The organism is Trichococcus shcherbakoviae, from assembly GCF_963666195.1.
GTDB lineage: Bacteria > Bacillota > Bacilli > Lactobacillales > Aerococcaceae > Trichococcus > Trichococcus shcherbakoviae.
This window is the reverse complement of record NZ_OY762653.1, coordinates 288,357-344,745: the sequence shown is the minus strand read 5'-3', so window position 1 is coordinate 344,745 and position 56,389 is coordinate 288,357. Positions and strand designations below refer to the sequence as shown.

Genomic DNA, 56,389 nt, shown 5'->3' with positions numbered 1-56,389 from the left:
GCGCTTATCTGATCGAGGGGACGCATCTTTTGAAAGAGGCCATCAAAGCAAACGCAAGCATCCAGGAAGTTTTGATGACTGAAGCTTTTCACCAACAGTCGGATCTGCCGCTTGGTGAGAGGGACATCATCATCGTTTCCCAGGAAATCCTGGCCAGCCTGGCCCAGACAGAAACGCCGCAAGGAGTCGTCGCGATTGTTCAGTTTCCTGAAGCGGCTCCGATTTTGGATTACAAGGGCAAATATATCCTTTTGGACCAGGTCCAGGATCCAGGGAATGTCGGCACCATCATCCGGACGGCGGATGCTGCCGGGTATGCCGGGGTGATTTTAGGGGAGGGATCGGTGGATCTTTACAATGATAAAGTGCTGCGTTCCATGCAAGGGAGCCACTTCCATCTGCCTGTATATCGTGGTGATCTGCAAGAGATGATACCTGAATTTAAGAAGAATGGTATCCCGGTCTACGGAACCGAACTGAACGAAGCGGCTGTCGATTACCGGACCGTTTTCCCGACCGATGCGGTAGCGTTGGTGCTCGGTAACGAAGGGAATGGCGTTTCAGGAAAAATATTGGCATTAACGGATCAGAATCTGTATATCCCGATCTTCGGCGAAGCGGAGTCTCTGAATGTCGCAGTCGCGGCAGGCATTCTGCTTTATCACTTCGTCGGCTGAAGAAATGCATGAAAAAAACGCTATTTTTTCAATTAAACGTGAAAAAGTATTGCCTTTGTGAAATTCCTATCCTATTATAGAAAACAGACATGAACTTTTGTATGCGAGCAAGCGGGCTGCCGAATTCCTAACCAACATCATTCGTGATTCTTTTCCTTTTCGGATGGAAGGAAGCGGCGGCCACAAGCATTTTTCTGAGGAAGTACTTCAGGTAGTGCAGATTGTGGAGCGGGATGCTTATTTTTTGTAAACATTTTGTGACAAAAGGCACATTCCCTTTGACAGGGGAAATGAGGGTGTTTATAATAGGTCAAAGAGGTGAAGGCTGTGAATGAAATGCTGGAAGTAAAAAAATGTATTTGTCCAAAGTTTGAAAAAACATTCTCTATTTTAGGGAAAAAATGGACCGGCTTAATCATCGAAGTCTTGATGGACGGAGATAAACGATTCAAGGAATTGGCCGTGCAGATACCTAATGTCAGTGATCGAGTATTAGTGGAACGCTTAAAAGAGCTGGAAGATGAAAAAATTGTCGTAAGAACCGAAAATCCTGCGGCGGCAATCAAAGTGATGTATGGATTGTCCGAAAAAGGGAAAGCTTTGAACAATGTGATGCTGGAAATCCAATCTTGGTCGGATGCTTGGGTCTAATCCGAACTTGACGGATACGGCATTTCCGGTTAAACTGGCAAAGTAAGTAAAATGAATATGAAAAGCGTTGAAGGGAACCTTCACGATCTGCAGCTTTTTTCAGGGAATAATGGCCATTGACTGCGAGCCTTTATAGAAGCCGATTGTGATTTTTCACTCCCCGAGCTGACTTTGGGATTTGCCCCGTGCAATGAATAAAGTTCCGGTTTATTACCGTTAAACAAATGAAGTGTCGTTGCTTGCAGCGAAACAAGGGTGGTACCACGAAAATCTCGTCCCTTACCAGGGATGGGATTTTTTTGCATTTTTTAAGAAAAGGGGACAGAACATGGAATTGAAAGCAAAATTACAAACATTACGTATAGATGCCTTACAGCAAGTAGAATCTGCAGAGGATCTGCAAGCATTGAATCAAGTCCGCATTTCTTACTTGGGGAAAAAAGGACCAATCACAGAGGCTTTGAGAGGGATGAAGGATTTAAGCCCTGAAGAGCGTCCCGTCATCGGAACGTTGGCGAATGAACTGCGCGACGACATCGAAGCCGCAATCCAAGCCAAAAAAGATGCGCTTGAAATCAAAAAAATGGAAGCCGAAATCGCGGCTGAAACGATTGATGTCACCTTGCCGGGCAAAAAAATCGCCCAAGGCACGACACACGTCCTGACGCAAATCAATGAAGAAATCGAAGACCTGTTCCTCGGAATGGGATACAAAATCGTCGACGGACCGGAAGTCGAAGAAGACAGCTACAACTTCGAAAAGATGAACTTGCCGAAAGATCATCCAGCCCGCGATATGCAGGACACTTTCTACATCACGGATGAGACCTTGCTGCGCACGCATACATCGCCTGTCCAAGCGCGCACGATGGAAAAACATGACTTTTCCAAAGGACCATTGAAGATGATCAGCCCGGGGAAAGTCTACCGCCGCGACAGTGATGACGCGACCCATTCACACCAATTCCACCAGATTGAAGGATTGGTCATCGGCGAGAACATCACTTTGGCTGATCTGAAAGGCACGCTTGCCGTCTTCGCCAAAAAATTGTTCGGAGAAGAACGTGAAATCCGTTTGCGTCCAAGCTACTTCCCATTCACTGAACCTTCTGTCGAAGTCGATGTCAGTTGCTTCAAATGCGGCGGTTCCGGCTGCAATGTCTGCAAACAGACCGGTTGGATCGAAATCCTGGGATCCGGCATTGTGCACCCGAACGTTCTGGAAATGTCGGGGATCGATTCCACGAAATATTCCGGTTTTGCTTTCGGGCTTGGGCAAGAGCGTGTAGCGATGTTGAAATATGGAGTGGATGATATCCGTCACTTCTATCAGAACGACATCCGATTCTTAAGTCAATTTGATGTAAAGGAGTAATGAAATGAAAGTTTCCTATAAATGGTTAAAAGAGTATTTAGATCTATCCGATGTAACACCTGCAGAATTAGCTGAAAAAATGTCCCGCACGGGTATCGAGGTGGACGACGTCATTTACCCTGGCAAAGGCTTGTCCAAAATCGTTGTCGGCGAAACGTTGTCCGTGGTTGACCATCCTGATTCGGACCATCTGCATGTCTGCCAAGTGAATATCGGGGCTGAGGAACCGATTCAGATCGTCTGCGGGGCGCCGAATGTGGCTGGCGGCCAAAAAGTCATCGTGGCTTTGCATGGCGCACGCATCACCGGCAACGCAAAAATCAAAAAGGGCAAGATGCGTGGCCAAGAATCGAACGGAATGATCTGTTCGTTGGCTGAATTGGGCTACTCTGAAAGTGTTGTTTCAAAAAAATATGCGGACGGGATTTTTGTCCTGCCTGCTGATGCTGTTCCCGGAACGGAAGTCGTTGACTTGTTGGAACTGGATGATGCGATCCTGGACATTGACATCACACCGAACCGTGCCGATGCTTTAAGCATGCGCGGATCCGCCTATGAAGTCGCAGCCATCTACAACAAAGCATTGAAATTCCCGGAGGCTCCGGTATCCGAAAAAACGGGTTCTGTTGCGGATTACATCAAAGTTGCCGTTGAGGACACGAACGATGCTCCTGCCTACCATATCCAAGTGATCAAAGACGTAAAAATCGCGGAAAGTCCGCTTTGGTTGCAGAATAAACTGATGAACGGCGGTATCCGTCCAATCAACAACGTAGTCGACATCACGAACTATATCCTGTTGGAATACGGCCAGCCATTGCATGCTTTCGATTATGATCAAATCGGTTCCAAGGAAATCATCGTCCGCCGTGCCAAAGAGAATGAAACAATGACGACGCTTGATGGGGTCGAAAGAACGCTCGACACAGATAACATCGTCATCACGAACGGCACTGCACCGATTGCATTGGCGGGTGTCATGGGCGGTCTGGATTCAGAAATCACCGATGAAACCGTGACTGTCGCATTGGAAGCGGCTTTGTTCAATCCGGTTTTGATCCGTAAAACCGCAGGTAAATTCAACTTGCGCAGCGAATCCAGTTCCCGTTTCGAAAAAGGCATCAACGTCGCGACAATCCGCACAGCCGGACAACATGCGGCTGAACTGATGCATGAGTTGGCTGGAGGCACTGTCGTTGCCGGTACAGCTTCCGTCGATACTGTGGAAGTGAAGGATACGGAAGTGGTCATCACTTTGGAAAAAATCAACCGTTCGTTAGGGACTGACATTTCCAGCGACGAAGTGACCGCCATCTTCAACCAGTTGGGCTTTGCCTCGACGTTTGACGGCGAAACCTTCACTGTTGCTGTACCACCGAGAAGATGGGATATCTCCATCTATGCGGATATCCTGGAAGAAGTCGCACGCATCTACGGATACGACAACCTTCCGGAGACATTGCCGGTCACACCGGCTTTGCCTACTGCATTGACGCCTAAACAACACACGATGCGCATCACCAGAAGATTCATGGAAGGCGCGGGACTGACCCAGAATATAAGTTATGTCTTGACTACCGCCGAAAAAGCGCGGGAATACGCAGTCGAAGACAAGGAAGGCATCCGTTTGGCTTGGCCGATGAGCGAAGATCGCAGCACACTGCGGATGAACTTGTTGAGCACGCTGCTGGACAATGCCGCTTACAACGTTGCCCGCAAGAACACGGATATCCAATTTTATGAAATAGGTCGCGTCTTCTTCCCATCAGCTGATCGCGTTTTACCGATCGAAGCGGAGCGTTTGGCTGGCGTGATGACAGGAATGGCCTACCAAAAAGATTGGCAAATGGCTGCTGAACCCGTCAACTTTTACCATGCCAAAGGGGTATTGGATGGGTATTTCGAGACAATGGGCCTGAGCGATCAGATCCGTTTTGAAGCTGCTAAAGACCTAAAATGGATGCATCCAGGCAGAACGGCTGCCGTTTACCTGGGCGATGCCTATATCGGTTATGTCGGCCAAGTCCATCCGGCAACGGCAAATGCCTATGACCTGAAGGAAACGTATGCTTTCGAAATCGATTTCGAAGCGATCATCGCTGCACCGAAGGAAGTGATTACGCAACAGCCGATCCCTAAATTCCCTGGCGTGACCCGCGATGTGGCTTTACTGGTGGATGAAACCGTCACACACCAACAGATCGTCAAGACCATCAAGGAAAATGGCGGGAAATTCCTGAAGGATGTCCATCTGTTCGACATCTATCAAGGCAAAGGCATCGAGGACGGCAAGAAGTCGGTTGCTTATTCCATGTCGTTCCTGAACCCTGAAGCGACGCTTGTCGATGAAGACATCAACAAAGCTTTCGCCAAATTGGTTGCGGCTCTGGAAACCGAATGCGGAGCTGCCATCCGTTAATTTAGAAGAATAATGTACAAACAAAGAGTGGACCGTCTCGGGATGAGACAGTCCACTCTTTGTTTTGCGAAGATTTAGATGCGGCTAGGATTCAGTTGTCTGATTCACTCGGGTTATCGGACAACCTCGCTTGAGGTGATGAGATGACTGTCCGATTCTTTTCGGGTATCGGACATGTTCGCTTGCGGCGATGACTTGATTGTCCGATTCACTCGGGTTATCGGACAACCTAGTCAGCATCGGACTCAGCTGCGGTGAATTCTCCGTACGTTTCGCCGGTAAGTTATTTGTTCGCCAATCGGATGGCTTTTTGGGTATTGGCGAAGTGGAGCTTCGTGTATTTGTCCAGCAGTTCCAAGCCGCCTTCACGATACATTTCCGCAGCAATCAAGTCGACGTTGGCGCCGGCGCCTGAAGGAATCGGATAACCGGAGGCTGCGGTCATGTCAGCCAAGGTCTTCAGGAAGTAGTAACGGGCGATGATGGAAGCCGCTGCCACCGCCAGATGGTGGGATTCGCCTTTGGTCTGGAAATGAATGTTCTCCTTCACTTGCACTTTTTGATCGGCGATATGCTTGAAATACGTGGAAGGCAATTCAAACTGGTCGACCAGTATCGCTTTGGGCTTTTCCGGAGCTATTTTCTTCAACAGCTGATCGAGCACTTGGTTGTGCAGCAACGCCTTCATTTTCCCTTGGGACATCGTCGGTTGGACCTCATTGTATTTTTCGGGCATCAGGTTGATGACGCTGTGCGGGACTTGCTGTACTAACTGCTTCGCAATGGTGATGATGCGGGCATCCGTCAGCGCTTTGGAGTCCTGGACACCCATATTTTTCAGCAAGGGCAACTGTTCGGCTGAAGCGTAGACAGCACAGACCGTCAAGGGCCCGAAATAACTGCCGTTGCCGACTTCATCGCTGCCGATGACGGACCAGGTGGAAAAGCCTGCAGGGAGGCTGGTTTTGCTCAGGACCTCTTTTTTTAGGCCGTTTTTTGCGGCAGGGGGGTTTGGATCCCCAACCTTCTCGCTGGATGCTTGCCACTGCGCTGCTTCGCTTTCGGCGTTCTGGCCTTGGAACAGCACTTTCCCGGAATTGTAACCAGTGATGGTGGTCTGGTTCTTTTTGGCTGTGAAAAGGCTGTGCGGCACAGGTTTCACAACGTAATCCTGATAAAAGACGGCCATCTTTTTCAGTTGGCCCATCGTTACTTTCAATACGACATTCGACATATCCTCATCCTTGCTCAAATTAATTTTTCTGTACAGCTTCTCGGTGCTAACACTCCTTATTCTATCACAGGAAGTTCGCATGTTCATGAGGAATTACGGTTGGAATTGGTCAGCTCTTTTTGACAAACTGACTGGTTTAGGAACATGGAGAGGTTTATACTGCAATTCGCAAGATTTATGTTAAAATATATTAGACAGTTTTTAAATGGAGGTCTTTGGATATGACGGAAAACAAAAGAAGATTCAAAACAATCATAGCAGGGAAGACCTATACGATTGTGGGAAATAAAGCACCTGAGCATCTGACTGCGGTATCGGAATTGGTCAATGCGCAATTGGAACAGATCAAACAAGCAGCACCAGCGCTTGGTCGGGAGGAGCGCGGCATTCTCGTAGCAGTGAACGCCATTTCCGATCAGATCACGAAACAATTGGAGATGGATGAGTTGCTGTTGAAAGTTGCAGAGCTAGAGAAAGCTTTGCAGGAAAGCCAAAGCGTTACAAACTCCGCTTCCGTTGAGGAAACAGAACAGGCTGAGCCGGAGAAGACTTTAGCCGAGGCGCCCAAACCTGAAGCGGTTGCCGACGTCGAACAAAAAACAGAGGCCGTTCCCCTGACAGCGGAGAAAGCAGCTACACAAACAGGTGAACCCAAAACAAAAGCGGTCGAAACGCCTGAAAAGGAACACAACGCAGAAAAGCTGACCGGAAATGCTCCGACAAAGAAAGCAGTGGCTAACTTTGCTGGGATGAAGCGCGATAAAGAAAGCCAAACAGTGACTTCCATGCCTGCAACCATCAGTGAACTGCAGCAAGCTGCCCGCGAAGCCAACGACCTGCCGGCCAGGAAATCCAATTCAAAATTGACGAAGACGACAACCGCTTCCGAGGCGGCACTGAAACGGGCTCAACACAGAACCCAAGTGCGTTCGGCTTTGGGTGCCAACAGGAACGCTGAAAATGCCATCCCGCCTTACACCAAAAATCACGAGCACAATGGAAAAAAGTAGAAAAAAGACTGTAGAAATCAGGTGAAAAAATGCTTACGTTGATAATAGTGCTCTCTTTATTGTGGGGCATCTATACGGGCGTCAGAAGAGGACTTATTCTGCAAGTTGTCTACACCGTAGGATATTTCATTTCTTTCTTGGTCGCCCGAGAATACTATGCTGTCGTCGCGGAGAAAATCGATCTGTTGGTCCCGTACCCATCCGTCGAGTTCGGAAAAGAACTGATATTTTACTCTGAACAGGTGTCCTTTGTCCTGGACCAGGCGTTCTATAACGGATTGGCGTTCATCCTGTTGCTGTTCGCAGGCTGGCTTGTCACGAGATTTATCGGAAGCATGCTGAACTCATTGGCGTTCTTCCCGATCATCAAACAGCTGAATCAGCTGGGCGGCGGCGTGCTTGGATTCCTGATGCAATACATCGGGATTTTCCTGTTGCTGACGCTCGCATCCATGATTCCGTTGGATTTCATTCAACAGCTCTACGTCGAGAGCGACCTTGCGGCTTGGATGGTGTCCGAAACGCCTTATTTTTCACGTTTGATCTATGACTGGTGGATCGGCATCATTCAGTAACAGAATGTTAATTTAACAGAGGGGACTGTATAGTGCACTATATCGTCCCGTTTTTTTGGGAGAAGCACTTTTTAGGAGAATCAGATGAATAATAAAATTAGCAAAACATTAGAGTTCGAAAAAATAAAACAACAGCTCCAGAATTTTGCTGCAACCGACCAAGGGAAGGACCAGATTCAGGCTTTGCGGCCCGAAACCGATCCGGAAAAAGTTGTTGCCTTGCAGAATGAAACGGAAGACGGCAGAAAGGTGTTGCGCCTGAAAGGCGGGATTCCGATGCCAAGGCTGAAGTCCATCCGTAGCCACCTGAAACGCCTAGAGATAGGCGGCACATTGAACGGCAAGGAAATCGCCGAAATCGGACGGGTATTGTCGACTACAAGAGAAATCATCCAGTTCTTCCAATGGTTCGAAGACAACGAGATTCCCTTCTTTGTCCTGGACGAATTGGTTGCCAGGCTGGTAGTATTGCCTGAAATCACAAGAAGGATCCAAGCAACCGTCTATGAAGATGGGACGATCCAGAATGATGCCTCGCCTGCATTGAAAGGAATCCGCACAGGAATCAAGCAGGGCGAACAGAATATCCGGACCAAATTGGATGACATCATCAGAGGCAGTAAGTCAGCCTACTTGAGTGATGCTATCATCACCATCCGTAATGACCGGTTTGTGATTCCGGTCAAGATTGAATACCGCAATCAGTTCGGCGGGATTGTCCACGACCAAAGTTCAACTGGTCAGACGCTTTACATCGAACCGCAAGCCATTCTGGATCTGAATAATCATCTGCGCCAGCTGGCTGCGCAGGAGAAAGCGGAAATCGAGCGGATCTTGTATGAATTATCGATGGAAATCGAGCCTTTCACGCAGGAATTGTACGGGAACAGTGAAGTGTTGGCGACTTTGGATTTCATCAATGCAAAAGCGCGTTATGCCGATTCCTTGAAGGCGACACGCCCGATCATCAGCAAAGAGAACCATATCGCCATCTGGAAAGCCAGACACCCGCTTATCGATCAGAATGACGTAGTCGCGAACGATCTGATCCTCGGCGAAGCATACCAAGCCATCGTCATTACCGGTCCGAATACGGGCGGGAAGACGATCATGCTGAAGACACTCGGTATCATCCAGATGATGGGCCAATCCGGACTTCAGATACCGGCGGATGAGGACAGCCAAATCGGCATTTTTACGGAAATTTTTGCGGACATCGGCGATGAACAGTCGATCGAACAGAGCTTGAGTACGTTCTCCTCGCATATGACTAATATCGTCTCGATCCTGAATCAGATCGACGACAAAAGTCTGGTGCTGCTGGATGAGTTGGGTTCCGGAACCGACCCGCAAGAGGGAGCTTCCTTGGCCATCTCGATTTTGGACTACATCGGCGGCATCGGCAGCTATGTCATGGCCACCACCCATTACCCTGAACTGAAAGCCTACGGTTACAATCGCTCCGGCACGATCAATGCCAGCATGGAATTCAACGGAGAGACTTTGGCTCCGACTTATCGTCTGCAGATAGGCGTTCCCGGACGAAGCAATGCCTTCGATATCTCGAAGCGACTCGGGCTGAACCCGAGCATTATCGATCAGGCGCGCAGTTTTATCGATGTGGACAGCCAAAACCTGAACGAAATGATCGCGGATCTGGAACAGAAGCGACGCGTCACCGAAAAAGAATCCTTGCAGCTCCAAGCGCAGTTGGAAGAATCCGACAAATTGTTGGCGGATTTGAAGCGCGCCAACGAAAAACTGGAAACCAACAAGGAAAAAGTCATCGAAGACGCCAAGAAAGAGGCCAACAAGTTGGTCGATACTGCGAAAGAAGAAGCGGAATTCCTGTTGCAGGAAATCCGTGAAATGCAGCTGAATATGGGGACTTCCGGCAGCATCAAAGAACACGAATTGATCGATCTGCGCAAGCAATTCAATGATCTGCGCCAGGAGGAATCTTTGGTCAAAAACAAAGTGCTGCGCAAAGAAAAAGAGAAAAAAATGTTCAAACCCGGCGATGAAGTCATGACGGAGACGTATGGTCAGCGAGGCACACTCGTTGAAAAGAAAGGCAACGCTGAGTGGGTTGTGCAGATGGGGATCATGAAGATGAAGTTGCCGGAGTCGGACCTCCGGCTGATCAAAGAGGAGCCGCAGCAACAAAGAAGACAAAGGCAGATCGCCACTGTCAAATCGGCTTCATCAAGCCACGTAGCGACGCAGCTTGATCTCAGAGGCCAGCGTTATGAAGAAGCCTTGGCGGAAGTCGATCAGTATTTGGACGCTGCTTTATTGGCGGGTTATCCGCAAGTCACTATCGTTCACGGAAAAGGGACAGGCGCCCTCCGCAAAGGGGTGGGCGATTTGCTGAAACGTCATCCACAAGTGTTGTCTTACGAGTATGCAGCGGTGAACGCCGGTGGAAACGGCGCGACGATCGTGACATTCCGCGGCTGAGCAGATTGATTGGTACTGAACAAAACCTCTGCTATAATTGAGACACAAAGAAAGAATCTGAAGGGAGTAAATACAATGGTAAAAATATTAACAGATGCAAATTTTGAGGCAGAAACGAAGAATGGGGTCGCGCTGGTCGACTTTTGGGCAACTTGGTGCGGACCTTGCCGCATGCAATCACCGATCATCGATGAATTGGATGAAGAAATCGGCGACAAAGTGACATTCGCTAAAATGGATGTGGATGCTAATCCGCAAACACCTAGCCAATTCGGCATCATGGGCATCCCAACGTTGTTGATCAAAAAAGATGGCGTAGTCGTAGAAAAATTAGTCGGCTACCACGCAAAAGAAATGCTTGAAGAAACGCTTGGAAAATATATCTAAACAATAAGAAAGAGTTGCCTGTGTCCTGATGTTTCGGGATTTCGGCAACTCTTTTTGTTTTGGGAACTTTGTGGTGTAGGCTGTCATTTTTGGAGAAAGGTAGTTGGCAGGAGGAGAGCAACCGTACCGGATGCGCAACTCCGGCCAGAGCCTCGCCACCGGAGTTGCACGTTCCCATCGCGGTCCCTGCTCCGGCGAGGATCCCTTCACCGGAGCACAGCGGGGTGACCGGATCCGCAGCTCCGGCCAAGACGGTGTTCGCCGGAGAACAGTCAAACCGCGGCGAATTCCCCAAAAAAACGTCCAAGCACTGCAGCAATTTGCCGCTGGGATGCTTGGACGTTTTGTTTCATTCGATGAACAGGGTGATGAGTACTTCTTTTTTCTTGTCTTTTCCGACTATGATTTCTGCTTTTGCTTCACAGGGGATACCTGTCGTCATCTGGATCTGCTGCGCCAAAAACCCTGCTTCCAGTTGGAAGGAGGCTTGCTCGTTTTGGGTGCGGACGGTGATCAGATCGCTTTCCAAACGGTATTGTTGCGTATTTTTTTCTTTTTTTAGCAGTTCCAACTGTCCGAAACCGCAATAAATCATCGCTTCATATAGGTCTTCCTGACTTTTTAATGGGAATTGACGAGCCAAATCTTTTCCGGCCCAATACAATATTTCATCGGTATGTTCGCCTAGGATGTTTCCCAGAAGGTAATCCCTTATCAATAAATAGGAGAAGTGTTCGTTATCGATAATACGGGCATTTTCGTTTTCAGAATTCATGGATTTCCCCCCTTAAATGTACACTTCATTATACACGTATTTTAAATAGTGGATAGAGTCTATTTTCAGGCGATGCCTATCAATGGCGTTTTTTTTCAACATCAGGCATAATAGGGTTAAGAAATCCAATATTCAAATCGAAAGGAAGATGTTTATGTGGACTGCCAAGAAAGCTTTGGGATTGATTCTGCTGTTGCTTCCGGTCTTCAAATATATTTCAGACTGGAAAAAAGAAGAGGAACAACGCCGTCTGCTGAACGGCTGAACAAACTTCTCCATCCATACAAAAAAATGAAAACTCGTTATACCGCATTGCGCGATATAACGAGTTTCGTTTGTGATTATGACTGGATACCGTGCACTCTTTTGATGTTCAGCCCAAAAAGGATGCCGTTCCCGGGTGCAGTGATGTTAACCGCTTCTTCGATTTGGTTGATGATTTTTTCGGAATGTTCTTCTTGGGTCAACACCAGCAGGATTTCCTTTTCCGGTTCCAACGCCAGATTGAACAGCTTCTTGTTCTCATGCATCCCGGATCCGCGGCCGGCAATGATGGTGCCGCAGTAGGACTCTTCGCAGCGCGCGCTTTCGAAGACTCGGTCGATCATTCCTTTGTCGACTACAGTTACGATTGATTGATAACTCATCTGAGTTCCCACTCCTTTTCCTGGTTACTGAAATTGAGTCCATTGTAGCATAGATATTTTTGAACGGCCAACAATCGGCAGTGGCTTTGGGAAAAGGAGACTGCCTTTTCCGCAAAAGTGAAGCAATTTCGGATGAAATTTGCCTCATTTTCACCAAATCAGTGCATCTTAAGGTAAAATAGAGATACGAAAACAAATAAAGGAAGTTACTGCATGAGCAAAAAAGCAATCGGTTTTATTGACTCTGGTGTCGGCGGCTTGACCGTCGTGAAGCAAGCCATGAAACAACTTCCCAATGAATCCATTTATTATCTGGGGGATTCCGCCAGATGCCCCTATGGACCAAGGCCCAAAGAAGAAGTGATTCAATACACATGGGAAATGACACAGTTTCTGCTGAAGAAAGATATCAAAATGTTGGTGATTGCCTGCAACACAGCGACCGCAGCCGCCTTGGATGTCATCCGAGTGCGCGTGGACATTCCGGTGATCGGCGTCATCAATCCCGGCAGCCGTGCTGCCATCAAACATTCGAAAAATGAACGTATTGCCGTGATCGGCACAAAAGGCACCATCAACAGCGACGTTTATAAACAAACCATCAAGGACAAAGACAAGGGCATTTCGGTCATCAGCATGAGCTGTCCCAAATTTGTGCCGCTTGTGGAGAGCAACCAATACAATGGATCGATCGCCAAAAAAGTGGTTGCGGAAACGCTAAAGCCCTTGCTGAAGGAATCGATTGATACACTCATTCTGGGGTGCACGCATTATCCGCTTTTGACACCGCTCATCCAAAATGTGATGGGTCCTTGTGTGACCCTTATCGATTCCGGTGCTGAAACGGTATCTGAAGTGAGTACCTTATTGGACTATTTCCGCTTGGCGGAAAGTTCGCACAACAAGGAAGCATCCGAATACCGTTTTTATACGACTGGTTCGCCTAAACTATTTTCGGATATCGCTGAAAACTGGCTTGGGCAGAGCAATTTTACAATTGAAAAAGTTGACTTGGAAAATTTGATTGAGAAGTGAGGGATACGATGAACGCAACTGAAAAAAAGAAAATCGTGATAGCGACTAAAAATCCGGGAAAAGCCAGGGATTTCGCCGTCCTTTTTGAACCAAAAGGCTATGAAGTCGTGACTTTATTGGACTATCCGGAAATAGAGGATGTTGAGGAAACCGGCTACACATTTGAAGCCAATGCGCGGAAGAAAGCTGAAACGATCGCCGGATTGTTGGGCATGACGGTCTTGGCGGATGATTCCGGCATCTGCATTGATGCCTTGGATGGCCAGCCTGGTGTGTTTTCTGCCCGTTTCGCTGGTGGGATGAAAAGCGACGCCGCCAACAATGCCAAGGTGCTGGCAATGCTTGGGTCCCAGAAAAACCCATCCCGGAAGGCACACTTCCATTGCACGCTGGTGTTGGCCCACCCCAATCGGGAGAGTCTGGTGGTCGAAGGCGATATCGAGGGCGAAATCGCTGAGTTTCCGAGCGGAGACAATGGTTTCGGTTATGATCCTTTGTTTTATTTGCCACACTTAGGTAAGACGATGGCGCAGTTGAGCGATGTCGAAAAAAATCAGATCAGCCACCGCGCCAATGCCCTGAAAAATCTTGAGAAAAGTTGGGCAGCTTGGCTGGAAAAGGAAGCGGACTAGATGATAAAAATACTTGCAGTCAGCGACAGCCACGGGGAAAAGGATATTCTGAACGAATTGTCTTTACGATATGCGCATCAGGTCGATCATTTTGTCCACTGCGGCGATTCGGAATTGAGCAGTTCTGATCTGATCTGGGGGATCATGACCACAGTGATGGGTAATTGCGATTATGATTATCAGCTGAACGACGAATACCGATTCCAGGCCGGCGACAAAAATGTGCTGGTTGTCCACGGGCATCGACATTCCGTGCGGGGATCCGTAGCCGGTCTGAAACGCGACGCCCAACAAGCGAACGCTTCACTGGTATTTTATGGTCATACCCATATCGCCAAAGCGGAGCTGGAGGATGGCATCCTGTTCATCAATCCGGGCAGCATCAGTCAACCGCGAGGAACACTGATGGAAAAGACCTATTGTATCGTCACGTTGGACGACCAAACTGCCACAGTTACCTATTACAATGACCGCCATCAGGAAATGGCCGACCTGAGCAATCAATTTCAAATTCTTTGATCACATGCAATGAAGGTGCTTCCGACGGATTAGACTGCGGATGGCCACCTTTTAGGAGGAAATACAAATGATTAGTAACGAAGTAGCCGGGTTATTGCTGGACAATGACGCGTGCGGGGATCTGATGATCCATGGCGAAAATGTCGCAAATGTGCATTGTTCGAATAACCTTAACCATGCGTTTCTGGTGCTGTCCCAAGTGAAGTATTCCGTCATTCCCGTTTTGGATTCAAAGTCCCGCATCAAAGGACTGATTTCCATACCGATGATCATCAAGGCCATCACGGAAATCGATGCGATCCGCTATGACAAAATGGAAACACTCAAAGTGGAAGATGTGATGGACCGTAATGTACAGACCATCCGTCCATGGACGGACCTTGAGGATATCCTGAACCATCTGATCGATCACAATTTCCTTTGCGTTACCGAGGATGACGGCAAATTTATCGGTATCATCACGCGCAAAGAAATTTTGACAAGAGTGAATCACCTAGTGCACGGCATCCACCGCATCTATAAATTTGAAAAAATAGAGGAGAAACAAGAAGTGACATCCGAAAGATAGATGTCGTTGTCTGCTCCAAGCCTCAGCTTATAAAAAACAAAAGTGCTTCGCTCCCCAATGATTTGGGGACGAAGCACTTTTTTGCCTTAGGGGGTTATGCTTTTGGCGAGCTGTACGGCATGGCTGGAATCTGGATGCCAGCTTCCAACAGTGCAGAGCGGTAGCTTCCCAGGAACAGGTTTTGGACGGTGAACTGCTGTCCGTTCAGGGTATAAAAAACCACCCGATAGGCAAGTTGGCCATTCCCTTTATCGGTGATACCGACGACATTCGGCCCTTTGACGATTTCCGGATGTTCCGGCACAATCCGTTCATTGACCGCATGGATGACCTGATCGACCGTTTCAAAATCGGTATCCGGATACAAGAGGATATCAATCATTGCCCGCATATCATTCCGGGATAGATTGCTGATGGTCGTGATGGTATGGTTCGGCAAGAAATGCAATGTTCCGTCAAAACTCTTGATCTGTGTCGTCCTCAGCCCCACGTTCACGACAGTGCCGTCGATTCCGCCGATGACAACATGATCACCAACATCAAATTGGGACTCCAGGATGATGAAGAAACCATTGACGATATCATTGATGAACTGCTGTGCACCGAGACCGATTGCCAGACCTGCCAGACCTGCACCGGCAATGAGTGTAGCGATAGGAACACCCATAATGGAGAGGACTCCATAGGTCAAAAAGAAAAACAAGAGATAACGCAAACCATTTTCGGCTATTTTGTAAATGGTGGTAGCGCGATTTTGCGTAATGTGTTTGGTCAATATCTGTTTTTCGAAAGTCCGGTGCAAAATGTAACTGGATAAACGTTTTAAAGCAAAAAAGATGAACAGTAAAAAAAGCAAGGTTATGCCTTTTGAAATGAATAAGCCCAAAATCTCTTCCCAGGCGATGCTGTTCCACCATTTGACGAAAATGTTTGGATTCGTCACCACTTCCTCTATCAAATCTTGTGCAAGAGCACTGTCTTGTGTGATTGCATCATTCATAAAAACCCCTCATTTCTAAAACAACTGTTTCCATTGTATCAAATTCGCGGGCTTATGAAAATGAAGATATGATTACGTTTTATTGAAGAAAGCATGTCTGAAGCAGAAGAATCCGTTTCCGGGGAATTGGTGAAAACTAAAGGGGTTTCAATAGCATATCGGAAATGTCTATGGTATCATTTTATTATAAATGAAATAAATCTTATAAAAATTCGTACAATGCTTTGACAGAAGTGCGTATGAATTAAGAAGGAGTGAGTGCAAATAATGGGGTATGGTGAAATTGCAGCTTTGATAGCTGCGCTAGCTTTTGCGGTATTGGTTGTTTTCATCATCTTGGCATTAAGGAAAGTCACTGACATCTTAGGCGAAGTTGAAAAAGTGACCCAGGAGGCGAACAAAAGCCTGGCCGTGATCACGAAAGATGTCGATCACTTGTCGATTGAAGTCGAAGGCTTACTGAATAAAGCCAACACCTTGGTGGACGACCTGAACGGGAAAATCAGCAAAACAGATCCCTTATTCACCGCAATCGGTGATTTGGGTGTGACCGTTTCGGACGTGAACCAATCAACCAGAAATTTGGCGGTATCACTCAAAGGCGGGGGAAAAGGCGCAAAAAGCGCAGCGGGTTCCTCTACTGTCGGAAAGCTTGGAAGAACGGCAATGGCAATTGCTCGGCAACGGCAAGCGAAGAAAGAACCGAAGGATACTAAGTTCAAAACTTACTGAAGAGTCAACTAAATCATAAACGAAAAGGAGAATGAAAATTATGACAAAAAATAAAGGCGGATTTGTATTAGGGGCAATCATCGGTGGGGCAGCTGCGGCTATAACAGCTTTATTGTTTGCGCCAAAACCAGGCAAAGAATTGCGCGATGACATCACGGAGGAAGTCAATAATCTGCTCGATACAGCGCGCGATTACGCAGACATCGCCGTAGAGAAGGGCAATGAGTTCATGGATGTTGCCAAAGAAACTTCGGAAGACATCAAAATCAACTTGAAGGACACGACTTCATCCATCAAGACGCAATTCACGGAAACATCCAAACATGTCGGTGACGACTTGAAGAAAGTGAAGGAAGACATCAAAGAGAAAGCCACTGATGTGAAAGAATTTGCTTCCGTCATCGCTGAAGAAGGCAAAGAAGAAGCTGCAGCCGTAACGCAAGAGAAAAAAGCTGCAGTGGAAGAAAAAGTCGAAGAAATCAAAGACAGCGTAGAAGACATCTAAATGAAAGAAAAGCTGAACGGGTTCGCTCAGCCCTGAAAGAAATTTAGGAAATCGTGCCTTGCAACGTTCCCTACGGTCACCTTGTACTGGGAGTCTAAGGGATGAATCTCTAAGACTCCCATGCAACTGAGCATCGTAGAGCGCAATATGCTGAGAGACTTCCTGCGTTAGCAGGTTAGTCGAATAGTATCCTTGGCTCGTAGAGACAAGGGGTTCCTTTGTCCCTTCCGAAGGGCTAACCCGTGAAGCTAGCCATCACCATTGGATGCATGGAACACTTTACAAATCTGTGAAACACCAACGGTGATGCACTTTTAAATTCGAAATATTTTATACTTTCCTTCAACAAAAAAACAGGCAATCTGCCTGTTTTTTTTGCGTATTGTTATTTATTATAGGCCAGTCTGCTTCACAAGCACACCGACTAATCGATCAATTTTGAATAGGCGTCTATGCCAGTTGGTGTGTGCGTGAAGGCTTCAAAGCCGTTCGCAGTCACAAAACCGCAATCCTCGACTCTGACTCCGATGTCCCCTTCGATGTAGATGCCGGGCTCGATGGAAAAACACATGCCTTCAACGAGTGCCATTCCATTGCCTTCCATGATGGAGGGGAATTCATGCACACCTTGACCCAAGCCGTGACCCAGACGATGGTTGAAGTAGCGGCCGTAGCCAGCATCCGCAATGATCGTCCGCGCTGCGGCATCCAATTCACCGGCTGTGATGCCTGGGCGAACCGCAGCCATCGCTTCATCATGTGCTGCCAACACCAAATCGTAGATTTTTTGTTGGTGCGCAGATGGCTCGTCACCAAAGAAAAGGGTGCGTGTCACATCACTGGCATAGCCTTCGTGCATGGTTCCCAAATCGAACAACACAAACTGGTTTTGCTTAAGTTTGGTGTCGCCGGGGACGCCATGGGGGCTGGCTGCATTTTCGCCGAACAGCACCATAGTGGTGAAGCTCATTTCGGCTACGCCTCTTTTTTTCAACTGGTATTCAATTTCGGCAACGACTTCCAGTTCAGTGATGCCCTCGCGCAACGTTTTGGCGCCTATTTTGAGTGCTTCATCTGCCCAATGGCCTGCTTCCTTCATGAAGGCCAGTTCTTGCTCATTTTTGATCAGTCGCATTTCCTGAAGTGTTTTGCTGATGTTATGCCCAAAAGTTGCCGTCGGGAAATGAGTCCGTAACGCTTCCATACGTTCGACAGTCAAGAAATCTTTTTCGATGGACCAGTCCGTCAAGCTGGAATGACGCTCTTTTATGCTGGTTGCCAGTATTGTCCAAGGATCTTGCGTATCCATGTAACTTATCACATCAAATTCCGTAGCGGTATTCCGCGCGTCATTTTCTTCCAGCGCAGGCACCAACAACAAGGGTTTTGCATCCTTGAACAGTACAGCCGCCAAAATCCTTTCATGCGGGTCGCTCCTGTATGAGGAAACGTAAAAGACATTTTTAGGGTCGTTGAGAAATACGATATCGACATCTTGTATTTTCATCAAATTGATAATTGAGTTTAAAGGCATTTTTAATATGACACCTTCCTTTCTTTAGTATTATAGCATATAATGAGGGTTCGATTTCTGAATAATGCAATGTGAAATTTTCATGAAAACTTTTATAAAACGCTTGCATATCTCATGAAACAATGGTAAATTCTTTATAAGCTTGTAAAATAATCAATATTTACAACATTATGTTGAATAATGGAAAATAAAAAATTGAAAACAATTGAGATAAGGAGCAACATAAATGGAAAAACAAACGATTACAATTTACGATGTGGCTCGCGAAGCGAACGTCTCCATGGCAACTGTTTCCCGCGTAGTGAACGGTAATCCCAACGTGAAACCATCCACAAGGAAAAAGGTATTGGAAGTCATTGAACGTTTGGATTACAGACCGAACGCGGTCGCCCGTGGTTTGGCAAGCAAGAAAACAACGACTGTAGGGGTTATTGTTCCTGATGTCACTAACTTGTTCTTCGCATCTCTGGCCCGCGGAATCGATGATATCGCTACAATGTACAAATATAATATCATTTTAGCGAACTCCGATCAGAATGACCAGAAAGAAATTCAAGTATTGAACACCTTACTTGCTAAACAAGTGGATGGCATCATCTACATGGGCAATAAGATCACAGATGAGTTGCGCGCAGAATTTTCCCGTTCCAAAACGCCGGTCGTGCTGGCAGGAACAATTGATCCTGAGCAACAAGTTGGAAGCGTCAATATCGATTATATCGGCGCAACCGAAGAAGTTGTAGCGAACATGATTGCGAACGGTAAGAAGAATATTGCTTTCGTATCTGCATCGCTTTCCAATCCGATCAATGGACAGCATCGCCTGAAGGGCTACAAGAACGCTTTGGTCAATGCAAATATTGCTTTTGATGAGGCTCTTGTCTTCGAATGCGAACCGACTCTTCAAAATGGTGAACTATTGGCTGAACAATTACTTGAAGCCGGAGTTGATGCAGCATACGTAGCTGGCGATGAACTTGCCATCGGGCTGTTGAATGCTATCATCAATGCAGGTGTCAGCGTTCCTGAGGCGTTTGAAGTCACTGCCAGCAACAATTCCCGCATAACTGAAATGGCTCGTCCGAAATTGACTTCCATTATGTTGCCGCTGTATGATATCGGCGCTGTTGCGATGCGTTTGTTGACTAAAATCATGAACAAAGAAGAGATTGATGAAAAATCCATCATCCTTCCTTATAAAATCGTCAACAGAGGAACAACATTACCTAAAAAGTAATCGGTCCATCCGAAAGACAATCAAAAAAGCCCAGCATCCGAAAAGGTGCGGGGCTTTTTTTGATTTGTCGGCGAGTAAATACCGGCAAACGAAAGGCTGCCCAATTTGAGGCAGCCTTTCCCTTATTCTTCAGTTGTTGGAGTTTCGTCGGCAGGTGGAGTTTCCTCTTCTGTTTCTGCGTCAGCGGGTGTCTCGTCCTCTGGTGTAGGCTCATCCTCTGCATCAGCCGCATCATCTGCAGCATTGTCTGCAGCATTGTTTCGGTTTGCCGCTGCGGCGGCCGCCGCATTACGTCTCGCTGCTGCTTCAGCTAGATAGCTGTCCCAATAGTTTTCCAGATCTTTATCAGTAGCCCCTGGGGAGAAGTAATAGGAGATTTCTTTCGGTAACGCATCAGCTTTGAACAAATCGGTCCTTGTGCTTCCGTTAAGGGTGACGGATAATCCGTTCGCGAATGATACAGTTCCAGCCAATGTTCCGGTTTCGGCCAACACCGATTTTTCGACAATCCCTTCCGGTTGTTGGTGCGTCTGATCGGCGCCGAGGATGCCCGGATTGATGCTGTAGATCTTGTTGGCGATCTGGGACCAGTAATTCAGATTTCGTCCGGTCGGAAGACCTTGATTGTTAGGGTCATAGAAGACATGTTCTCCCTTGTAATTGTCGTAGCCCATCCAAGAGCTTAGTGTGACGGTAGGGGTGCTGGCGATGAACCAGATGTCCCGGTTAGCTTCGGATGTCCCGGTTTTACCTGCCCAATCGGCGCTGAAATTCAGATAATTGTTGATCGACCTGCCTGTACCATCAGTGATGACGTCGCGCAGAATATCCAAAGTCAGATAAGCGGTGTCTTGCGAGAATACTTCAGTTGTTTCGGCCTCGTGCTGATATACGACGTTCCCGTGCTTGTCCGTGATGGTTTCGATCAGATAGGGCGAAACATGCTCGCCTCCGGTTGCGAAGGTCGTGAAAGCGCTGGTCTGTTCCAAAACGGTAGGGCCATCATTCGTTGCTCCGATCGCCAAGGATGGATTGCCGTATTCCGATTCGTCTATCGAGGTGATGCCCATTTTTTCCAGATATTGCCCCGGATTCATGCCTTTGTCGTTCATGGCGACATAGAGCTTGATTGTGGGGTTGTTTTTTGATTGGTAGAGCGCTTGTCGAGCGGTCATGTATGTATTGGAAATGGTATCGCCGAAGTTTGTAGGCTCCCATACTGTGCCGTCGGGCTGTTTGATGCTTATTTTTGTATCAGGCACCATCGAAGCAGGGTAGATCAGGTTCTGCTCAATCGCCGGAGCATAGACCAGCAACGGCTTTATCGTTGAGCCAGGTGATCGGTTAGTGCTGAACACGTGGTCCACTTGATTGACCGAAAAATCACGGCCTCCGATGAATCCGATGATCTTACCTGTCTGGTTCTCGATCAATACACTACCTGTTTGGGCAAGCTCCGTCACTTCCTGCGTGACCCCATCTGCATCAACATAGGTATCCACGAATGTATCTCCCAAAGTTTGCCCATATTCTGATGCGACTTCCTGCATGCCGTTGTAGATATCTTTGTCGATTGTGCTGTACACATTGTAGCCTGATAAGCGCAATGTGTTGTCTGCGTTCGCGTAATATTCGTTGTACAGTTCAGTGTCCGCTTCCAGATCCTCCAAGGTGAGGTCATTCCCGGCAGCGGCCTGCTCCATCAGCACGAGGATCGCTTCGCGTTCGACGGCTTGATATAGGTAACTGTTCCTGTCCTCTTGCGTGGCATGGGCAGCTACGAAATCCTGGGTGATGTCGTATGCGACGGCAGCATCATATTCTTCCTGCGTGATGCAGCCTTCGCTGAGCATCCGGAATAGCACAGTGTTCTTTCGGTTCAAAACTGCAGTCAAATCTTCCTTTCTTTCACCATATTGTGTGAAAGGGGTATAGGTATAAGGGTTCTGCGGAATCCCCACCAGAAATGCCGCCTGAGCTAAGGAAACATCGGCTGCATGGACACCAAAAATGCCGTTCGCTGCTTCCTCAATGCCAGCGATATTGGAACCGCTGCTGTTTCGTCCGAATGGCGAAACGTTGAGGTAAGCCGTCAGTATTTCATCTTTCGTAAAGAAATTTTCGAGCCGCAGCGCCAATAAGATTTCATTGGCTTTGCGGGAAAAAGTCACTTCATTCGTCAATATCTGTTGTTTGACGAGCTGCTGCGTCAAGGTGGAACCGCCGCTTTGGCTGCCGAAGCCGGTCAGTTCAGTCACCAACGCCCTCAAAATGGCCTTCGGTACGATTCCATCATGCTCATAAAAATTTTCGTCCTCCGTTGCGATGAGCGCCTCTTTGATTATCGGCGAGATGCTTTCCGATCCGACGGTGGTCCTGACCAAATCTGTGCGTATTTCCGAAATGGCTTCGGTGTTCGCATAGTACATAGTGGAAACAAGCTCGACATTGCCAATGTCTTCAGCCATGCTTTCGTATGTAGGGGCAGTCTCTTTCGAAATCAAATTAGCGAAATAACCCAGACCCGCGCCACCGCCAAAGATGCCCAACAGAATCATCAACAATATGATTCCTGTAAAAATATTCCGGATTACACCAAAAAAAACATTGAAACCAAAAGCTCCTTTTGAAAGAAGAGGCTTCATGTTTGTTTCTGTGTCCATCTTCCGTTTCATTCTTCGCAAAGTCACTTTGCCTTGATCCATACGCTTGTGGGTCCTCTGTTCCCAATCCAAGGCTTTTTCCTTTGTTCTTGCAGCATTTTCTTTCGTGAAAATCCGCTGCAGGCTGCCATTTATCGATTGCCCAAGGCGTTTGAAAAATTCGCCTGTCTTTTTTAGCCATTCTTCCGCTTTATTTCCATCTGGATTGTTCATATGTTCCCTCTTTTCCTTTTCAGGTGGTCACTTATCAGTATAACAAAAAAGCTTTGTCATGACTATTACATAGCACGAACAATCACTAAGTCGGAGGGGCTAAAAAAATCAGCCAGGAAGGTTATCCTGGCTGATTTTTTTGATGCTATGCAGTTGTTGCGGCAGAGGTTTCCGTTGTCTCTCCGATGGCGGCCAAACGCTCCGCTACGTCAGATAGTGTCAATTGATTACGCTGCACATAATAATTCGGCTGGTGGACGCGGCATTCATGCGAGCAGCTGCGCATGTACTTGTGTTCATTTTCTTCGGAACAGAGCATTCTGCGGTTGCAGCTCGGATTGGCGCAATTTGCATAGCGCTCGCATGGTGTACCGTCGAACCAATCCTTTCCGACTACGACATGTTCGACGCGATTGATGTCGACTCCGATGCGCTCATCGAAAACATACATTTTCCCATCCCAAAGGTCGCCTTTGACCGCTTCGTCTTTCCCGTAGGTTGCGATCCCGCCATGCAGTTGGCCGACATCCTTAAAGCCTTCCTTGACAAGCCAGCCTGAGAATTTTTCGCAGCGGATGCCCCCGGTACAATAGGTCACGACACGTTTTTCCATGAATTTTTCTTTGTTGTCGCGGATCCATTGCGGCAATTCGCGGAAGTTTGCGATATCCGGACGGACAGCGCCACGGAAATGGCCAAGGTCGTACTCATAGTCGTTGCGTGCATCAATTACGACTGTGTTTTCGTCGAGGATAGCTTCGCGGAACGCTTCCGGGGACAAGTATGCGCCAGTCAATTCATTTGGGTCAAGGTCGTCTCCTCCCAGGTGCAACGATACGATTTCCTGACGTGGACGGACAAACATCTTTTTGAAAGCATGGCCGTCCGTCTCATCGATTTTGTAAGTGATGTCGTTGAAACGAGGATCTGCGTTCATATGCTCAATGTACGCTTGCGTTTGTTCAACGGTCCCGGAAACCGTTCCGTTGATGCCTTCCGATGCGACCAAAATTCTTCCTTTTAAGCCGATTTCTTTGCAGAATCCTAGATGTTCTTGCGCGAATGTTTCTGCATCCTCTATCGGTGTATATTTATAATAGAGTAGGACACGATATTCTTTTGTCATACTGCTCCCCCTAATTCAATCTGTTTTACTTCGAACGTTATAAAATTATACACATTTTGTAAGCGGAAAGCCAAGAATATGCTCAGCGGGCAAAAAAGGGCGTCATACTTTATAGAGGTGGGCGTTGCGTGCTACACTTGCTGCAGAGGTAAAATGAAAGCGGGGGAATGAGATGGGTATTTGCACACTGATCGTAAATCCGTCGTCGGGAGGCGAAAAAGCTACTGGCTATTTGGACTTGATGAGGACGCGCTTGAGCGAAATGTTTGAAGAGGTCACTGTTAAAAAAACCGAAAAGCAAGGCGATGCCGAAAAGTTTGCGCAGGAAGCGGCAAACCACGGCCATGACGCCGTCTTCTGCATGGGCGGCGATGGCACAGTCAACGAAACCATCAATGGCTTGGCGGTTGCAGGGAAAAGTGTATCTTTCGGGTTCGTTCCGTTGGGCACCGTCAATGACCTTGCAAGAGCGATAGGCATCCCGTTGGACCCTGAGCAGGCCATCAGCATGTTGAGCGAGGCAGCCTTGGTCGTTCTGGACATCGGCAAGGTCAATGATCGTTATTTTGTATCGAATGTTGCCGCCGGTGCGATCCCCGAGGCTGTGGAAGGAGTCAGCGCGGAAGAAAAAACAAAATATGGTCCGCTGGCTTATTTCATCGAAGGAGGAAAAGCATTAGCGAAACAGACCATTCATCGTTTCCGCATTACAGTGGATGGAGAGACCTTTACACAGGAATCGCCACTCATTCTGATCGCGCTGACGAATTCAATCGCCAGCTTCGAAAGTTTTATGCCCCAAGCAAAAGTCGATGACGGCAAGATGCGGATGGTCGTTTTCAAGGAGTTTAATCTGCTGGATTCGCTGAAACTCTTGCCTCAGCTAATCAGAGGCGAAATCAAAAATTCGGATGCTGTCATCTATAAATCATTCAAACACGCCACTATCGCCGTCGAGGATGGCGAAAACCTAATCACCAATGTCGACGGTGATGAAGGGCCGGCATTTCCGCTGGAGATCGAGATACTGCCTTCCTTCATCAAAGTTTACGGGCCGGCAGCCACTTGAATATAAACAAATCCCTACGACCGATGCAATTCAGGTCATAGGGATTTGTTTTGTATCTAGATATATTTTTCGGTCAAACGCAGGAATTCTTCCACGTCTCCCGCCATGATTTCCAAGCCTTGGTTCCAGAAATCCGGCTGCGTGATATCGGCACCAAGATGCTTCATCACGAGGTCTTCAGTCGTCATCGATCCGGTATCCCGCAACAGTGAAATATAGGTTTCTTCAAAATTTCCAGTCTGCTTCATCGATTGCGCGTAAATCCCCAGGCTGAACAGGAAGCCAAACGTGTAAGGGAAGTTGTAGAATGGGACATCATCGATGAAGAAGTGCAGTTTGCTCGCCCAGAATAGGGGATGATAGTCACTCAAAGCCCCTTGGTAAGCCTCCTTCTGGGCAGCCTCCATCAAACCGGACAAACGATCTGCTGTGACAAAACCGTTCATCCTTTCGGTGTAGAATGACTTTTCGAAAAGGTAACGGGCATGGATATTCAGGAACATGGCCGTCGCATTTTCAAGCTTCGTATTGAGCAGGGAAATTTTTTCTACATCACTGCTGGCTTCTCTGACCGTAGCCGCACTGATGATGGTTTCCGCAAAAGTCGATGCCGTTTCGGCGACGTTCATGGCATAGCGCGTATTCAGATCCGGCAGGTCGCGCATTACGTGAGAATGGAAGGCATGGCCCAGCTCATGGGCAAGTGTGCTCATGTCGCTTGCTGAACCCGTAAAGGTCATGAAAATCCGTGATTCTTTCGATTCCGGATAATCTTCGCAATAGCCGCCAGGTCTTTTTCCGGATCGGTTTTCGGCTTCGATCCAGCGGTTTTTGACAGCATCCAAGGAAAAGTCTGCCAGTTTTGGACCGAAGGAGGCAAAGTGTTCGATGATGTAATCGACTGCTTCGTCGAAGCTGAAGGTTTTTGATTGGAAACTGCCGAGCGAAACAGGGGCATCGACATCATACCAAGCCAACTTATCCTTGCCCATCAGAGTGGCTTTGCGATTCAAAAACGAAAGGAACGGCTGTTTGTTTGCACTGATGGCTTGCCACATCGTGTCCAAGGTTTCGCGCTTGATGCGGTTATAACGCAGTGGCTCAACCAAAAAATCCTCATCCTGATGCGCCTCGAAATCAGCCAAACGGAAACCTTGCAGGTGGTTCAGTGTATCGGCGAATGCAGGCGCAAGGGAACCCCAGGCTTTTTCCCATTCAACGAATATTTTTTTGCGGACGCTCGGATCGGGATCGGCATACATCCGGTTCATCGCTTGGCCGGCGGATAGTTCGCTAAAAGTTCCGTCAACCTCTTCAAAAGGAATCTTGATGAAGGATACGAGCGTGTCATAGTGCGCGCTCCAACCGTTGAAACCATCGACACGCAATGTTGCCAATAAGGCTTCTTCCTTGTCGGAGAGGAGGCGGTTGCCTTGTTGGCGCCATTCCGAAAGCGCGAATGCAAGCGGGGAAAAGGCGGGCTTTTCCACCAACTGATTCCAGTCAGTTTCTTTGACTGCGGTTACTTTTTTCTTCAGAGTCGTTTGAATAATCGTTAATTTGCTGTACAATTGAATTATTCGCGCATGGATTGCGCTTGCATCCAAATCCGAGACATCGGCTGATTGGACACCTGTTATGAAACTATTGCATTGCATCAAGGCTTTTGCGTACAGCTCCTCCTGATGAAGCAAATCCTGAAAAACAGGATAATCCGGTTTGTCTTGTTCGGGGTCCCAAGCGGTTGCTGCGGATTCAAAATCCTTCAATCCATCTTGGATCGACTGTATTTTTTCTTGTAGGGCGGGCGAAGAACTTCCTCCTTCAAAAAATGAGTCCAAATCCCAGGTAAGGCTATATTTCATGTTTTTCATCCTCTCAGGCTGAATTGACTAACGTAATGCCATAATTTCATTATAACAATTCCCAACAAAATATAAAAAAGAATTCACATCAAGAAAGGAAAAAAACTGCATGCAAAGAGAACAAAAGAGCAATTCATACATAGTGGGAGCAGTTCTGATCATGGGGTACCTCTATTACCGCGCCACTTTCCAACAAGATTTTTATGCGTTGCCGAACATCATCGCGAACCTGCTGCAGGCACAACCGCTCTCCGGATTATTCGCAACCTTCACCTTCCGCTACGGGGAGCAGGTGATCAGCATTGAGGCATTGGGCTACTTCGGATTTTTGGGATTTTTCGGCAGCAAAATCTGGTTGTTCCTTTCCTACTCCATACTGGCTTACCTTTGGTATGGCGGGCTTTCCGGGAAGATGCGGGAGGCATTTACGCCTATAGTAGTGGCGCTGCTGCTTTCCGTAAGTTACGCTGCTGCGGATGAATTTCACCAGTCGTTTGTGTCTCCGGCATTTGCAATGAAGGAAGACGTGATTTTGGCTGGCATAGGGGCAATTTTGGCGATAATCGCCGGTTGGTTTTTTCTGATAGCCAGAAAAGGCAGAAAGTGAATTGCCATAAGCGGTTACTTTTGATAAAATGATTGAGTAAATTAATAGATGAGAAGAGGGATCTGAATGTCAGGACATTCAAAATGGAGTAAAATCAAAGGCGCAAAAGGCGCTGCAGATCAAAAACGAGGTAAAATTTTCCAGAGATTATCAAAAGAAATTTATATGGCTGCAAAAAACAGCGGTCCGGATCCCTCATCTAACCCGAGCCTGCGCATGATCATCGATAAAGCGAAAGCGGCGAACATGCCGAACGACAACATCACACGCGCCATCAAAAAAGCAACATCTGCTGGAGAAGGCGAAAACTATGAAGAAATCACTTATGAAGGCTACGGCCCGAACGGTGTCGCTGTTTTGGTCCATGCTTTGACCGACAACCGCAACCGTACCGCTACAAACATCAGAGTCGCTTTCAACAAAAACGGAGGATCTTTGGGAGAATCCGGTTCAGTGAGCTACATGTTCGACCGCAAAGGTTATATCGCAATCGAGCGCGAAGACTTGGAAGTGGATGAAGACGCGATGTTGATGAGCGTGTTGGAAGCCGGTGGGGAAGAGTTGCAGACAAGCGATGAAGTATTCGAAATCTACACAGATCCTACCGATTTTGATGCGGTATGTGAAGAATTGAAGGCAGAAGGCTACGTGTTGGCCGAAGCGGAAGTCACGATGGTTCCGCAAACATTGTCGGCTATCGCAGCGGACAAAGAAACGCAATTCAGAACGATGCTGGAAAAACTGGAAGACGATGATGACGTCTCCGAAGTATTCCACAACGCTGATCTGGACGACGAAGAATAACATTTTACAGAGAATCAAACCCGGTTGCCTACTTGTCAGCAGACAGTGGAAGGCAACCGGGTTTTTTTCGGATTTGGCTTTGCTCCTAATAGACAATCCCGTTGTTGAAATCGCTTTCTTCTTTGGCTTGTAGTATAATTTAGTTAGCCAAAGTCGATCTTTCCTTGGACTTTTCGAACAAGGCTCTTAAAGAGAAGCTATCATTATCCGATCGGGATAAACAACGAATGGGGGAACAGCGGTATGGCAAAAATAATATTTGTGATTGCACCTGAAGATTTCCGCGACGAAGAATTATTCATGACCCAGGAAGAAATTGCAAAATGCGGACATGAAATGTGGATCGCCAGCCACAAGACCGGGACCTGCATGGGTGTGCATGGCGGAATCGCGCAGTCGGATCTCTTGGTTGAGGATGTCGATACGACCAGTTTTGATGGAGTGGTGTTTGTTGGAGGAACGGGCAGCCGCGTTTTCTTCGACGATCCGCATGCGTGGATGTTGGCGCAGGCAATGAATGGGCAAGGCAAAATGGTTGCTGCAATCTGCATCGCACCGGTCATCTTAGCGAACGCGGGTTTACTTAAGAAGAAAAATGCAACTGTTTTCGAATCTGAGATTGCAGCTATCGAAGCCAAAGGCGCAGTTTACTCTGAGTCCGATGTGACAGTGGATGGCAACCTCATCACTGCTAGCGGTCCGGATCAAGCAAAACAGTTTGGGTTGGAAATCTGCAAGTTTTTGGCTGGTTAAAGCGGAAACACGGCTGGTGGTGAGGAACTGGAGGCGGCAGGAATATGGAAGAACTGAAAGCCAGAATCGATTCGTTGAAGGAACAGGATCCCATCAAAATGCAGGATCTGGAAAGGAAGTACGGATTGCTGAAGTTCGAGCTGCTGGAAGCGAAGAAAGCAGTCGAACTGCAGGAAATCACCTTTGCAGATGTGAAAGGCGAATGGATCAAAGACAATTCGGAAGAAAACCTCGCCGTTATGCGCGAGGAGGAACAGAACCTGAAGATTGCCAAATTGAACTACAGCGCCGCAGTGGAGAAGATGGACATCATGAAAACCGTCGTTTTCCTGCTTTCCTGACAGGGTGAAAACAGTAAGATAAAGAAGCATCCATAACCAAAAAAGAACGGCTAGGACTATTTCAAATGTCCTTGCCGTTCTTTTTTGGTTATGGAGTTTAGCGATCATTCCGACTGTTCGTCGATGAAGTCGTTGATTTTTTGTTGGTAGTGCTCATCAGAAATCAAATAAGAGAATCCCTCGCCGATGACGCTTTGGGCTTCGCTGATTGTGAAGAAAGCCTTCGGATCGATGGCTGTCACAATCCGGTTGAGCGGCATCAATTGCTGTCTGTTGACGACAATCAAAATCACCTTCTTCTGGCTTTTGGAGTAATAGCCTTCGCCTTCCAAAAAGGTCATTCCGCGACCGATTTTTTTATCGATTGCCTCAGCGATTTCCTGATACCGCTCCGAGATGATCAGAACTTGTTTCTTCGGATTGAACCCTTCCAGGATGAAATCCAGCACTTTCGTTTGCACATAGAGATGCACGACAGTCAAAACGACATTCTCCAGCCCGATCACGAAGATGGAAGGTCCAACGACGAATAGGTCCAATACGACCAGTGCGACACTGGTACTCCAGCCGAGATATTTATTAATAATCAAGGCGATGATATCAGTACCGGCCGTCGAACCGCCTGCCTGCATCACGAGACCCAAGCCTGTGCCAACCAAAAATCCGGAGCAAAGCGGCGCTAGAATGATTGTTTCCATCGGATAGCGCCAAGCCGCCGTCAGATAAAGAAACACCGACATCAACAGCGTGGCCAAAAGCGTCAGCCTCATGGTCGATTTTTCCAAAAAGCGGAACCCGATGACCAGAATGATGGCGTTCAAAACGAAACTCGTTATGGCTACCGGAACATTCATGGTATAGAAGGCCAACAAACTAATGCCGGTGACGCCGCCTTCACCAAGATGGTTCGCAACGGAAAACATATTGATGCCCACCGCGAACAGAAATGTTCCGATCGCAATCAGAAGAATCGAACCAACAACGTTCTTTTTCAAAAAAGTTCACCTCCCTAATATTGAGTGATCCCGCTTGTTTTTCGCGTGTGGGACCGCTATTTATGCCAATATAACATATTTTCAACTAAGTTTCTCGTCGGAGAAAGAGCGGATGCGAGGATTTTGCAGAAGCTATAAGTGACGGCAAAATAGAAATGAGGTGATGATATGGAAGAAAAAGCAGAGAGCCTATTGGCCGATGCGATGCGGCTGGGTGTTTCCGACATCCATCTGCTCCCTTATGAAGACCACTACGAACTCTTTTTCCGCGTGAGTACCGGCTTGTCGAAAGTATCGGTGTATACAATCGAAAAGGGTGAACGACTGATTTCTTATTTTAAATTCCTTTCGAACATGAATGTGGGCGAAAGGCGGAAACCCCAATCCGGTGCTGTCAGGTACCGGCTGAACGGCAAAAAAATAGAACTGAGACTGTCCACCATCGCAAATTTCCGCTACCAAGAGTCGCTTGTCATCCGCATGCTGTACGTAAATCCGGGTTCTGAGCCGGGTTTGCACGCATTTTTCCCGGCCCAGGAGGCGGAGTTGCTCGAACTGTTGGACCATAAGAGCGGGCTGGTGCTGTTTTCCGGACCTACCGGTTCCGGGAAAACAACCACCATCTATCATTTGTTGCGCAGGAAATACGCCGATGAACCGCTGCAGATCATTACGATGGAGGATCCAGTCGAAATTGAGGAGCCGCTGTTTCTGCAGGCCGAAGTGAACGAAGCTGCGGGCATCACGTACGATCTGCTGATCCGCCAGTGTCTCCGCCACCATCCGGACATCCTCGTCATAGGCGAAATCCGGGATGAAGAAACGGCCAAAATGGTAGTGAGAAGCGCATTGACCGGACACTTGGTGATCGCAACGATCCATGCCAAAGAGTCGTTCGGGGTATTGGAAAGGCTGCGGGAACTGGCTATTTCTTCCGAACAAATGAATCAGACGCTGCTCGCTGTCGTCTCCCAACGTCTGATTGCAAAATATTGTCCGTTGTGCTCCGGTAAGTGCACGATTCACTGTTCCCACTATCAGGTAAACGAAAAGTCGGCTGCCATCTACGAAATATTGGCAGGCAAGGAACTGCAGAATCATCTGCAGAACAAGGAGGACGGAAAGCGGTTTGTCACTCTGAATGATAAATTGCGAAAAGCCTATGCATGTGGATACATTACGGAGAAGAATTACCTGGAGAATCTCGTCTGAAAAACGTTGGCAGGCAAAAGAGCAGGCATATTTTCTGAGGCGCTTGGGTGAATTGCTGAAGGAAGGTTTTTCGTTGTCCGACGGGCTCGCTTTTCTGAAGATGATGCAGCCGAAGCGAGTGGACGATATCCAGCGCATGCTGGCCAAACTGGAAACAGGCATCAATCTTGCTGATGCATTGGCAGGATGCGGCTTTTCGGAGCAAGTCGTATCGCAGCTGCGGCTATCCTTCCTTCACGGGAAATTGACGGAAACTTTGCTGTTTTGTTCAGACTTCCTGACGGAAAAGGACAAACAGCTGCATAAGCTCAGAAAAGTCTTGATCTACCCGTTATTTTTGCTGGTCTTCGCGAATGTTATGCTGATCGCGATCAGGCAGGTCCTGCTGCCCAGTTTGGAAACGATGCTGGTGCCCTCGGAAGAAGGTTCCGGCCTGATGATCCGAATCATCCTGAATTACCTGGAAAACCTGCCGCTCATCATTTTGGGCACTATGGCATTAGGAGCCGGTGTGTTCCTGTTGTCAAAAAGTTATTTGAAAAAGAAGTCAGCTTTCCAAAAGTCGTTGCTGTTCTGCAGGGTTCCGCTCTTCAGCAAATGGGTCCAACTCTACTACTCCTTTTTCTTCTGCCGGGAATATGCCTATTTCTTCCGCAATGGCATGCAGTTGAACCAAATCGTTTCGCTGATGCGCGGCGATGAAGGGACTGCCTGGATGAAGGAAATATCCGGATTGGTTGAGGAAGGGCTGATGCAAGGCGATAGCCTGACGACAATCATCAAGCGTTACCCCATCTTCAAAGAGGAGATGGGATGGATCATCTATCACGGCGAGCTCACCAGCCAGTTGCCGATCAAGTTGAGCATGTACAGCGAAGAATGTTTCCGACTGCTGATTGCGGACATCGAACAGAAAATCGGTTGGCTGCAGCCTGTCCTGTTTCTCATGGTCGCTGTCATCGTGATGGCAATCTATCTTATATTATTGATGCCAATGCTTAGTTCATTAGGAGGTATGTATTAATGAAAACGATCAAAAAAACACTAAAAAACAAACAAGGTTTCACACTTATGGAAATGGTCCTGGTCCTGTTCATCATCTCGGTGCTGATGCTGATGATCATCCCGAATGTGGCGAACACCAAGAAAAGCGTTGAGACCAAAGGGACGGATGCTTTGGCGGTCGTCGTGCAGACCCAGGCCAACATGTACGAACTCGATACAGGTACTGAAGCGGCGAGTTTCACTGTCCTGAATACGGCGGGGTACCTCAGTGACAAACAGGTGACTGAAGCGACCGCCAAACTGACGATAACCGCCGGCGAAGTTGAACCGATTGAAGTTGTTGTCACGCCTTGATGATGAGCTGACCGATGCGCAAGAGCGGATTCACTTTGTTCGAAAGCCTATTGGTGCTGTTGATCGCAGCTATGATTTTGCTGCTGACCCCGCAATTGGAAACCGCAACGGATGAATTCGCGTTCAATCTGTTTTTGGACGATTTCCTGACGGAACTGCACACGGCGCAGAGTTACGCGGTCATCACCGGTAACGGCGTCAATATGGATGTCGTACGGCCAATCGGGGCAACGCATTACGCTGATTTCAAAGACAGTGCCGGATCGGACCGCTACATCAACCGCAAGCTGCTGTTGCCTGAAGGATCAAGAGTGATCCAAGGCTACACCGGATTTATCAAAGGGGGCAGCGGTTATCTGCAGCCGAACACTATCATCATGGAAACAGCTCGTTATCGCTATACCATCACAATCCAATTGGGGAGCGGTCGTTATGAAGTCAACAAAGCTAAACGATAGCAGCGGTTATATGCTTTTCGAAAGTCTTATCGCTTTGGCCATGGTCAGCATCTCCCTTTACGTGCTGATTCCGCATTCCGTTCAATTTTTCACGACTTTGAAAGCGGCAGGTGAGGAAGTTGCCTGTTGGCGGGTTGCGCAGGACCAGATGCAAGTCATCGCCAAGGAAGGCAGCCCGACCGGAAGTCAGGCTTCCGGAAGGATGCTGTTCATCACTACTTGGAATCCGGAAACCGCACAGTTGATTGTGAACGGTTGTGATGGTACAGAAAGGGTGAAGGTGCATGCTGAGGAAATCCAAGCGGAAGCCCCGTAAACAATCGCAAGCCGGATTCACTTTGTTGGAAGCGGCATTTGCACTGGTTGTCAATACGATGGTGCTCCTGCTGATGATGGGAGGCATGGAAGTGATCCGCACTGTGAATATCCAGATGGAGAAGACCCAGGATGCGGAATGGCATCTTTTCCTGATCCAACTCGAGCATGAATTGGAGGATGAGTTGCTGGTTCAAAAGACCAGTACGACCATCCGCACCAAATCGAAAAATCCGGCCGATCCGGCTGTGTATACCTATGAATTCCGGATCAATAAAGTCCTGCGTTACAAAAACGGGGTCGGCTATCATCCGATGCTGATGCATGTCAAAGCACTGAACTACGAGGTGACCAATGAGGGGATTTCTATCCAGGCTACGCTTTCGGACAACCAGATGCGCAGAGCGCATCTCATCCTGCCGAAGGCACCCGTTTGAAGGTGATCGTTCTCAGAGAACTGCTGGCTCCATCCTGCCGATCACCATTTTCTACCTGTTCCTTTCACAAATGATGCTTTTCGGAATAATAAGGGTTTATGAGAATCAGCTCTATCTGTACAGATTGACGGAAAACCATTACAAAGCGCAAACTTTGCTGGCCTATACAGACTACTGGCTAAAGAATAATAATGAAGCATCGACTCCGGAAAGTCGGATCGTTCCAGCTGTCTTGTCTTTCGAAGAAGGAGTCGTGCACTGCATTGCGGATGCGACCGGCAAAGTAACTGCCACCGTGACCCTGCAAAATGACTACAGCGAAACGGTGGTGTTGGAATTCCTGTCTCCGTAGTGACAAGCAGGAAATGTTGTGCTTTAAATCGGTGCACGAGGCCTATATTATAGCGAGACGCACAAACAAGCTGACTTGTTTGTGCGTTTTTTGTATGCCCGCTGTTTTGGAAAGTGTTGTGGATGTAAGCTGTCGTCTGCAAGTCGGATATTCCCTCTATCTATGCGGGCTATTTTTTGATATAATGGATAGGTATGTTTGTAAACAAACAGGCTATTTTTTTTGGAAGGAAGTATGTGAAATGAGTAGAGTCTCAAAATTGCAGGCTGCCATCAAAGCGAAGAAGATGGATGCAATGCTGGTGACAAGTCAATATAACTTACGTTATGTTTCCAATTTTACGGGTACGACCGGTTTGGCGGTCATCACTCAAGAGGAAGCTTTTTTTGTGACCGACTTCCGTTATACCCAGCAAGCTGCATCACAGGCGCAGGGTTTTCAGATTATTCAGAATAAAGGACCGATATTCGATGAAGTGAAAAAGATCGTGGAGGAAAAGGGCCTCTCATCACTAGGTTTCGAAGACGCCATCATGTCTTTCCGTAGTGTTGAGGATCTGGAGGACATGGTGACGTGCGATCTGATTCCTGCTTCAGGCATCATCGAGGAATTGCGGGAAGTCAAAGACGAAGCAGAAATTCAGACTATCAGACGGGCTTGTGAAATTACGGATGCCGGATTTGTGTTCATCCTTGACCACATCCGTCCGGGGGTTTCGGAAATAGAGATCGCCAACCGCCTGGATTTCCACATGCGCGAATTGGGAGCGAGTGGCGTTTCTTTCGAAACGATTGTCGCCAGCGGCATCCGTTCCGCTATGCCGCATGGTGTGGCCAGTCCGAAGTTGATCGAAAAAGGCGACTTCGTGACACTGGATTTCGGTTGCTATTACAATGGCTATGTTTCGGATATGACCCGCACAGTTTCAGTGGGGCAACCGCATGCAGAATTGAAGAAGGTTTACGAGATTGTTCTGGCTGCCCAATTGCGTGTGAATGCAACGGCAAAAGCGGGTATGACCGGCATCGAAGTCGACAGTGTCGCACGCGATTACATTACGGAACAAGGGTACGGAGATGCGTTCGGCCACTCCAACGGACATGGAATCGGTTTGGAGATACATGAGGGACCGAATACATCGCAAAAAGCCGGAAAAGTGCTTGTGCCAGGCAATGTCATCACGAATGAACCGGGAATCTATCTCGCCGGTCTTGGCGGTGTCCGGATTGAAGACGATCTTGTGATCCGCGATAACGGCAACGAGATTTTGACACATTCTCCAAAAGAATTGTTTATTTTGTAAAAAAATAGAATCCAAACCAAAATAATGGTAAACTTATTTCAAATGAGTTGCCACAGGAGGAATTATTAATGATTTCAGTAAATGATTTTAAGACAGGCCTGACGATCGAAATTGATGGAGGGTTATGGAAAGTTGTCGATTTCCAACACGTAAAGCCAGGTAAAGGTGCGGCTTTCGTCCGTTCAAAATTGAAGAATCTTCGCACAGGAGCTGTGCAGGAAAAAACTTTCCGTGCGGGTGAAAAAGTCGGGAAAGCGCATATCGCGAACCGCAAAATGCAATTTCTGTACGAGAGTGCCGGTGCTTATGTCTTCATGGACACAGAAAACTATGAACAGATCGAATTGAATGCAAGCCAAATCGAATATGAATTGAACTATCTGAAAGAAAACATGGAAGTCAACATCCTGATGTACGAAACAGAAACAATCGGTGTCGATCTTCCGAACACAGTAATCCTGCGAGTGGAAGAAACTGAGCCAGGCATCAAGGGAGATACAGCTTCAGGCGGTTCAAAACCTGCTAAAATGGAGACTGGATTGATGGTCAACGTACCATTCTTCGTGAATGCGGATGATATGCTTATCGTCAACACAACAGACGGTTCTTACGTATCCCGCGCATAATGTTTCCCAAGAAAGGAGAATGACAGATGATGGAAGAAACAAACATTCCTTTAGCAAACGGTCCGGCTCCGCTGGGAGAGATTGAAATTGCTCCTGAAGTGATTGAAGTGATCGCGGGAATTGCAGCGAATGAAGTAGAAGGTGTTTATGCGATGCAAGGGTCTTTCAAGACTGGCGTCAATGAATTATTGGGACGCACTGCCCATAACAAAGGTGTACATTTGACAGTCGACGAAAATGGTTTGGCGGTTGATGTGTACTGTTACATCAAGTACGGGACTTCAGTACCGAAAGTCGCTTTGGATATGCAAGAAAAAGTGAAGGAGCAAGTCCTTTACATGAGCAATCTAGAAGTTTCACAAGTGAACGTCCATGTGGTTGGCCTTGTCGCACCGAAGTCCGAAGACAATGCCTATCTTGATTTGGATACAGAATTGGGGGAGAATGCGTGAGCACTTCCCATTTAACCAGAAGAGAAATCCGTGAAAAGGCGCTCCAAGCCCTTTTTCAATTGAAAACGAACGAAGAATTGACCCCTGAAGAAGCCATCAAGCAAGCGGTTTTGAGCGATTCAGAGGAGTGGAACAGCGAAGAGGATGTCGAAATCCAGGATTATCCTTATTTGGTCACATTAGTGCATGGTGTGTTGGATAATCAAGCGGCGATCGATGAAGCGATCCAACCTTACCTGAAGAACTGGACTGTGGGCAGATTGGCCAAAGCAGATGCTTTGATCATGCAGATTGCTGCTTATGAAATGCTGTTGGGAGATACGGAACAAGTACCTCAAAGGGTAGCGTTGAATGAAGCAATCGAGATTTCAAAGCTTTATTGCGATGAACAATCGAGCAAATTCATCAATGGCGTATTGTCCAACCTCATTCCTAAAACGGAAAATCCTTAATGCTTCGGCATAAGGGTTTTTCTTTTTTTGTCGATGAATTCGGGCATGCCAAGCCCGCTTTTCTAACCGTAATCAAAGATAATATGTTAAAATAAACGGTAACACCAAGGAAAAGGAGATTGATTAATGGAAACGATTATCATGGATGGAAAAGGCTTAGCAAAAAAAATGCAGGATCAGATGAAAGAACAGGTAGCAGCATTGACAGCAGAAGGGAAAACCCCGGGTCTTTGCGTCATTTTGGTCGGCGAAGATAAAGCAAGCCAAGTCTATGTCCGCAATAAAGAGAAGCAATCCGAAGCAATGGGTATGAATTCACGTGTCGTTCGTCTTGCAGCAGACATTTCCGAAACAGATCTCCTGGCAGAAGTTGAAAAACAGAACCAAGATGACAGCATGCACGGCATTTTGGTTCAGCTGCCCTTGCCGAAACACATAGATGAACAAAAAGTTTTGCGCGCCATCCGTTACGAGAAGGATGTGGATGGTTTCCATCCGATGAACGTCGGCAACTTCTTCCTGGGCAATGAATCAGCTTTGCCATGCACACCGTACGGCATCATGAAAATTTTGGAAGAATACAACATCGAACTTGAAGGTAAAAAAGCATTAGTGATCGGCCGCAGCAATATCGTCGGCAAACCGATGTCCATCATGCTTATGAACGAAAATGCGACAGTCACGATTGCCCATTCACGCACTAAAAACCTGAAAGAATTGGCTAAAGAAGCCGACATCCTGGTTGCAGCGATCGGCAGAGGCCATTTCGTCACTGCTGATTTCATCAAAGAGGGCGCAGTCGTAATCGACGTAGGGATGAACCGCAGTGCAGAAGGTAAATTGATCGGCGACGTGGACACGGCCGCTGCAATGGGCATCGCAAGCCATATCACGCCAGTTCCAGGCGGTGTCGGTCCGATGACCATCACGATGCTGTTGCAACAAACAATCGATAAAGGAAAATAATCAAGGAGGCACAAAGTTGGAACCTGTCTATCTCAGCGTCACCGCTCTAACCAAATACATCAAAAGAAAATTTGATGCCGATCCTTATCTCGAACGTGTCTACCTTACTGGTGAAATATCCAATTATCGTCCGCGTCCGGGCCATCAATACTTCAGTCTGAAGGATGACCATGCCGTCATCTCGGCAGTGATGTACAAAGGCAGATTCGACAAGTTGACCTTCAAGCCCAAGGAAGGGATGAAGGTCATGCTCATCGGACGGGTGAATGTCTACGAATCGGGCGGAACCTACAATATCATGGTCGAGCATATGGAACCGGATGGGGTCGGTGCTTTGTACCAAGCGTTTTCGGAACTGAAGGAAAAATTAACGCGCGAAGGGTTATTTTCCCTGCCGAAGAAAAAGCTCCCAGTATTTCCGAAACGCATCGCCATAGTCACCAGTTCAAGCGGTGCCGTCATCCGGGACATCATGACGACTGTGAAAAGAAGATACCCGATCGTCCAGCTCGTGCTCTATCCGACCATTGTGCAAGGAAAGGATTCAGCTGCCAACATCATAAAGAATCTGAAAGCAATTGAGCAAAAAGGTGATTTTGATGTGGTCATCGTCGCAAGAGGTGGCGGCTCCATTGAGGATCTTTGGTCCTTCAATGAGGAAACAGTCGTCCGCCAAATAGCGGCCATGAGTGTCCCGGTCATCTCTTCCGTAGGGCATGAAACGGATACGACGTTGGCCGACTTTGTTGCGGATGTCCGCGCCGCTACTCCAACAGCAGCGGCGGAGTTGTCTGTGCCTGTGTTGAGCGATGTCATCCGTTATATCCATCAGATCGACAACAGACTCTATCAAAAGATGCGGCATCTGCACACGATACAAAAACAGCGATTGAATCGCGCCATGCAATCCTATATCTTCAGACAACCGGAGAGGATGTATGAAGGCTATGCCATCAAAGCGGATCAGGCACAACAACGCCTGGCAAATCAGATGCAGCAGCAGATCCAACTGCGGTCAAATGAGCTGCAAAGGCTGCAATTGCGCCTTGAAAACCGCAATCCTGCAAGGGAAGTGCAGCTGGCCGGCAATCGCAGACAACAGCTCGCCGATGAGCTGCAAAGGGCCATGGGTCGCTATTTGAAACAAAAGGAAATGCACCTGACATCGGCTATGCAATCGTTGGACTTGTTGAGTCCGTTGAAGATCATGTCGCGCGGGTACACTTATACGACAAGGAACGGGGACGTAGTCGCCTCCGTCAAAGAGTTGCACAGCGGCGATAAATTGAAGGTGAATTTTTCGGATGGTTATGCCGAAGCAGAAGTAAAACATGTGGTGGAGGAAAAATGATGAAGGCCGAAAAGAAAGTAAGTTTTGAAGAAGCGATGAACCAATTAGAAGCTATTGTAACAAGACTGGAAGCAGGGGATGTTCCATTGGAAGAGGCATTGGAGCAATTCAAGGTCGGGATGGATCTCAGCAAGTATTGCCAAGATACTTTGAACAATGCTGAAAAAACGCTGACGAAAATCATCAACCCGGATGGCTCGGAAGCGAATTTTGAAGAGCTGGCAACCCAACCCGAAGGAGAATGACAAGCATGAATCTTAGCGAATTTAAATCGGAATGGATTCCTCGATTCGATGCTTTCCTCTACTCGGAGTTGGATGCACGTGTGCCTTCGCAAGAAAATCTGCACAAAGCGATGGCGTATTCTTTAATGGGGGGCGGAAAAAGAATTCGCCCTCTTTTAGTGTTGGCGACCATTTCGTTGGCAAACAGTGAAATTTCGGAGGGCTTCGCAGCTGCAGCCGCTTTGGAATATATCCATACTTATTCCTTAATCCATGATGATCTGCCTGCTATGGATGATGATGATTACAGACGGGGGCGCTTAACTTCCCATAAAGTATTCGGAGAATCCACCGCCATCCTTGCAGGGGACGCGTTGCTGACTGCTGCTTTCGAAATCCTTGCGGAATCCTCTGTCATTTCGGCAGACAAAAAAATCAAACTGATCGGCTTATTAGCGAAAGCCTCGGGTCCGAACGGAATGATCGCCGGACAGATGGATGATGTAGAGGGTGAAAAGAAGGCGCTGACACTAGAAGAGTTGAAGCACGTGCACGATAACAAGACCGGCGCATTGATAAGATACGCTGTCACTGCGGGATGTCTCATCGCGGATGCGGATGAACCGTTCATAACCGAGATGGAAAGATTCTCCAGACACTTGGGTTTGGCTTACCAGATCCACAATGATCTAAAGGATGTCGTGTTGGATGAGGCCGAGACGGGCAAAACCATCCATCATGATGCCGCATTGAACAAAAATACATACCCATCGTTATTGGGTGTCACCGGATCCATCCACCAACTGAACGGCGTGATCCGCCAAGCGGAAGACTGCCTGGACCGAGTGGCACTTTCCAATGGCGATGCGGAAGATAAAATAGATGTATTCCGCCAATTATTGGACTATGTCAGAATATAACGGGAGATTACCATGGAAAAAGAAAGATTGGATTTACTTGTAGTACAACAGGGCTTGACAGATTCCCGTGAAAAAGCTAAAAGATTGATCATGGCTGGGCAAATCTATGACGAAAACAACCAGCGTTACGACAAACCAGGCGAAAAGATTTCCGTTGAGAAAACCCTCCATATAAAAGGAGAAACATTGAAATACGTGAGCCGTGGCGGATTGAAACTTGAGAAAGCCATCGCTTTATTCCAAGTGGACCCCAAGGACAAAATCTTTTTGGATATCGGCAGTTCAACGGGTGGCTTTACGGATGTCGCGCTGCAAAATGGGGCGAAGCTTTGTTATGCGTTGGATGTTGGCTACAATCAATTGGATTGGAAATTGCGCCAGGATGAACGCGTCGAGGTCATGGAGCGGGTGAATTTCCGTTACAGCAAGCTGGAGGATTTTGAAAAAGGGCAGCCGGAGATGGCTTCCATTGACGTATCCTTCATTTCACTGAAACTGATTTTGCCGGTTCTGAAAGAAATCATCGCAGTCGGTGGAGACGTCGTTGCGCTGATCAAACCGCAGTTCGAAGCCGGAAGAGGGAAGATCGGCAAAAAAGGCATTGTCAGTGATCCAGCAGTCCATAATGAAGTGTTGAAGGATATTTTGGATTTTGCTTCCCTGACCGGATTCGATGTGAAAAATCTGAGCTTCTCTCCTATCACTGGTGGAACCGGAAACATCGAATTTTTGGTTCATTTACAGGCCAATGAGCATGCGCCAGGTATCGTCTCTCCAGAAATCGACAGCCCGCAGATTGTCAAAGAGGCTTATCTGCAGCTAAAAAGCAAATCAATCTCAATTTCCGATAAATAGGCGTTTTAAGGAACTGTTGCGAAGGGGAATGCGGAATGTTACAAGAGTTGTCCATTAAAAATTTTGCAATAATTGAAAATCTTCAAGTGAGTTTCGACGAGGGTATGACTGTGCTGACTGGGGAAACCGGAGCAGGGAAATCCATCATCATCGATGCCGTCGGTCTGTTGGCAGGCGGAAGAGGATCCAACGATTTGATTCGATACGGCGAAAACAAGACGGTCATCCAAGGGCTTTTCAGTATTCCCGAAAACGCCAAGACAGTGTCCGTGTTGGAATCGTATGGAATAGAAGCGGATGGGAACCAAGTTCTGCTGCAACGGGAACTTTCCCGGAACGGTAAGAACATTTCCCGCGTCAACGGCACAATCGTAACGGTTGCGACTCTGCGCGAAGTCGGCGAAACGCTGATCGATATCCACGGACAGAACGAGCATCAAGAATTGATGGATCCACAAAAACATATTGACCTGCTGGATCAGTTCGCCGGGAATGAACTGAGAGAAGTCAAAATGACATATCTCAATACTTATTCCAAATATGTGGATACACGTAAGCAATTGATCCAATTGAAGACAGACGAGAAAGAAACAGTCCAAAGAATCGACTTGTTGACTTTCCAAATCAAGGAAATCGAGCAAGCGCAGTTGAAAGATCCTGAAGAGGATGAAAAACTGGAAGAAGAACGGAACCTGCTCGTCAATTATCAAAAAGTCATGCAAGCTTTAACGAGTGCGTACGATTCAATGCAGAACAGCGAAGAGAACGGCATCGACAAAATCGGTCTCGGCATGGCGGCGTTGGAAAAAGTGCAGGACATCAATCCGGTCTATCAGGCAATCGCATCCTCGGTATCGGCAGCGTATTACCAACTGCAGGAATGCGCCGGGGACATCCTGTCAGAGATCGAGCAATTGTCCTACGATGAAGGGCGCTTGAACGAAATCGAGAACCGATTGGAATTGATCCGCCAGTTGAAGCGGAAATACGGAAACACAATCAGTGAAGTGCTGGGGCATTACGAAAAGATATCCCAAGAGCTGGATCTGATCGAAAACCGGGAAAGCTACCTTGAGAAACTCAATGTGGACTACAATAAAGCAAAAGAAGAGATTTTGGCTATCGGCAAACAACTGACAGCCATCCGCGGAAAAGCCGCAGTCGTTCTGGAAGAACAGATCCAACTGCAGTTAAAGGAACTTTACATGGAAAAGGTCCTTTTCAAGACTGTTTTCCATGTACAACCTGGGAAGCTTGCGATTACGGATAACGGGTTGGACCACGTGGAATTCTATATCGCTACGAACGTCGGCGAACCCCTGAAAGCATTGGCCAAGGTGGCCAGCGGCGGCGAACTCTCACGGATGATGTTGGCCATGAAGGCTATCTTTACCAAAACGCAAGGCATCACCAGCATCATCTTTGATGAGGTTGATACAGGTGTTTCGGGCAGGGTAGCGCAAGCGATAGCCAATAAGATCCACTTGGTGGCCAGTTACTCGCAGGTGCTCTGCATCACGCATCTTCCGCAGGTGGCAGCGATGGCGGATCAGCATCTCTATATAGAAAAAGAGATCATTGCCGATCGGACAAAGACGCATGTCAAACCGCTGTTCGGGCCTGAACGCATCAACGAAGTCGCACGCATGTTGGCGGGTACCGATATCACGGAGCTCTCATTGGCCCACGCAAAAGAATTGCTGCAGTTGGCCGATACCGAAAAAAACAAAGCTTGAATTAAAAACTGCGCAGAGGAGCAGACCGGAAGGATTGGGGAGATTGGCATACACTAAAATCATCGCGCATAGGGGCAGTCGTGGAACCCGACCAGAAAATACGCTTGAGTCTTTTCAGGAAGCGCTGAAAGTTGCAAGCGACGGCATTGAATTGGACGTCCATCTGACTAAAGATGGTGAAGTCGTGGTCATCCATGATGAGACCGTGGACCGCACGACATCCGGAAAAGGCTATGTAAAAGAGATGACGCTGGAACAATTGAAAAAATTGGATGCCGGCAGCTGGTTCGATCCGAAATACAGCAACGCCCGCATCCCGACGCTCCAAGAGGTGTTGACCCTTTTGGCTGAGAATCATTTTTCAGGCGTCCTTAATGTTGAATTGAAGACGGATGTGTTTCAATATCCCGCAATCGAAGAAAAGGTGCTTGCTTTGGCAGAGCCTTATCTTGCCCAATTTTCGGTCATCTACTCCAGTTTCCATTATGAGACCTTGAAAAAAATCAAGGCGTTGCGCCAAGACTCGAAAATTGCCCTACTTTTCAGCAAGAAAGGCAAGCAACAAATGGAGCTGGGTGAAGGCATCACTGTAGAGGGTTGGCATCCGAAATTCTCGATTCTGCGCAGTCTGCCCCCTTTCGAACAATCCAAGATCCCGCTACGCGTTTGGACGGTGAATCGAAAGGTCGAAATGCAAGTCTGTCTGCGCAAAAATATCGATTCGATGATCACGGATTATCCGGAACGCGCACTGCAGATGAGAAAGGTGATTCAGGGTGTCTGAAACAACAAAAAGAAAATTATCTAAAATCATGGTCATTGTCGGCCCTACAGCAGTCGGAAAAACCGCACTTAGCATCCGACTGGCAAAAAAATACAACGGCGAAATCATCAACGGAGATTCCATGCAGGTATACAAAGGCTTGGACATCGGGACCGCGAAGGTGACCGAGGAAGAAGCAGAAGGCATCCCGCATCATCTGTTGGATATCGTTCCGATTGAGCAGGATTACACTGCGTCCGACTTCAAAAGGGACGCAAGACTAGCCATCGAGGCGATCATCGCAAGAGGCAAGCTTCCGATTGTGGTCGGAGGTTCGGGCCTTTATATAGAAGGACTTTTGTTTGATATGCAGTTCGGCGGTGTGGCTGCCGAAGATCTTCACTACCGGAAACAATTGGAAGCTGAATTGGAACGGACCGATGCCATGCATGTATGGAAGCAATTGCAGGGGCAGGATCCCAAAGCGGCTGAACAGATCCACCCGAACAACAGCAGAAGGGTCATCCGCGCTTTGGAAGTGATCCATTTCAGCGGGAAACGCTTCTCGGGTCAGGCCGATCGGGAAGCAGAGCCTCATTATGATGCACTCTTGATCGGTCTTGACACCGATCGAAGCGTTCTTTACGAGCGCATCAACCGGCGCGTTGATCTGATGGTTGCAGGCGGACTGGTTGAAGAAGCAAAAGCCCTCTTTGACAGGCAATTGCCTGCCAAGACGCAAGCGACGAGAGGCATCGGATACAAAGAATGGTTCGCTTATTTCAATGGTGAGGTCACATTTGAAGAGGCCACAGAAATGCTGAAGCAAAATTCAAGGCGCTATGCCAAGAGGCAGTTGACCTGGTTCCGGAACAGAATGAGCGGCATCCATTGGTTTGATCTGGTTCAGAACGATCAAGAGATGCAGAAAATCGAAGATTCAGTCGACTCGTTCTTAGCCTAATAGATGAGTATGAACGAAAAAAGAAAGTTGGAAATTTTATGGAAAATACGAAAGAAAAAGTTATTTTGGTGAATGTTCAGACGAATCAAACAGATGAAGCCTTTGAATACCAACTGAGAGAACTGGCGGAATTGACCGAAACCGCGTTAGGGGAAGTTGTCGGCGTATTGACCCAAAAGAGGGATCGCAAAGATTCCCGCACAGTCATCGGCAAAGGCAAAGTGGAAGAACTGGTGAATTTGTGTGCAGAGCTGGAGGCGGATACCGTCATTTTCCAGCAAGAACTTTCTTCTAAACAGGTACGCAACATCCAAGAGACCGTCGACTGCAAAGTCATCGATCGCGTGCAACTGATATTGGACATCTTTGCGATGCGCGCCCGTAGTAAAGAAGGGAAACTTCAGGTAGCCTTAGCGCAGTTGAGCTATCTCTTGCCGCGTTTGATGGGCCAAGGCATCAATTTATCCCGGTTGGGTGGTGGAATCGGAACAAGAGGACCAGGTGAGACAAAACTCGAGACCGATCGCAGACACATCCACAGCCAAATGCAGGAAATCAAGAAGACATTGGAAGAAACAGAGTTGCACCGCCAAAGGGCAAGAGAAAAACGTCATGCCAGCGAAGTCTTCCAGATCGGTTTGATCGGTTACACGAATGCAGGGAAATCGACGGTCATCAATCGTTTGACTGACGCAGCAACGTTGGAAGAGGACAAGCTGTTCGCGACTCTGGATCCTTTGACAAGAAAACTGACGTTGCCGAATCAATTCCAGGCTACCATAACCGATACCGTAGGCTTTATCCAGGATCTTCCGACACAGTTGATCCATGCTTTCCATTCAACATTGGAAGAGAGCCGCAACATGGATGTATTTTTGCACGTGGTCGATGCATCAACTTCTTTCATCGATGAACATGAAAAAACCGTATTGGATCTATTGAAGGATTTGGATATGGATAAGACGCCTATGTTGACGATCTATAACAAACGGGATCTTGCCGGTCCGGATTTCCAGCCGCGTCTCTTTCCGAATATCGTCATTTCAGCACTAGATGATGACGACATCAACCGATTGAAGGACTTCCTCTGGGATGAAATCGCAAAAATGTTGGTTCCTTATACAAAAGACCTTGATGCTAGCGGCCCTGAAGCCCGCACGATGAACAAAATGCAGCAAGAGACCTTTGTGGAATCCATCGAATATATAGAAGAAACAAACGCATACCGCTTAAGAGGGTACGCTAAAAGCAATTCAAAATGGTTAGGGGACAAAGCAACGGATGCAAGCGACGAATAAAGAAGCAAGGCTGGCCGGGTTAGTCGAAAAAGTCGACAATAAAATCCAGCCCGTTTTTAAAGGGATACAGGAAAAGGCTTTATTTAATCAAGGCAAGGTGCTTGAAGCTTTCCGGAAGCACCGCGTCAGCGATTACCACTTTAACCCAAGCACAGGCTATGGCTATGATGACGACGGCCGCGATACGCTGGAAAAAGTCTATGCAGAGGTTTTTCAGGCTGAAGCAGCTTTGGTCAGGCCGCAAATCATTTCCGGAACACATGCTATCTCGACTGCGCTCTTCGGAGTGCTACGGCCCGGGGATGAATTGATGTACGTGACCGGAACGCCATACGATACCCTTTTGGATATTGTCGGTCTGACCGGTAATGGGATCGGCTCTTTAAAAGAATACAATATCGCTTATCAACATATCGATCTGTGTGCAGACGGCAAAGTTGATGTTCCGACGGTTCTTGAGAGGGTCAGTCCCAAAACAAAAATGATTGCGATTCAACGCTCCCGCGGTTATGCTGCCAGACCCTCCTTTACGATAAATGAAATAAAAGAGATGATTGCGGCGATCCGGCCGCATGTGGGGCCAGAAGCCGTCTTTTTTGTCGACAATTGCTATGGAGAATTTGTCGAAACGCTGGAGCCGATCGAAGTTGGAGCCGATTTGATTGCCGGCTCTCTCATCAAAAACCCGGGTGGCGGCATCGTAAAAATGGGCGGTTACCTCGCCGGCAGGGAAGACCTGATCGAACGGTGCGCATACCGGTTGACGACTCCAGGGATCGGGCGTGAAGCAGGAGCCTCCCTATATAGCCTTCTGGAAATGTACCAAGGGTTGTTCTTGGCGCCCCATGTTGTCGGTGAAGCGGTGAAGGGTGCTGTCTTTACAGCTGGACTCTTGGAAGAGTGCGGTGTACTATCCACCCCTGCTTGGGACAGCCCGCGGACTGATCTGATCCAAATGGTCGCGTTGCCGAGCAAGGAAGCTATGATCGCTTTTGCTCAGACGATCCAGAAATATTCCCCCGTGAACGCAGCTGTCAAACCGATTCCGGCTTACATGCCCGGTTACGAGGATGATGTCATCATGGCAGCCGGAACCTTCATTCAGGGTGCAAGCTTGGAATTGACGGCAGATGGTCCGATACGACCGCCTTATTTGCTTTACGTGCAGGGCGGACTGACCTATGAGCATGTCAAATTGGCTGTAACAGCAGCAGTGAAGGATACGTTCTTCGCACAATAATTTGTGGCTCCGGGCTGAACAGCACGCAGATTCAGCCCGGAAATCACACTTTTGGAACTAAGTAACTCCAAAAAATGTCAACCAGCAAGACCTTCCCACGAAAAAGTGTTGACTTTAAGCTGGTTTCCGCCTATACTATTAAATGTTGTGAGTCATTCAGACGGATCAAAATTTTGTCTCAATAGCTCAGCCGGATAGAGCATTCGCCTTCTAAGCGAACGGTCGGGAGTTCGAATCTCTCTTGAGACGTCATATCTGTTTTCAGAATCGGTTGCATTCGTGAAGAAGCGGATGCAACGTTTTTTTCTCAGGACGGCCTTGTGGGTCGGTCTATAGATGGAAAGCACGATATAAATGTCCTTTTATTGCGAGGGTAAAACATTTTTTGAAAAAAAGCCAAAATCATGGTGACAATTTAAACGGTTTGCTGTATAATCATTTCTTGTGACACCGGTTTGAAACGGATCAAAACTTGTCTTTCCGAATATTAATTCTGTCTCAATAGCTCAGCCGGATAGAGCATTCGCCTTCTAAGCGAACGGTCGGGAGTTCGAATCTCTCTTGAGACGTATCTAACAAATAAGAAGCCTGCTGCAAGGATTTGATCCTCGCAGCAGGCTTTTTCTGTGACAATGATTCTAAAGTTTCGTGAAATCAATCCAGGTATTCAAAGACATTTTTTCCTGTCTCGTCGAAAACAACTTCATGCGAGTCGCTGTTATCGATTTTCTTTAATGGGAAATTGGTACGGTAGATGCTCTGATCAGGGAACTGCTCCAAATAAATGACGAAATTTTTCGGATAAAAACTTACCATTTTCGTGAATACATGATCCTGATCGATGATGACGGTCTTCACTTCCGTCATGTTCTTCACCCAGTAAGTATCCACATTGAAATACTCACCTGGATGAACCGTGTATTCATATTTCAGTATCGTAATAAGGTCATTCAACATCATAAATTCCTCCTAAACAGAATGTTAAACTCTTCACATCCCCATTATACCTCATTGCAAACAGATAATTAATACATTTTTAAAATGAAATTGCGGGCACAAGTCAATAATTTGAAAGTTATATGTCGATGTTAAAGGCAATAAGTGGAAATTTAGGCTAAACTATGAAAAGTGTGGTATACTAATACTTGTAAGTCTGTTGCAGTTCCTGGTTCTTAAAAGTGAGGCGATAATGGAAATGGTACGAAATATTACTAACGAAACGAAAACCATGATTGAGAGCGAATTACGTAAAGGTACGAGCAACTCACGTATTGCGAATCTGCTTGGTGTGTCGTATGAGCAGGCTTTGGAGGTCGTTGATGCCATCAAGGAATCTATACGTCCTGAAATCGGTGATGAAATAAAATTTACCTTCCGCAAGCAGGAAATGGTAGGGGTAATCCGGAAATTATTGACAAATAGCGCCGTTGTAGAAATTTATTGGGATTTATCTTCCGGAACGATGAAGGATATTTGTGAGGATAAAACGATTGTGAATTTCAAAGACATTGAAGAGTTTGTTAAAGTTGATTAATACATATATATGGAAAGAAGCGGCGCTCATCGTCGCTTCTTTTTGTCGCAGAAGTCCGATCCAAGCAGGCTGTTTATCCAACTGTTTTACGTAACCGTTTTATAATTAGTCGGCAATCAATGAATCTTGCAGCACCAGAAGATTTTAGAGAAAATTATTATCGAAATGCTTGACAGGTTGTATAAAATTTTATATAGTTTGAAAGTCGAAAGGTTTGAACATCAAACTATTTTGACCTTCAAACTAATGTGGATTGATTGGGCATCGAAAGGAGGAGAGCTATCTTTGGATCATTCCATAGATAAAATTAACTCATATCTCGTAGCTGTCTTCAATGAAGTGTTGGATATCGAAGAGCGTGCATTGCGTGTCAGTACATTTTCTGATTTATCCATCAAAGAGATGCATACAGTCGAGGCAATCGGCATGTATCAAGCTCATACAACTTCTGAAGTAGCAAAAAAATTGAACATAACTGCGGGAACTTTAACGGTGGCCATAAACGCTCTGGTAAAAAAGGGGTATGTCGAACGCATTCGGATGGAGAAAGACCGCAGAGTCGTAAAACTAGGATTAACCAAAAAAGGACGCTTACTGTATCGTCTTCATGATAAGTTCCATAGAGAGATGGTAAAGAATACCATTCGCGATATGGAAGATCAGGAAGTGAAAGTTTTGCTGAAAGGCCTAAACAATCTTCACGGTTTCTTATTTGGTTTAGTTCAAAATATCAAGGAACAGGGTTGATGGAATTGGGTTCAAAAATTAGCGCAACAGGTCACTACCTTCCTGAACAGATCATCACGAATGATGATCTGTCTAAAATCATGGATACGAGTGATGAGTGGATCAGCAAAAGGACAGGCATCCGCAGCCGACACATTTCGAAGGATGAGAATACTTCCGATCTGTCAAGCAAAGCGGCCCTCAGAATTTTGCAAAACGGCAACATCACTGCAGACCAACTGGACTTCATCATTGTAGCAACAATGACGCCGGATGCTCTTAGCCCATCGACCGCTTGCTTAGTGCAGGAAAAGATAGGTGCAGTAAATGCTTTCTGTTTCGACATTAATGCAGCTTGTTCCGGCTTTGTCTACGCATTGTCTACCGGCCTCCATATGATGCAGAGCGGTCTATATCAATATGGGATGATCATCGGTGCTGAGACAATGTCGAAAGTCGTCAACTGGGAAGATCGTTCAACGGCTGTCCTGTTCGGGGATGGCGCAGGCGGTGTGCTGTTGGAACGAACGGAAGACGATTGCTTCGTTGCAGAAGCGATCCATTCCGATGGTGGACGCCATATGGCTTTGATGGCGAACACAATGAAAGTTGAAAACCCGTATGGAGACTCCTCTCAAGAGGACCAAGCTTTCCTTACGATGGATGGCAGAGCCATCTTCGACTTTGCAATCCGCAGTGTGCCTAGCGTCATACGCGAAGTGATGGAGAAAGGAAATCTTTCTGATGGCGACCTGAAGAAGATTTTGGCTCATCAAGCGAATGTACGCTTATTGGAGGCAATCAGCAAAAAAGTGAAATTGCCATTTTCATTGTTTGCCACAAACATTGCGGAAACGGGCAACACCTCAGCAGCAAGCATTCCGATACTGTTGGATCAGCTTGTTCAAACTAAGGAAATTCAACTCGGCACCAAAGATAAGGTGCTGATGACAGGATTTGGTGGCGGCCTCACTTGGGGAGCCATCGTAGTATCATTAAACTAAAAAAACATATTTGGAGGAATTTATTATGACATTCGAAAAAATCAAAGCAATCATCGTGGACCAATTGGACAAAGAAGAAGAAGAAGTACAATTAGCAACTAACTTCAGAGAAGACTTGGATGCAGACAGCTTGGACTTGTTCCAAATCATCAACGACATCGAAGACGAATTTGACATCAAAATCGAATCAGACGAAGGCATCAACACTGTTGAAGATTTAGTTAAATACGTTGAAGCGCAATTAGCAGAATAAGCAGTAGAAGGAAAGTAGGCCTTGTATGAAATCAGAATTATGTGAATTATTAGGTATTCAATATCCCATCATTCAAGGGGCAATGGCGTGGGTAGCGGATGCTGATTTGGCAAGTGCCGTTTCTAATGCTGGTGGTCTTGGTCTTATAGGGACTGGACATGATAGTGTGGATGTAGCGAATGAAAAAATTTCGAAAATGAAAGCATTGACGAATAAGCCCTTTGGCGTAAACATCATGCTTTTGAATCCGCATGTCGATGCAATTGTTGAAGCAGTGATCGCTTCCGGTGTCAAGGTTGTCACAACCGGCGCCGGAAGTCCAGCTCGCTATATGAACCAATTCAAAGAAGCAGGCATCACAGTCATTCCGGTTGTGGCTTCCGTAGCTTTAGCGAGAAGAATGGAGAAAGACGGCGCACACGCTGTCGTTGTCGAAGGCATGGAATCCGGTGGACACATCGGAAAAACAACGACAATTGCCCTGGTTCCTCAGGTTGTCGATGCCGTTTCCATTCCTGTCATCGCTGCCGGCGGTATCGGTGATGGACGCGGAATGGCAGCTGCTTTCATGTTGGGAGCATCTGCTGTTCAAGTCGGGACTCGTTTTGTAGTTGCCAAAGAATCCAATGCCCATCAAAATTTCAAGAATGCCATACTTAAAGCGAAAGACATCGACACAGTCATTACCGGTCAGATTACCGGACATCCTGTTCGTGTGTTGCGCAACAAGTTGACCAGAGAATATCTGCAAGTCGAGAAAGAAGAGACGAGCAAGGAAAATCCGGACTTCGCAAAACTTGAAGAAATGGGCAAAGGCGCTCTGAGAAGAGCGACTGTCGATGGTGATAAAGACTACGGTTCGATGATGGCCGGCCAGATTGCCGGTTTGATTTCGAAGGAACAGACGTGTCACGATATCATACAAGAGTATATGACGGAATGCAAAGAAGTTATCTTAGCCCAAGCAAAATTGTGGGCTGAGTAACAAACTTATAGAGGTGAAATTATGGCAACAGCTTTTGTCTATAGTGGTCAAGGTGCGCAATACTTCGGTATGGGTCAAGAACTTTATAACGAGTATGCAGTTGTGCGCACTGTTTTTGATGAAGCTTCCGCTACGCTTGGGTACGATGTTGCAGAACTATGTTTCCAAGAGAATGACAAGCTTCATTTAACTGAATATACACAACCAGCAATCTTAACGGTTAGCTACGCCCTTGATCAATTACTAGCTGAAAAGGGAATTCAGCCAGATTTTGTTGCAGGATTGAGCCTCGGAGAATATACAGCACTGGTGAAAGCCAATGCTTTTTCTTTTAATGAGGCTATTTCGCTCGTAGCGAAACGCGGCAAATACATGAGCGAAGCAGTTCCTGCAGGCCGTGGCAAAATGGCTGCGGTCATGAATGCGGAACGCGCTGTGATTGAAGAGTCTTGCCGGGAAGCAAGCGAGACAGCTTATGTCGCGCCAGCCAACTACAACATGCCGACCCAGATCGTCATCGGCGGGGAAATCGAAGGCGTCAATAAAGCCATCGAAATTCTTGAATCCAAAGGCGTGAAACGCATCATCCCGTTGAACGTCAGCGGTCCTTTCCATACAGCCCTGTTGCATCCTGCAGCGGAAAAGTTGGAAGGGGCTTTGTCTGATGTGACTGTCGATGAACCGAAGATACCGGTTGTAGGCAATACCGAAGCGACTATCGTAACAAGGGACGCAATCAAGGGTCTGTTGGTGCGCCAGATCGAATCGCCGGTATTATGGGAAGACAGCGTCCGCAAGCTGGTTGACCTGGGTGTGGACACCTTCGTGGAAGTCGGCCCAGGCACGACTTTAAGCAAATTCATCAAAAAAATCAATAAAGAGGTCGCTGTATACAATGTGGAGGATTTGAAATCCCTCAACAAGACCCTTGAAGCGTTACAAAAATAAAGAGATCTGACAAGAAATGAGGGATAGTCTTGGATTTAAAAGGAAAGACGGTCATCGTCACTGGTAGTTCAAGAGGAATCGGGGAAGCCATCGCTGAAGCGTATGCGAAACGTGGAGCCAATATCGTTCTGAATGCACGCAAACCGATTGCTGAAGAAAAAGTTGCGCATCTGGAATCTTACGGCGTCACTGTCAAAACAATCTTAGGTGATGTCAGCGATTTTCAGACTGCCAAAGAAATCGTCAGCCAAGCCAAAGAACTTTTCGGTTCCGTTGATGTTTTGGTCAACAATGCAGGGATTACCCGCGACAAATTGATCATGCGCATGGATGAAGAAGACTTCGATGCCACTTATCAAGTGAATCTGAAGGGTACCTTCAATATGATCCGTCACGCTTTGCCGCTTATGTTGAAGCAAAGAGCAGGAAGCATCATCAATATCTCAAGCGTCGTCGGCGAAACCGGAAATACAGGGCAGGCCAACTATGCCGCCAGCAAAGCCGGAATCATCGGATTGACGAAATCTGTCGCCCGTGAAGCTGCGACAAGAGGCATTACATGTAATGCTATTGCGCCAGGTTTCATCGAAACGGAAATGACGGATGTTCTTTCAGAAAAGATTCAGGAACAAATGTTGACGCAAATCCCATTGAAACGATTTGGAAAAGCCGAAGAAGTGGCAAACACTGCTGTCTTCTTAAGTGAGAATACTTATATCACCGGTCAGACCATCAGTGTCAATGGCGGAATGTACATGTAAGACAGGAGGATAAATATGAATCGCGTTGTTATTACAGGTATGGGTGCTATCACACCTTTAGGAAATACAGTCACTGAATATTGGGACGGCATCAAAAACGGTAAAAACGGTATTACTGCCATCACTAAATTTGACGCATCCGAAACGGGCGTTTCTGTCGCAGGCGAAGTGAAAGACTTCGAGGCGACTTTATATATGGACCGCAAAGAATACAAGCGTATGGATCTGTTCTCGCAATATGCGGTAGCAGCCTCTGCTCAAGCCGTGGAACAAAGCGGCATCGACATGGAAAAAATCGATGCGGATCGCTTTGGCGTTACCATCGGCTCAGGTGTCGGCGGTTTCATCACTATGGAATCCGGCATCATCAAAATGCATGAAAAAGGACCGAAACGCGTACCGCCTATGTTCGTACCGATGGCGATCGGAAACATGGCGGCAGGAAATACTGCCATCAAATTCGGCGCTAAAGGACCGAGCATGGACATCGTTACTGCTTGTGCTTCTGCGACAAACTCTATCGGAGAAGCTTTCCGCAGCATCAAGCATGGTTACGCAGATCTGATGCTTGCAGGTGGAGCAGAAGCAACGGTATGCGAAATCGGCATAGCTGGTTTTGCGGCATTGACTGCTTTGTCCACAAGCACTGATCCGGATCGCGCTTCCATTCCTTTCGACAAAGAAAGAAATGGTTTTGTAATGGGTGAAGGTGCCGGCATCTTGATGCTTGAAAATCTTGATCACGCATTGGAACGCGGCGCAAATATCTTGGCTGAAGTTGTCGGATACGGCGTCACTTGTGATGCTTACCATATGACGGCTCCATCTGCTGATGGAAGCGGAGCTGGCAAAGCGATGCTTCAAGCAATGAAAGAAGCAGGCATCACTCCGGCGCAAGTCGATTACATCAACGCTCACGGAACAAGCACAGCAGCAAACGACTCCGGCGAAACAGCTGCCATCAAATACGCATTCGGCGAAGAGGCGCACAACGTCGCTATCTCAAGCACAAAGAGCATGACTGGTCACCTACTGGGCGCTGCCGGTGGTATCGAAGCTGTTGTCTGCGTAAAAGCCATTCAAGATGACTTCATGCCGCCAACAATCGGGTTCCAAGTGGCTGATGAAGGCTGCGATTTGGACTACATCCCGAATGTCGGTCGTGAAAAAGAAGTCACTTACACATTGAGCAACTCTTTGGGCTTCGGCGGCCACAATGCCGTACTATGTTTCAAAAAATGGGAGGCTTAATACGTGAATATTGAAGATGTAAAAAGCCTTATTTCCTTGATCGATGAATCAACCTTGACTGAATTACATTATCAGACAGGCGACTTTCAACTTTTGTTGTCCAAGAACAAGTTAGTTCAATCGAACCAGCAATCAAACGACAGCGTTCCGGCAGCAGCTCCAACTCCAACAGTGACTGCTCCGGTCCAAAACATCAAAGAAGCCGTTTCTGAAGCGACTGCGAAAAAAGAAGGACAGATCATTACTTCTCCGATTGTCGGTGTTGTGTACCTAGCACCGACTCCGGATGCGAAACCGTATGCCACTAAAGGTCAGAATATCGCTAAAGGCGACGTTGTCTGCTTGGTGGAAGCAATGAAACTTATGAATGAAATCAAAAGCGAATTCGATGGGGAAATCGTTGAAGTGTTGGTTGAAAATGAACAAATCGTTGAATACAACCAACCGCTGTTCCGCATCGTCTAATAAAAGGAGACTAATATAATGAGTTTATTAAGTGCACAAGAAGTAATGGCTATCATCCCAAACCGCTACCCGATTTTCTTCATCGACAAAGTTGAAGAATTGACACCAGGCGAACACATCGTCTGCTACAAAAACGTAACAATCAACGAACCTTTCTTCCAAGGACATTTCCCAGGCGAACCAGTAATGCCAGGCGTATTGATCGTTGAAGCGTTGGCGCAAGCTGGTTCTATTCCTTTGTTGACATTACCTGATTTCAAGGGACAAACAGCTTACTTAGGCGGATTGAATAAAGTCAAATTCCGTCAAAAAGTTGTTCCTGGCGATGTTGTTCGCCTTCAAGTTGATATCATCAAATTGAAAAAATTTGCAGGTATCGGTTATGGACAAGCTTTTGTCGGAGACAAAAAAGTTTGTGAAGTTGAAATGACATTCATCATTGGTAGATAATATGTTTACGAAGGTATTGATCGCAAACAGAGGAGAAATTGCTGTCAGGATCATTCGTGCTTGTCATGAATTAGGAATCCAGACGGTAGCGGTCTATTCTGAAGCTGACCGCGAAGCGTTGCATACCCAACTGGCCACTCAGGCTATTTGTATCGGGCCTGCAAAAGCGAGCGATTCCTATTTGAATATGACAAGCATTTTGAGTGCGGCAGTCGTTACAGGAGCCCAAGCCATCCATCCAGGCTTCGGTTTCCTCTCGGAAAACAGTGCATTCGCCACGATGTGCGAAGAAATGAATATCCGATTCATCGGACCTTCTTC

The 56,389-nt window shown here is 47.1% G+C and carries 62 protein-coding genes and 2 tRNA genes (2 of these 64 only partly in view); 54 read left to right on the top strand and 10 right to left on the bottom strand.

Going from position 1 to position 56,389, the window contains the following annotated elements:
- The 4 genes from ACKPBX_RS01555 to pheT all read left to right on the top strand — a co-directional run.
- A protein-coding gene (locus tag ACKPBX_RS01555) for a TrmH family RNA methyltransferase (RefSeq protein ID WP_086990232.1) crosses the window boundary here: on the top strand, positions 1-677 show its 3' portion. It extends 82 nt beyond the left edge of the window; only the last 677 of its 759 coding nucleotides appear in the window; its start codon lies beyond the left edge, outside the window; its stop codon occupies positions 675-677.
- Positions 678-1,013: 336 nt separating this feature from the next.
- Positions 1,014-1,328, top strand: a complete 315-nt coding sequence (locus ACKPBX_RS01550; RefSeq protein WP_425445175.1) for a winged helix-turn-helix transcriptional regulator — start codon at positions 1,014-1,016, stop codon at positions 1,326-1,328.
- Between the two features lie 328 nt (positions 1,329-1,656).
- Positions 1,657-2,703 carry a phenylalanine--tRNA ligase subunit alpha gene (gene pheS / locus ACKPBX_RS01545; RefSeq protein WP_086627724.1) on the top strand — a complete coding sequence of 349 codons (1,047 nt, stop codon included), beginning with the start codon at positions 1,657-1,659 and terminating at the stop codon, positions 2,701-2,703.
- 4 nt (positions 2,704-2,707) lie between these two features.
- Positions 2,708-5,122: a phenylalanine--tRNA ligase subunit beta gene (gene pheT, locus ACKPBX_RS01540; protein WP_319995806.1), complete on the top strand. Its 2,415-nt coding sequence runs from the start codon at positions 2,708-2,710 to the stop codon at positions 5,120-5,122.
- A gap of 283 nt (positions 5,123-5,405) precedes the next feature.
- On the opposite strand, the gene rnhC is transcribed toward pheT, so the two are convergent.
- Positions 5,406-6,356: a ribonuclease HIII gene (gene rnhC, locus ACKPBX_RS01535; protein WP_319995805.1), complete on the bottom strand. Its 951-nt coding sequence runs from the start codon at positions 6,354-6,356 to the stop codon at positions 5,406-5,408.
- Positions 6,357-6,577: 221 nt separating this feature from the next.
- Between rnhC and ACKPBX_RS01530 the strand changes: the two genes are divergently transcribed.
- The 4 genes from ACKPBX_RS01530 (at position 6,578) to trxA (ending at position 10,788) form a co-directional block, all read left to right on the top strand.
- Entirely contained in the window at positions 6,578-7,366 is a 789-nt protein-coding gene (locus tag ACKPBX_RS01530) for a cell division protein ZapA (protein ID WP_319995804.1), read from the top strand.
- Between the two features lie 29 nt (positions 7,367-7,395).
- Positions 7,396-7,941 (top strand): CvpA family protein, encoded by a 546-nt coding sequence (locus tag ACKPBX_RS01525; RefSeq protein WP_119093708.1) that lies wholly within the window; start codon positions 7,396-7,398, stop codon positions 7,939-7,941.
- Between the two features lie 84 nt (positions 7,942-8,025).
- Entirely contained in the window at positions 8,026-10,401 is a 2,376-nt protein-coding gene (locus tag ACKPBX_RS01520; protein WP_319995803.1) for an endonuclease MutS2, read from the top strand.
- Positions 10,402-10,476: 75 nt separating this feature from the next.
- Complete coding sequence (gene trxA, locus ACKPBX_RS01515) at positions 10,477-10,788, top strand: thioredoxin (protein WP_086627736.1); 312 nt, start codon at positions 10,477-10,479, stop codon at positions 10,786-10,788.
- A 349-nt stretch (positions 10,789-11,137) separates the two neighbouring features.
- Here trxA and ACKPBX_RS01510 read toward each other — a convergent pair whose 3' ends face one another.
- On the bottom strand, positions 11,138-11,563 hold the full coding sequence (locus tag ACKPBX_RS01510) for a YslB family protein (protein ID WP_086627738.1): 426 nt from the start codon (positions 11,561-11,563) through the stop codon (positions 11,138-11,140).
- 341 nt (positions 11,564-11,904) lie between these two features.
- Positions 11,905-12,210 carry a hypothetical protein gene (locus ACKPBX_RS01505; RefSeq protein WP_086627740.1) on the bottom strand — a complete coding sequence of 102 codons (306 nt, stop codon included), beginning with the start codon at positions 12,208-12,210 and terminating at the stop codon, positions 11,905-11,907.
- A 213-nt stretch (positions 12,211-12,423) separates the two neighbouring features.
- Here ACKPBX_RS01505 and racE point away from each other — a divergent pair, with 213 nt between their 5' ends.
- From racE to cbpB, 4 genes are all read left to right on the top strand, one after another.
- Positions 12,424-13,245 (top strand): glutamate racemase, encoded by an 822-nt coding sequence (gene racE, locus ACKPBX_RS01500; RefSeq protein ID WP_319995802.1) that lies wholly within the window; start codon positions 12,424-12,426, stop codon positions 13,243-13,245.
- A gap of 8 nt (positions 13,246-13,253) precedes the next feature.
- Positions 13,254-13,877, top strand: a complete 624-nt coding sequence (locus ACKPBX_RS01495; protein ID WP_086627744.1) for an XTP/dITP diphosphatase — start codon at positions 13,254-13,256, stop codon at positions 13,875-13,877.
- The gene (locus ACKPBX_RS01490; RefSeq protein ID WP_119093703.1) at positions 13,878-14,396 is read left to right on the top strand and encodes a metallophosphoesterase; all 519 of its coding nucleotides are present in this window, start codon (positions 13,878-13,880) and stop codon (positions 14,394-14,396) included. It abuts the gene before it with no gap.
- Between the two features lie 67 nt (positions 14,397-14,463).
- The gene (gene cbpB, locus ACKPBX_RS01485; RefSeq protein ID WP_086627748.1) at positions 14,464-14,964 is read left to right on the top strand and encodes a cyclic-di-AMP-binding protein CbpB; all 501 of its coding nucleotides are present in this window, start codon (positions 14,464-14,466) and stop codon (positions 14,962-14,964) included.
- Between the two features lie 94 nt (positions 14,965-15,058).
- Here the strand turns inward: cbpB and ACKPBX_RS01480 are convergent, their stop codons facing one another.
- Positions 15,059-15,964, bottom strand: coding sequence for a mechanosensitive ion channel family protein (locus tag ACKPBX_RS01480; RefSeq protein WP_319995801.1), 906 nt, complete (start codon positions 15,962-15,964; stop codon positions 15,059-15,061).
- A gap of 267 nt (positions 15,965-16,231) precedes the next feature.
- Here ACKPBX_RS01480 and ACKPBX_RS01475 point away from each other — a divergent pair, with 267 nt between their 5' ends.
- Together ACKPBX_RS01475 and ACKPBX_RS01470 are read left to right on the top strand one after the other, a co-directional pair.
- Entirely contained in the window at positions 16,232-16,696 is a 465-nt protein-coding gene (locus ACKPBX_RS01475; RefSeq protein ID WP_086627752.1) for a DUF948 domain-containing protein, read from the top strand.
- Positions 16,697-16,736: 40 nt separating this feature from the next.
- Positions 16,737-17,201: a YtxH domain-containing protein gene (locus tag ACKPBX_RS01470; RefSeq protein ID WP_319995800.1), complete on the top strand. Its 465-nt coding sequence runs from the start codon at positions 16,737-16,739 to the stop codon at positions 17,199-17,201.
- Positions 17,202-17,625: 424 nt separating this feature from the next.
- Here ACKPBX_RS01470 and ACKPBX_RS01465 read toward each other — a convergent pair whose 3' ends face one another.
- Positions 17,626-18,735, bottom strand: coding sequence for a M24 family metallopeptidase (locus tag ACKPBX_RS01465; protein ID WP_119093701.1), 1,110 nt, complete (start codon positions 18,733-18,735; stop codon positions 17,626-17,628).
- A 226-nt stretch (positions 18,736-18,961) separates the two neighbouring features.
- Between ACKPBX_RS01465 and ccpA the strand changes: the two genes are divergently transcribed.
- Positions 18,962-19,972, top strand: coding sequence for a catabolite control protein A (gene ccpA, locus ACKPBX_RS01460; RefSeq protein WP_086627758.1), 1,011 nt, complete (start codon positions 18,962-18,964; stop codon positions 19,970-19,972).
- Between the two features lie 122 nt (positions 19,973-20,094).
- Here the strand turns inward: ccpA and ACKPBX_RS01455 are convergent, their stop codons facing one another.
- Entirely contained in the window at positions 20,095-22,848 is a 2,754-nt protein-coding gene (locus ACKPBX_RS01455) for a transglycosylase domain-containing protein (RefSeq protein WP_319995799.1), read from the bottom strand.
- 145 nt (positions 22,849-22,993) lie between these two features.
- Complete coding sequence (gene trhO / locus ACKPBX_RS01450) at positions 22,994-23,974, bottom strand: oxygen-dependent tRNA uridine(34) hydroxylase TrhO (protein ID WP_319995798.1); 981 nt, start codon at positions 23,972-23,974, stop codon at positions 22,994-22,996.
- A 172-nt stretch (positions 23,975-24,146) separates the two neighbouring features.
- Here trhO and ACKPBX_RS01445 point away from each other — a divergent pair, with 172 nt between their 5' ends.
- Positions 24,147-25,043, top strand: a complete 897-nt coding sequence (locus tag ACKPBX_RS01445) for a diacylglycerol/lipid kinase family protein (protein WP_319995797.1) — start codon at positions 24,147-24,149, stop codon at positions 25,041-25,043.
- 56 nt (positions 25,044-25,099) lie between these two features.
- On the opposite strand, the gene ACKPBX_RS01440 is transcribed toward ACKPBX_RS01445, so the two are convergent.
- Positions 25,100-26,908, bottom strand: a complete 1,809-nt coding sequence (locus ACKPBX_RS01440) for a M3 family oligoendopeptidase (protein WP_319995796.1) — start codon at positions 26,906-26,908, stop codon at positions 25,100-25,102.
- A gap of 109 nt (positions 26,909-27,017) precedes the next feature.
- Here ACKPBX_RS01440 and ACKPBX_RS01435 point away from each other — a divergent pair, with 109 nt between their 5' ends.
- The 4 genes from ACKPBX_RS01435 (at position 27,018) to ACKPBX_RS01420 (ending at position 29,413) form a co-directional block, all read left to right on the top strand.
- Positions 27,018-27,515 (top strand): VanZ family protein, encoded by a 498-nt coding sequence (locus ACKPBX_RS01435; protein ID WP_086627768.1) that lies wholly within the window; start codon positions 27,018-27,020, stop codon positions 27,513-27,515.
- A 66-nt stretch (positions 27,516-27,581) separates the two neighbouring features.
- Positions 27,582-28,319, top strand: coding sequence for a YebC/PmpR family DNA-binding transcriptional regulator (locus tag ACKPBX_RS01430; RefSeq protein ID WP_319995795.1), 738 nt, complete (start codon positions 27,582-27,584; stop codon positions 28,317-28,319).
- Between the two features lie 243 nt (positions 28,320-28,562).
- Positions 28,563-29,072 (top strand): DJ-1/PfpI family protein, encoded by a 510-nt coding sequence (locus ACKPBX_RS01425; RefSeq protein ID WP_140185656.1) that lies wholly within the window; start codon positions 28,563-28,565, stop codon positions 29,070-29,072.
- Positions 29,073-29,116: 44 nt separating this feature from the next.
- Positions 29,117-29,413: a hypothetical protein gene (locus ACKPBX_RS01420; RefSeq protein ID WP_319995794.1), complete on the top strand. Its 297-nt coding sequence runs from the start codon at positions 29,117-29,119 to the stop codon at positions 29,411-29,413.
- Positions 29,414-29,517: 104 nt separating this feature from the next.
- Here ACKPBX_RS01420 and ACKPBX_RS01415 read toward each other — a convergent pair whose 3' ends face one another.
- The gene (locus tag ACKPBX_RS01415; RefSeq protein ID WP_319995793.1) at positions 29,518-30,408 is read right to left on the bottom strand and encodes a YitT family protein; all 891 of its coding nucleotides are present in this window, start codon (positions 30,406-30,408) and stop codon (positions 29,518-29,520) included.
- Between the two features lie 168 nt (positions 30,409-30,576).
- Here ACKPBX_RS01415 and comGA point away from each other — a divergent pair, with 168 nt between their 5' ends.
- The 23 genes from comGA (at position 30,577) to ACKPBX_RS01300 (ending at position 48,260) form a co-directional block, all read left to right on the top strand.
- A complete protein-coding gene (gene comGA / locus ACKPBX_RS01410; RefSeq protein ID WP_140185658.1) occupies positions 30,577-31,620 on the top strand; it encodes a competence type IV pilus ATPase ComGA in 1,044 nt (347 codons plus the stop codon).
- Positions 31,577-32,644: a competence type IV pilus assembly protein ComGB gene (gene comGB, locus ACKPBX_RS01405; RefSeq protein ID WP_319995792.1), complete on the top strand. Its 1,068-nt coding sequence runs from the start codon at positions 31,577-31,579 to the stop codon at positions 32,642-32,644. Before comGA ends, comGB begins: the two co-directional genes overlap by 44 nt.
- Positions 32,644-32,979, top strand: a complete 336-nt coding sequence (comGC, locus tag ACKPBX_RS01400) for a competence type IV pilus major pilin ComGC (protein WP_086627778.1) — start codon at positions 32,644-32,646, stop codon at positions 32,977-32,979. The genes comGB and comGC overlap by 1 nt, the downstream gene beginning before the upstream one ends.
- A 14-nt stretch (positions 32,980-32,993) precedes the next feature.
- Positions 32,994-33,437: a prepilin-type N-terminal cleavage/methylation domain-containing protein gene (locus tag ACKPBX_RS01395; RefSeq protein WP_119093693.1), complete on the top strand. Its 444-nt coding sequence runs from the start codon at positions 32,994-32,996 to the stop codon at positions 33,435-33,437.
- On the top strand, positions 33,412-33,753 hold the full coding sequence (locus tag ACKPBX_RS01390; protein WP_119093692.1) for a hypothetical protein: 342 nt from the start codon (positions 33,412-33,414) through the stop codon (positions 33,751-33,753). Before ACKPBX_RS01395 ends, ACKPBX_RS01390 begins: the two co-directional genes overlap by 26 nt.
- Positions 33,722-34,189, top strand: coding sequence for a competence type IV pilus minor pilin ComGF (gene comGF, locus ACKPBX_RS01385; protein WP_319995791.1), 468 nt, complete (start codon positions 33,722-33,724; stop codon positions 34,187-34,189). Before ACKPBX_RS01390 ends, comGF begins: the two co-directional genes overlap by 32 nt.
- Before the next feature lie 70 nt (positions 34,190-34,259).
- A complete protein-coding gene (locus ACKPBX_RS01380) occupies positions 34,260-34,541 on the top strand; it encodes a hypothetical protein (RefSeq protein WP_147413863.1) in 282 nt (93 codons plus the stop codon).
- 241 nt (positions 34,542-34,782) lie between these two features.
- Entirely contained in the window at positions 34,783-35,844 is a 1,062-nt protein-coding gene (locus tag ACKPBX_RS01375; protein WP_319995790.1) for a M24 family metallopeptidase, read from the top strand.
- 68 nt (positions 35,845-35,912) lie between these two features.
- Positions 35,913-36,470 carry an elongation factor P gene (gene efp, locus ACKPBX_RS01370; protein ID WP_086984689.1) on the top strand — a complete coding sequence of 186 codons (558 nt, stop codon included), beginning with the start codon at positions 35,913-35,915 and terminating at the stop codon, positions 36,468-36,470.
- Positions 36,471-36,496: 26 nt separating this feature from the next.
- Entirely contained in the window at positions 36,497-36,922 is a 426-nt protein-coding gene (locus tag ACKPBX_RS01365) for an Asp23/Gls24 family envelope stress response protein (RefSeq protein ID WP_119093687.1), read from the top strand.
- The gene (gene nusB / locus ACKPBX_RS01360) at positions 36,919-37,374 is read left to right on the top strand and encodes a transcription antitermination factor NusB (RefSeq protein WP_107995143.1); all 456 of its coding nucleotides are present in this window, start codon (positions 36,919-36,921) and stop codon (positions 37,372-37,374) included. The genes ACKPBX_RS01365 and nusB overlap by 4 nt, the downstream gene beginning before the upstream one ends.
- A 126-nt stretch (positions 37,375-37,500) precedes the next feature.
- On the top strand, positions 37,501-38,340 hold the full coding sequence (folD, locus tag ACKPBX_RS01355) for a bifunctional methylenetetrahydrofolate dehydrogenase/methenyltetrahydrofolate cyclohydrolase FolD (RefSeq protein WP_319995789.1): 840 nt from the start codon (positions 37,501-37,503) through the stop codon (positions 38,338-38,340).
- Positions 38,341-38,356: 16 nt separating this feature from the next.
- Positions 38,357-39,691 carry an exodeoxyribonuclease VII large subunit gene (gene xseA / locus ACKPBX_RS01350; RefSeq protein WP_319995788.1) on the top strand — a complete coding sequence of 445 codons (1,335 nt, stop codon included), beginning with the start codon at positions 38,357-38,359 and terminating at the stop codon, positions 39,689-39,691.
- A complete protein-coding gene (locus tag ACKPBX_RS01345; RefSeq protein ID WP_086627792.1) occupies positions 39,691-39,936 on the top strand; it encodes an exodeoxyribonuclease VII small subunit in 246 nt (81 codons plus the stop codon). The genes xseA and ACKPBX_RS01345 overlap by 1 nt, the downstream gene beginning before the upstream one ends.
- 5 nt (positions 39,937-39,941) lie before the next feature.
- On the top strand, positions 39,942-40,835 hold the full coding sequence (locus ACKPBX_RS01340) for a polyprenyl synthetase family protein (RefSeq protein WP_319995787.1): 894 nt from the start codon (positions 39,942-39,944) through the stop codon (positions 40,833-40,835).
- 12 nt (positions 40,836-40,847) lie between these two features.
- Entirely contained in the window at positions 40,848-41,690 is an 843-nt protein-coding gene (locus tag ACKPBX_RS01335; protein WP_119093683.1) for a TlyA family RNA methyltransferase, read from the top strand.
- Positions 41,691-41,725: 35 nt separating this feature from the next.
- Positions 41,726-43,426 carry a DNA repair protein RecN gene (recN, locus tag ACKPBX_RS01330; RefSeq protein WP_319995786.1) on the top strand — a complete coding sequence of 567 codons (1,701 nt, stop codon included), beginning with the start codon at positions 41,726-41,728 and terminating at the stop codon, positions 43,424-43,426.
- 43 nt (positions 43,427-43,469) lie between these two features.
- Complete coding sequence (locus tag ACKPBX_RS01325) at positions 43,470-44,210, top strand: glycerophosphodiester phosphodiesterase (RefSeq protein WP_086628183.1); 741 nt, start codon at positions 43,470-43,472, stop codon at positions 44,208-44,210.
- A complete protein-coding gene (miaA, locus tag ACKPBX_RS01320) occupies positions 44,203-45,153 on the top strand; it encodes a tRNA (adenosine(37)-N6)-dimethylallyltransferase MiaA (protein ID WP_319995785.1) in 951 nt (316 codons plus the stop codon). The genes ACKPBX_RS01325 and miaA overlap by 8 nt, the downstream gene beginning before the upstream one ends.
- A 38-nt stretch (positions 45,154-45,191) precedes the next feature.
- Positions 45,192-46,451, top strand: coding sequence for a GTPase HflX (gene hflX / locus ACKPBX_RS01315; protein WP_086627796.1), 1,260 nt, complete (start codon positions 45,192-45,194; stop codon positions 46,449-46,451).
- The gene (locus ACKPBX_RS01310) at positions 46,435-47,691 is read left to right on the top strand and encodes a methionine gamma-lyase family protein (RefSeq protein ID WP_086627797.1); all 1,257 of its coding nucleotides are present in this window, start codon (positions 46,435-46,437) and stop codon (positions 47,689-47,691) included. The genes hflX and ACKPBX_RS01310 overlap by 17 nt, the downstream gene beginning before the upstream one ends.
- A 175-nt stretch (positions 47,692-47,866) precedes the next feature.
- Positions 47,867-47,940: transfer RNA gene (locus ACKPBX_RS01305), tRNA-Arg, on the top strand.
- Positions 47,941-48,186: 246 nt separating this feature from the next.
- Positions 48,187-48,260: transfer RNA gene (locus tag ACKPBX_RS01300), tRNA-Arg, on the top strand.
- Between the two features lie 85 nt (positions 48,261-48,345).
- Here ACKPBX_RS01300 and ACKPBX_RS01295 read toward each other — a convergent pair.
- Complete coding sequence (locus tag ACKPBX_RS01295) at positions 48,346-48,651, bottom strand: hypothetical protein (protein ID WP_147413862.1); 306 nt, start codon at positions 48,649-48,651, stop codon at positions 48,346-48,348.
- 235 nt (positions 48,652-48,886) lie between these two features.
- Here ACKPBX_RS01295 and ACKPBX_RS01290 point away from each other — a divergent pair, with 235 nt between their 5' ends.
- From ACKPBX_RS01290 to ACKPBX_RS01240, 11 genes are all read left to right on the top strand, one after another.
- On the top strand, positions 48,887-49,225 hold the full coding sequence (locus ACKPBX_RS01290) for a DUF2187 domain-containing protein (RefSeq protein WP_086628185.1): 339 nt from the start codon (positions 48,887-48,889) through the stop codon (positions 49,223-49,225).
- 285 nt (positions 49,226-49,510) lie between these two features.
- Positions 49,511-49,972 (top strand): fatty acid biosynthesis transcriptional regulator FabT, encoded by a 462-nt coding sequence (gene fabT, locus ACKPBX_RS01285; RefSeq protein WP_168173158.1) that lies wholly within the window; start codon positions 49,511-49,513, stop codon positions 49,970-49,972.
- Positions 49,972-50,955 carry a beta-ketoacyl-ACP synthase III gene (locus ACKPBX_RS01280; RefSeq protein ID WP_086627799.1) on the top strand — a complete coding sequence of 328 codons (984 nt, stop codon included), beginning with the start codon at positions 49,972-49,974 and terminating at the stop codon, positions 50,953-50,955. Before fabT ends, ACKPBX_RS01280 begins: the two co-directional genes overlap by 1 nt.
- Before the next feature lie 25 nt (positions 50,956-50,980).
- Positions 50,981-51,208, top strand: coding sequence for an acyl carrier protein (locus ACKPBX_RS01275; protein WP_086627800.1), 228 nt, complete (start codon positions 50,981-50,983; stop codon positions 51,206-51,208).
- A gap of 25 nt (positions 51,209-51,233) precedes the next feature.
- Positions 51,234-52,193, top strand: coding sequence for an enoyl-[acyl-carrier-protein] reductase FabK (fabK, locus tag ACKPBX_RS01270; RefSeq protein ID WP_086627801.1), 960 nt, complete (start codon positions 51,234-51,236; stop codon positions 52,191-52,193).
- 21 nt (positions 52,194-52,214) lie between these two features.
- Complete coding sequence (fabD, locus tag ACKPBX_RS01265; protein WP_319995784.1) at positions 52,215-53,141, top strand: ACP S-malonyltransferase; 927 nt, start codon at positions 52,215-52,217, stop codon at positions 53,139-53,141.
- Positions 53,142-53,170: 29 nt separating this feature from the next.
- On the top strand, positions 53,171-53,902 hold the full coding sequence (gene fabG / locus ACKPBX_RS01260; protein WP_319995783.1) for a 3-oxoacyl-[acyl-carrier-protein] reductase: 732 nt from the start codon (positions 53,171-53,173) through the stop codon (positions 53,900-53,902).
- Between the two features lie 15 nt (positions 53,903-53,917).
- On the top strand, positions 53,918-55,153 hold the full coding sequence (fabF, locus tag ACKPBX_RS01255; RefSeq protein WP_319995782.1) for a beta-ketoacyl-ACP synthase II: 1,236 nt from the start codon (positions 53,918-53,920) through the stop codon (positions 55,151-55,153).
- Positions 55,154-55,156: 3 nt separating this feature from the next.
- A complete protein-coding gene (gene accB, locus ACKPBX_RS01250; protein ID WP_086627807.1) occupies positions 55,157-55,618 on the top strand; it encodes an acetyl-CoA carboxylase biotin carboxyl carrier protein in 462 nt (153 codons plus the stop codon).
- A gap of 18 nt (positions 55,619-55,636) precedes the next feature.
- Positions 55,637-56,068, top strand: a complete 432-nt coding sequence (gene fabZ / locus ACKPBX_RS01245; RefSeq protein ID WP_407702561.1) for a 3-hydroxyacyl-ACP dehydratase FabZ — start codon at positions 55,637-55,639, stop codon at positions 56,066-56,068.
- A gap of 1 nt (position 56,069) precedes the next feature.
- Positions 56,070-56,389, top strand: the 5' end (the start) of a protein-coding gene (locus ACKPBX_RS01240; protein WP_319995781.1) for an acetyl-CoA carboxylase biotin carboxylase subunit. Its footprint extends 1,057 nt past the window's final position; 320 of the gene's 1,377 nt are visible here — the first part of the coding sequence; its start codon is at positions 56,070-56,072; the stop codon falls past the right edge of the window.

What these genes read in the sequence shown, in the direction of transcription:
- fabK (WP_086627801.1), top strand. Translation starts at nt 51,234, where the DNA reads ATGAAATCAGAATTATGTGAATTATTAGGTATTCAATATCCCATCATT.
- ACKPBX_RS01375 (WP_319995790.1), top strand. Translation starts at nt 34,783, where the DNA reads ATGAGTAGAGTCTCAAAATTGCAGGCTGCCATCAAAGCGAAGAAGATG.
- ACKPBX_RS01455 (WP_319995799.1), bottom strand. Translation starts at nt 22,848, where the DNA reads ATGAACAATCCAGATGGAAATAAAGCGGAAGAATGGCTAAAAAAGACA.
- ACKPBX_RS01520 (WP_319995803.1), top strand. Translation starts at nt 8,026, where the DNA reads ATGAATAATAAAATTAGCAAAACATTAGAGTTCGAAAAAATAAAACAA.
- hflX (WP_086627796.1), top strand. Translation starts at nt 45,192, where the DNA reads ATGGAAAATACGAAAGAAAAAGTTATTTTGGTGAATGTTCAGACGAAT.
- ACKPBX_RS01550 (WP_425445175.1), top strand. Translation starts at nt 1,014, where the DNA reads ATGCTGGAAGTAAAAAAATGTATTTGTCCAAAGTTTGAAAAAACATTC.
- ACKPBX_RS01510 (WP_086627738.1), bottom strand. Translation starts at nt 11,563, where the DNA reads ATGAATTCTGAAAACGAAAATGCCCGTATTATCGATAACGAACACTTC.
- trhO (WP_319995798.1), bottom strand. Translation starts at nt 23,974, where the DNA reads ATGACAAAAGAATATCGTGTCCTACTCTATTATAAATATACACCGATA.
- ACKPBX_RS01425 (WP_140185656.1), top strand. Translation starts at nt 28,563, where the DNA reads ATGGCAAAAATAATATTTGTGATTGCACCTGAAGATTTCCGCGACGAA.
- trxA (WP_086627736.1), top strand. Translation starts at nt 10,477, where the DNA reads ATGGTAAAAATATTAACAGATGCAAATTTTGAGGCAGAAACGAAGAAT.
- pheS (WP_086627724.1), top strand. Translation starts at nt 1,657, where the DNA reads ATGGAATTGAAAGCAAAATTACAAACATTACGTATAGATGCCTTACAG.
- ACKPBX_RS01275 (WP_086627800.1), top strand. Translation starts at nt 50,981, where the DNA reads ATGACATTCGAAAAAATCAAAGCAATCATCGTGGACCAATTGGACAAA.
- folD (WP_319995789.1), top strand. Translation starts at nt 37,501, where the DNA reads ATGGAAACGATTATCATGGATGGAAAAGGCTTAGCAAAAAAAATGCAG.
- ACKPBX_RS01435 (WP_086627768.1), top strand. Translation starts at nt 27,018, where the DNA reads ATGCAAAGAGAACAAAAGAGCAATTCATACATAGTGGGAGCAGTTCTG.
- ACKPBX_RS01490 (WP_119093703.1), top strand. Translation starts at nt 13,878, where the DNA reads ATGATAAAAATACTTGCAGTCAGCGACAGCCACGGGGAAAAGGATATT.
- fabD (WP_319995784.1), top strand. Translation starts at nt 52,215, where the DNA reads ATGGCAACAGCTTTTGTCTATAGTGGTCAAGGTGCGCAATACTTCGGT.
- ACKPBX_RS01390 (WP_119093692.1), top strand. Translation starts at nt 33,412, where the DNA reads ATGAAGTCAACAAAGCTAAACGATAGCAGCGGTTATATGCTTTTCGAA.
- ACKPBX_RS01525 (WP_119093708.1), top strand. Translation starts at nt 7,396, where the DNA reads ATGCTTACGTTGATAATAGTGCTCTCTTTATTGTGGGGCATCTATACG.
- ACKPBX_RS01345 (WP_086627792.1), top strand. Translation starts at nt 39,691, where the DNA reads ATGAAGGCCGAAAAGAAAGTAAGTTTTGAAGAAGCGATGAACCAATTA.
- ACKPBX_RS01420 (WP_319995794.1), top strand. Translation starts at nt 29,117, where the DNA reads ATGGAAGAACTGAAAGCCAGAATCGATTCGTTGAAGGAACAGGATCCC.
- cbpB (WP_086627748.1), top strand. Translation starts at nt 14,464, where the DNA reads ATGATTAGTAACGAAGTAGCCGGGTTATTGCTGGACAATGACGCGTGC.
- ACKPBX_RS01465 (WP_119093701.1), bottom strand. Translation starts at nt 18,735, where the DNA reads ATGCCTTTAAACTCAATTATCAATTTGATGAAAATACAAGATGTCGAT.
- efp (WP_086984689.1), top strand. Translation starts at nt 35,913, where the DNA reads ATGATTTCAGTAAATGATTTTAAGACAGGCCTGACGATCGAAATTGAT.
- comGF (WP_319995791.1), top strand. Translation starts at nt 33,722, where the DNA reads ATGCTGAGGAAATCCAAGCGGAAGCCCCGTAAACAATCGCAAGCCGGA.
- recN (WP_319995786.1), top strand. Translation starts at nt 41,726, where the DNA reads ATGTTACAAGAGTTGTCCATTAAAAATTTTGCAATAATTGAAAATCTT.
- ACKPBX_RS01440 (WP_319995796.1), bottom strand. Translation starts at nt 26,908, where the DNA reads ATGAAATATAGCCTTACCTGGGATTTGGACTCATTTTTTGAAGGAGGA.
- ACKPBX_RS01340 (WP_319995787.1), top strand. Translation starts at nt 39,942, where the DNA reads ATGAATCTTAGCGAATTTAAATCGGAATGGATTCCTCGATTCGATGCT.
- rnhC (WP_319995805.1), bottom strand. Translation starts at nt 6,356, where the DNA reads ATGTCGAATGTCGTATTGAAAGTAACGATGGGCCAACTGAAAAAGATG.
- comGA (WP_140185658.1), top strand. Translation starts at nt 30,577, where the DNA reads ATGGAAGAAAAAGCAGAGAGCCTATTGGCCGATGCGATGCGGCTGGGT.
- pheT (WP_319995806.1), top strand. Translation starts at nt 2,708, where the DNA reads ATGAAAGTTTCCTATAAATGGTTAAAAGAGTATTTAGATCTATCCGAT.
- ACKPBX_RS01310 (WP_086627797.1), top strand. Translation starts at nt 46,435, where the DNA reads ATGCAAGCGACGAATAAAGAAGCAAGGCTGGCCGGGTTAGTCGAAAAA.
- ACKPBX_RS01505 (WP_086627740.1), bottom strand. Translation starts at nt 12,210, where the DNA reads ATGAGTTATCAATCAATCGTAACTGTAGTCGACAAAGGAATGATCGAC.
- ACKPBX_RS01395 (WP_119093693.1), top strand. Translation starts at nt 32,994, where the DNA reads ATGCGCAAGAGCGGATTCACTTTGTTCGAAAGCCTATTGGTGCTGTTG.
- ACKPBX_RS01475 (WP_086627752.1), top strand. Translation starts at nt 16,232, where the DNA reads ATGGGGTATGGTGAAATTGCAGCTTTGATAGCTGCGCTAGCTTTTGCG.
- ACKPBX_RS01335 (WP_119093683.1), top strand. Translation starts at nt 40,848, where the DNA reads ATGGAAAAAGAAAGATTGGATTTACTTGTAGTACAACAGGGCTTGACA.
- ACKPBX_RS01530 (WP_319995804.1), top strand. Translation starts at nt 6,578, where the DNA reads ATGACGGAAAACAAAAGAAGATTCAAAACAATCATAGCAGGGAAGACC.
- ACKPBX_RS01495 (WP_086627744.1), top strand. Translation starts at nt 13,254, where the DNA reads ATGAACGCAACTGAAAAAAAGAAAATCGTGATAGCGACTAAAAATCCG.
- ACKPBX_RS01445 (WP_319995797.1), top strand. Translation starts at nt 24,147, where the DNA reads ATGGGTATTTGCACACTGATCGTAAATCCGTCGTCGGGAGGCGAAAAA.
- ACKPBX_RS01380 (WP_147413863.1), top strand. Translation starts at nt 34,260, where the DNA reads ATGATGCTTTTCGGAATAATAAGGGTTTATGAGAATCAGCTCTATCTG.
- ACKPBX_RS01365 (WP_119093687.1), top strand. Translation starts at nt 36,497, where the DNA reads ATGATGGAAGAAACAAACATTCCTTTAGCAAACGGTCCGGCTCCGCTG.
- ACKPBX_RS01480 (WP_319995801.1), bottom strand. Translation starts at nt 15,964, where the DNA reads ATGAATGATGCAATCACACAAGACAGTGCTCTTGCACAAGATTTGATA.
- ACKPBX_RS01295 (WP_147413862.1), bottom strand. Translation starts at nt 48,651, where the DNA reads ATGATGTTGAATGACCTTATTACGATACTGAAATATGAATACACGGTT.
- ccpA (WP_086627758.1), top strand. Translation starts at nt 18,962, where the DNA reads ATGGAAAAACAAACGATTACAATTTACGATGTGGCTCGCGAAGCGAAC.
- ACKPBX_RS01470 (WP_319995800.1), top strand. Translation starts at nt 16,737, where the DNA reads ATGACAAAAAATAAAGGCGGATTTGTATTAGGGGCAATCATCGGTGGG.
- racE (WP_319995802.1), top strand. Translation starts at nt 12,424, where the DNA reads ATGAGCAAAAAAGCAATCGGTTTTATTGACTCTGGTGTCGGCGGCTTG.
- ACKPBX_RS01290 (WP_086628185.1), top strand. Translation starts at nt 48,887, where the DNA reads ATGGTACGAAATATTACTAACGAAACGAAAACCATGATTGAGAGCGAA.
- ACKPBX_RS01430 (WP_319995795.1), top strand. Translation starts at nt 27,582, where the DNA reads ATGTCAGGACATTCAAAATGGAGTAAAATCAAAGGCGCAAAAGGCGCT.
- fabZ (WP_407702561.1), top strand. Translation starts at nt 55,637, where the DNA reads ATGAGTTTATTAAGTGCACAAGAAGTAATGGCTATCATCCCAAACCGC.
- ACKPBX_RS01280 (WP_086627799.1), top strand. Translation starts at nt 49,972, where the DNA reads ATGGAATTGGGTTCAAAAATTAGCGCAACAGGTCACTACCTTCCTGAA.
- comGC (WP_086627778.1), top strand. Translation starts at nt 32,644, where the DNA reads ATGAAAACGATCAAAAAAACACTAAAAAACAAACAAGGTTTCACACTT.
- fabF (WP_319995782.1), top strand. Translation starts at nt 53,918, where the DNA reads ATGAATCGCGTTGTTATTACAGGTATGGGTGCTATCACACCTTTAGGA.